General features: G+C 61.6%; 46 protein-coding genes, 1 rRNA gene and 4 pseudogenes (1 of these 51 cut by a window edge). 18 read left to right on the plus strand and 33 right to left on the minus strand.

Annotation, left to right across the window (positions count from 1 at the left end; all coding sequences use genetic code 11):
* The 6 genes from M0D64_RS21935 to M0D64_RS21960 all read right to left on the minus strand — a co-directional run.
* Positions 1–2,349, minus strand: the 5' portion of a protein-coding gene (locus M0D64_RS21935) for a type VI secretion system Vgr family protein (protein ID WP_266259212.1). Its footprint begins 198 nt before the window's first position; the window shows 2,349 of its 2,547 coding nt (coding positions 1–2,349); its start codon is at positions 2,347–2,349; its stop codon lies off the left edge, out of view.
* Positions 2,350–2,850: 501 nt separating this feature from the next.
* Entirely contained in the window at positions 2,851–3,786 is a 936-nt protein-coding gene (locus tag M0D64_RS21940; protein WP_266259214.1) for a choline ABC transporter substrate-binding protein, read from the minus strand.
* 108 nt (positions 3,787–3,894) lie between these two features.
* Positions 3,895–4,896, minus strand: a complete 1,002-nt coding sequence (locus tag M0D64_RS21945) for a GlxA family transcriptional regulator (protein WP_266259215.1) — start codon at positions 4,894–4,896, stop codon at positions 3,895–3,897.
* Positions 4,897–4,903: 7 nt separating this feature from the next.
* Entirely contained in the window at positions 4,904–5,806 is a 903-nt protein-coding gene (gene choW / locus M0D64_RS21950; protein ID WP_054038682.1) for a choline ABC transporter permease subunit, read from the minus strand.
* Positions 5,799–6,977, minus strand: a complete 1,179-nt coding sequence (locus M0D64_RS21955) for a glycine betaine/L-proline ABC transporter ATP-binding protein (RefSeq protein ID WP_266259216.1) — start codon at positions 6,975–6,977, stop codon at positions 5,799–5,801. Before M0D64_RS21955 ends, choW begins: the two co-directional genes overlap by 8 nt.
* Positions 6,978–7,325: 348 nt before the next feature.
* Complete coding sequence (locus tag M0D64_RS21960) at positions 7,326–7,454, minus strand: hypothetical protein (RefSeq protein ID WP_266259218.1); 129 nt, start codon at positions 7,452–7,454, stop codon at positions 7,326–7,328.
* Between the two features lie 293 nt (positions 7,455–7,747).
* Here M0D64_RS21960 and M0D64_RS21965 point away from each other — a divergent pair, with 293 nt between their 5' ends.
* A complete protein-coding gene (locus tag M0D64_RS21965) occupies positions 7,748–8,071 on the plus strand; it encodes a hypothetical protein (RefSeq protein WP_154560718.1) in 324 nt (107 codons plus the stop codon).
* Positions 8,072–8,115: 44 nt separating this feature from the next.
* Here M0D64_RS21965 and M0D64_RS21970 read toward each other — a convergent pair whose 3' ends face one another.
* A complete protein-coding gene (locus tag M0D64_RS21970) occupies positions 8,116–9,246 on the minus strand; it encodes a VIT1/CCC1 transporter family protein (protein ID WP_266259219.1) in 1,131 nt (376 codons plus the stop codon).
* Between the two features lie 329 nt (positions 9,247–9,575).
* Here M0D64_RS21970 and M0D64_RS21975 point away from each other — a divergent pair, with 329 nt between their 5' ends.
* Positions 9,576–9,857, plus strand: a complete 282-nt coding sequence (locus M0D64_RS21975) for a hypothetical protein (RefSeq protein WP_154560721.1) — start codon at positions 9,576–9,578, stop codon at positions 9,855–9,857.
* A gap of 132 nt (positions 9,858–9,989) precedes the next feature.
* Here M0D64_RS21975 and M0D64_RS21980 read toward each other — a convergent pair whose 3' ends face one another.
* On the minus strand, positions 9,990–11,285 hold the full coding sequence (locus M0D64_RS21980; protein WP_266259220.1) for an MFS transporter: 1,296 nt from the start codon (positions 11,283–11,285) through the stop codon (positions 9,990–9,992).
* Between the two features lie 90 nt (positions 11,286–11,375).
* Positions 11,376–12,467 (minus strand): tartrate dehydrogenase, encoded by a 1,092-nt coding sequence (locus M0D64_RS21985; protein WP_266259222.1) that lies wholly within the window; start codon positions 12,465–12,467, stop codon positions 11,376–11,378.
* A gap of 137 nt (positions 12,468–12,604) precedes the next feature.
* On the opposite strand from M0D64_RS21985, the gene M0D64_RS21990 reads away from it, so the two are divergent.
* The 7 genes from M0D64_RS21990 (at position 12,605) to M0D64_RS22020 (ending at position 20,048) form a co-directional block, all read left to right on the plus strand.
* Entirely contained in the window at positions 12,605–13,516 is a 912-nt protein-coding gene (locus tag M0D64_RS21990; RefSeq protein ID WP_266259224.1) for a LysR family transcriptional regulator, read from the plus strand.
* Positions 13,517–14,001: 485 nt separating this feature from the next.
* A complete protein-coding gene (locus M0D64_RS21995; protein WP_266259225.1) occupies positions 14,002–15,093 on the plus strand; it encodes a porin in 1,092 nt (363 codons plus the stop codon).
* 360 nt (positions 15,094–15,453) lie between these two features.
* A complete protein-coding gene (locus M0D64_RS22000; protein ID WP_266259226.1) occupies positions 15,454–16,323 on the plus strand; it encodes a branched-chain amino acid ABC transporter permease in 870 nt (289 codons plus the stop codon).
* 8 nt (positions 16,324–16,331) lie between these two features.
* On the plus strand, positions 16,332–17,339 hold the full coding sequence (locus M0D64_RS22005) for a branched-chain amino acid ABC transporter permease (protein WP_266259227.1): 1,008 nt from the start codon (positions 16,332–16,334) through the stop codon (positions 17,337–17,339).
* A complete protein-coding gene (locus M0D64_RS22010) occupies positions 17,332–18,096 on the plus strand; it encodes an ABC transporter ATP-binding protein (RefSeq protein ID WP_266259229.1) in 765 nt (254 codons plus the stop codon). Before M0D64_RS22005 ends, M0D64_RS22010 begins: the two co-directional genes overlap by 8 nt.
* Positions 18,083–18,790 (plus strand): ABC transporter ATP-binding protein, encoded by a 708-nt coding sequence (locus M0D64_RS22015; RefSeq protein ID WP_266259230.1) that lies wholly within the window; start codon positions 18,083–18,085, stop codon positions 18,788–18,790. Before M0D64_RS22010 ends, M0D64_RS22015 begins: the two co-directional genes overlap by 14 nt.
* A gap of 73 nt (positions 18,791–18,863) precedes the next feature.
* On the plus strand, positions 18,864–20,048 hold the full coding sequence (locus M0D64_RS22020; protein WP_266259231.1) for an ABC transporter substrate-binding protein: 1,185 nt from the start codon (positions 18,864–18,866) through the stop codon (positions 20,046–20,048).
* 196 nt (positions 20,049–20,244) lie between these two features.
* Here M0D64_RS22020 and M0D64_RS22025 read toward each other — a convergent pair whose 3' ends face one another.
* The 6 genes and pseudogenes from M0D64_RS22025 to M0D64_RS22050 form a co-directional block, all read right to left on the minus strand.
* A complete protein-coding gene (locus M0D64_RS22025; protein WP_266259252.1) occupies positions 20,245–23,010 on the minus strand; it encodes an autotransporter outer membrane beta-barrel domain-containing protein in 2,766 nt (921 codons plus the stop codon).
* A 132-nt stretch (positions 23,011–23,142) separates the two neighbouring features.
* Positions 23,143–23,271, minus strand: a pseudogene (locus tag M0D64_RS22030) (IS6 family transposase); the annotation flags it as partial.
* Positions 23,272–23,412: 141 nt separating this feature from the next.
* On the minus strand, positions 23,413–23,604 hold the full coding sequence (locus tag M0D64_RS22035; protein ID WP_266259232.1) for a hypothetical protein: 192 nt from the start codon (positions 23,602–23,604) through the stop codon (positions 23,413–23,415).
* A gap of 153 nt (positions 23,605–23,757) precedes the next feature.
* Entirely contained in the window at positions 23,758–25,314 is a 1,557-nt protein-coding gene (locus M0D64_RS22040; protein WP_266259233.1) for a class I adenylate-forming enzyme family protein, read from the minus strand.
* On the minus strand, positions 25,311–27,047 hold the full coding sequence (locus M0D64_RS22045; protein WP_266259234.1) for a long-chain fatty acid--CoA ligase: 1,737 nt from the start codon (positions 27,045–27,047) through the stop codon (positions 25,311–25,313). The genes M0D64_RS22040 and M0D64_RS22045 overlap by 4 nt, the downstream gene beginning before the upstream one ends.
* Positions 27,048–27,271: 224 nt before the next feature.
* Positions 27,272–28,045, minus strand: a complete 774-nt coding sequence (locus M0D64_RS22050) for an SDR family oxidoreductase (RefSeq protein ID WP_266259235.1) — start codon at positions 28,043–28,045, stop codon at positions 27,272–27,274.
* 265 nt (positions 28,046–28,310) lie between these two features.
* Here M0D64_RS22050 and M0D64_RS22055 point away from each other — a divergent pair, with 265 nt between their 5' ends.
* Positions 28,311–30,116, plus strand: coding sequence for an acyl-CoA dehydrogenase (locus M0D64_RS22055; protein ID WP_266259236.1), 1,806 nt, complete (start codon positions 28,311–28,313; stop codon positions 30,114–30,116).
* Between the two features lie 52 nt (positions 30,117–30,168).
* Here M0D64_RS22055 and M0D64_RS22060 read toward each other — a convergent pair whose 3' ends face one another.
* Positions 30,169–31,062, minus strand: coding sequence for an IclR family transcriptional regulator (locus tag M0D64_RS22060; protein WP_266259237.1), 894 nt, complete (start codon positions 31,060–31,062; stop codon positions 30,169–30,171).
* Positions 31,063–31,165: 103 nt separating this feature from the next.
* A complete protein-coding gene (locus tag M0D64_RS22065; RefSeq protein ID WP_266259238.1) occupies positions 31,166–32,458 on the minus strand; it encodes an MFS transporter in 1,293 nt (430 codons plus the stop codon).
* A gap of 203 nt (positions 32,459–32,661) precedes the next feature.
* Here M0D64_RS22065 and M0D64_RS22070 point away from each other — a divergent pair, with 203 nt between their 5' ends.
* Positions 32,662–33,033 carry a BON domain-containing protein gene (locus tag M0D64_RS22070; RefSeq protein WP_168435711.1) on the plus strand — a complete coding sequence of 124 codons (372 nt, stop codon included), beginning with the start codon at positions 32,662–32,664 and terminating at the stop codon, positions 33,031–33,033.
* Positions 33,034–33,128: 95 nt separating this feature from the next.
* On the opposite strand, the gene M0D64_RS22075 is transcribed toward M0D64_RS22070, so the two are convergent.
* The 6 genes from M0D64_RS22075 to M0D64_RS22100 all read right to left on the minus strand — a co-directional run bounded on the left by M0D64_RS22075 (position 33,129) and on the right by M0D64_RS22100 (position 37,764).
* A complete protein-coding gene (locus M0D64_RS22075; RefSeq protein ID WP_266259239.1) occupies positions 33,129–34,277 on the minus strand; it encodes a DUF1501 domain-containing protein in 1,149 nt (382 codons plus the stop codon).
* Positions 34,278–34,282: 5 nt separating this feature from the next.
* The gene (locus M0D64_RS22080) at positions 34,283–35,815 is read right to left on the minus strand and encodes a DUF1800 family protein (RefSeq protein ID WP_266259240.1); all 1,533 of its coding nucleotides are present in this window, start codon (positions 35,813–35,815) and stop codon (positions 34,283–34,285) included.
* Positions 35,816–35,889: 74 nt separating this feature from the next.
* Entirely contained in the window at positions 35,890–36,423 is a 534-nt protein-coding gene (locus tag M0D64_RS22085; protein ID WP_266259241.1) for a periplasmic heavy metal sensor, read from the minus strand.
* Positions 36,420–36,839 carry a hypothetical protein gene (locus M0D64_RS22090; protein WP_266259242.1) on the minus strand — a complete coding sequence of 140 codons (420 nt, stop codon included), beginning with the start codon at positions 36,837–36,839 and terminating at the stop codon, positions 36,420–36,422. Before M0D64_RS22090 ends, M0D64_RS22085 begins: the two co-directional genes overlap by 4 nt.
* Complete coding sequence (locus tag M0D64_RS22095) at positions 36,836–37,411, minus strand: RNA polymerase sigma factor (protein ID WP_266259254.1); 576 nt, start codon at positions 37,409–37,411, stop codon at positions 36,836–36,838. The genes M0D64_RS22090 and M0D64_RS22095 overlap by 4 nt, the downstream gene beginning before the upstream one ends.
* A gap of 32 nt (positions 37,412–37,443) precedes the next feature.
* On the minus strand, positions 37,444–37,764 hold the full coding sequence (locus M0D64_RS22100; protein WP_171927196.1) for a YXWGXW repeat-containing protein: 321 nt from the start codon (positions 37,762–37,764) through the stop codon (positions 37,444–37,446).
* A 369-nt stretch (positions 37,765–38,133) separates the two neighbouring features.
* Here M0D64_RS22100 and M0D64_RS22105 point away from each other — a divergent pair, with 369 nt between their 5' ends.
* From M0D64_RS22105 to M0D64_RS22115, 3 genes are all read left to right on the plus strand, one after another.
* Entirely contained in the window at positions 38,134–39,924 is a 1,791-nt protein-coding gene (locus M0D64_RS22105) for a phospholipase C (RefSeq protein ID WP_154567140.1), read from the plus strand.
* Positions 39,925–40,124: 200 nt separating this feature from the next.
* On the plus strand, positions 40,125–41,576 hold the full coding sequence (locus tag M0D64_RS22110) for a cytochrome-c peroxidase (RefSeq protein ID WP_266259243.1): 1,452 nt from the start codon (positions 40,125–40,127) through the stop codon (positions 41,574–41,576).
* Between the two features lie 84 nt (positions 41,577–41,660).
* Entirely contained in the window at positions 41,661–42,353 is a 693-nt protein-coding gene (locus tag M0D64_RS22115) for an HAD family phosphatase (protein WP_266259244.1), read from the plus strand.
* A 34-nt stretch (positions 42,354–42,387) separates the two neighbouring features.
* Here the strand turns inward: M0D64_RS22115 and M0D64_RS44895 are convergent.
* Positions 42,388–42,465: pseudogene (locus tag M0D64_RS44895) on the minus strand (carboxymuconolactone decarboxylase family protein); the annotation flags it as partial.
* Positions 42,466–42,649: 184 nt separating this feature from the next.
* Here M0D64_RS44895 and M0D64_RS22120 point away from each other — a divergent pair.
* Complete coding sequence (locus tag M0D64_RS22120; protein ID WP_266259245.1) at positions 42,650–42,898, plus strand: hypothetical protein; 249 nt, start codon at positions 42,650–42,652, stop codon at positions 42,896–42,898.
* A 174-nt stretch (positions 42,899–43,072) separates the two neighbouring features.
* Here the strand turns inward: M0D64_RS22120 and M0D64_RS22125 are convergent.
* From M0D64_RS22125 to M0D64_RS22160, 8 genes and pseudogenes are all read right to left on the minus strand, one after another.
* Positions 43,073–43,996 (minus strand): annotated as a pseudogene (locus M0D64_RS22125) (cysteine--tRNA ligase); the annotation flags it as partial.
* Between the two features lie 269 nt (positions 43,997–44,265).
* Positions 44,266–45,396, minus strand: coding sequence for an IS110 family transposase (locus tag M0D64_RS22130; protein ID WP_095420069.1), 1,131 nt, complete (start codon positions 45,394–45,396; stop codon positions 44,266–44,268).
* Between the two features lie 130 nt (positions 45,397–45,526).
* A pseudogene (locus M0D64_RS22135) lies at positions 45,527–46,000 on the minus strand (class I tRNA ligase family protein); the annotation flags it as partial.
* Between the two features lie 304 nt (positions 46,001–46,304).
* Positions 46,305–46,661 (minus strand): cytochrome o ubiquinol oxidase subunit IV, encoded by a 357-nt coding sequence (gene cyoD / locus M0D64_RS22140; RefSeq protein WP_093644557.1) that lies wholly within the window; start codon positions 46,659–46,661, stop codon positions 46,305–46,307.
* Entirely contained in the window at positions 46,662–47,267 is a 606-nt protein-coding gene (gene cyoC / locus M0D64_RS22145; protein WP_154567135.1) for a cytochrome o ubiquinol oxidase subunit III, read from the minus strand.
* On the minus strand, positions 47,267–49,255 hold the full coding sequence (gene cyoB, locus M0D64_RS22150; RefSeq protein ID WP_266259247.1) for a cytochrome o ubiquinol oxidase subunit I: 1,989 nt from the start codon (positions 49,253–49,255) through the stop codon (positions 47,267–47,269). The genes cyoC and cyoB overlap by 1 nt, the downstream gene beginning before the upstream one ends.
* 3 nt (positions 49,256–49,258) lie before the next feature.
* Positions 49,259–50,158: a ubiquinol oxidase subunit II gene (cyoA, locus tag M0D64_RS22155; RefSeq protein WP_266259255.1), complete on the minus strand. Its 900-nt coding sequence runs from the start codon at positions 50,156–50,158 to the stop codon at positions 49,259–49,261.
* A 375-nt stretch (positions 50,159–50,533) separates the two neighbouring features.
* Entirely contained in the window at positions 50,534–52,087 is a 1,554-nt protein-coding gene (locus tag M0D64_RS22160) for an NADH-quinone oxidoreductase subunit M (RefSeq protein ID WP_093644582.1), read from the minus strand.
* 685 nt (positions 52,088–52,772) lie between these two features.
* Between M0D64_RS22160 and M0D64_RS22165 the strand changes: the two genes are divergently transcribed.
* The 3 genes from M0D64_RS22165 to M0D64_RS22175 all read left to right on the plus strand — a co-directional run bounded on the left by M0D64_RS22165 (position 52,773) and on the right by M0D64_RS22175 (position 57,383).
* A complete protein-coding gene (locus M0D64_RS22165; protein WP_266259248.1) occupies positions 52,773–53,522 on the plus strand; it encodes an ABC transporter ATP-binding protein in 750 nt (249 codons plus the stop codon).
* Entirely contained in the window at positions 53,512–56,082 is a 2,571-nt protein-coding gene (locus M0D64_RS22170) for an FtsX-like permease family protein (RefSeq protein ID WP_266259256.1), read from the plus strand. The genes M0D64_RS22165 and M0D64_RS22170 overlap by 11 nt, the downstream gene beginning before the upstream one ends.
* Before the next feature lie 233 nt (positions 56,083–56,315).
* Complete coding sequence (locus M0D64_RS22175) at positions 56,316–57,383, plus strand: carotenoid 1,2-hydratase (protein WP_266259249.1); 1,068 nt, start codon at positions 56,316–56,318, stop codon at positions 57,381–57,383.
* A gap of 126 nt (positions 57,384–57,509) precedes the next feature.
* Here the strand turns inward: M0D64_RS22175 and rrf are convergent.
* Positions 57,510–57,622, minus strand: a 5S ribosomal RNA gene (rrf, locus tag M0D64_RS22180).
* Positions 57,623–57,671 lie beyond the last annotated feature (49 nt).

The raw sequence follows: 57,671 nt of genomic DNA on the forward strand, positions 1-57,671 counted from the left end.
GTTGATGCGGATGCCCCGTTTCGCCTTCAACTCGATCCAGCCGTCCGTACTCATGATTTCGACCGCCCGTTGGGCAATGATTTCGACGCGGTCGTTCTGCGCCTCGACACGCACCTTCCCTGACGCGGCGACGAGCCTGATACCGAGCTTGTGCACAAACAGCGAGAAAGCATTCGCAACGCTCGCAAAAAACGATGTACCAGCTACCACGGCGACATGGCCTCCGGTCGTCAGCGCGAGGTTCTCATCGCTCGCGAGGTGCGTGCTGCCTGCCGTTGTGGTCTGGATGCCCGCGGGGCTCGAGAGCGTCAGATGCGGCTCCGCAAACTCAGGGAATGGGCTGTCACTCGTCGGTGCAGCGCCGCGGAGCCCATCGTTCTGTGTCTTGATCGCCTTGGTGAGCGCGCTCCGGTCAGCGCCCTGCTGCTGCGCGCCATGCTCCTGCGCAAGTCCAGTCAAGCCTTCGTGGAGTTCATGGGCCTGCACGAGCCGCGCCACCGTTTCGCTCATGTCCTTGACGTAGGATCGTGCGTTGGGTCGTGCCTCCGTCGTTATGAGCATCCCTTTCGCGGCGCGCAGCACGCCCCAAAAATCCGTACGCAGTTCATAGCCTTCGCCACGCGCGTCCTGCCGCCCCTTGTTGCCGAGAACGCGCCGCAGGAAGCCGAGGCTCAGTTGCGAGGCGCCGTGATCGCTGGACAGTTGTGTCTGGATTTCGCCCGAGGTGTCGTCCTGCACGAAGTGATTCGATCGGCCACCACCAAGCTCGCGGCTGCGAAACCCGGACAGCGCCTGGTTGTCCGGCAGTTTCCATGCCGGTAGCTGGAACGCGTTGGCGACGCGGCCTGTCACGATCGGCAGGTCAGGATCACCGTTAAGGTGATCGACGAGCACCTCCTCACCGATACGAGGCAGATGCGTCGCGCCGAACTGGTTGCCCTGCCACGGTGACGACACGCGCACCCAGCAACTCGAACGCTGGTCGTGCAAGCCCCGCCGATCCCAATTAAATTGCACCTTCACCCGGCCATAGGCATCAGTCCAGATTTCCTGGTTCTCAGGACCGACCACCATGGCGCTTTGTGGACCAGACGTGCGCGGTTTCTCAATAGTCCTGGCGAGCCGGAATGTCTCGCTAGCCGGCTGAATCTCGAAGTCCGTCGTGCAACGGTAGCGCTGCCCCGTACCGCTTGCCTCGCCGGTCTCCTCGATATCGAGCGTCGCGGAAACCACAAGGTATTCACGGTTTGCGGCCGTCTGCGGATAATGCGTCAGCGCGAAGGTCCGGCCGACCACGAGGCTGCGCAAGTTGCCTTGGCCCTTCGCCCGCAATCCGCCGCAGCGAAACGCCTGCAATCGCACTCTCGATAGATGTTCAGCTTCGCGCTGTGGCTGGTTATGCTCGCCCGTAAGCCCCGTTGCACCCGCCTGCGGCTGCGCAAAATCGCCCCACGCGTAAATTGCCTGCCGTGCCTGCGCGGTGCCGCGCGGGTCTTCGTATCTAGCCGTCAAGTCCGCGTGGGGCCGCGTGTAATCGTAGTCGACGCTCGAGACGGATCCAGCCGTCAGACTGTTTTGCACCGCAAGTGCGTGGACGTGCTCCTTATCGAGCCGCTGACCCGTAGGCCCTTGATAACGGATCGCGCGATACCCCTCGTCTTGCGGATGGTTCGCGGCCATCGCGTCGGCAAGCACCAGGCGGTGTTTGCCGTCGCCATATTCGAACCAGTAATAGATGCCCCACTCCTCCCAGAGCCGCTGAAGAAACGTCCAGTCGCTTTCCCAGTACTGGCACTGGACATCACGCTTGGGATACGGCGTGCGTGGACCGGGTCCGAACAGACGTTTCTCGACGGGGAACGTATAGGCTGACAGCACCGCATCCGTGATTTCCACGACGTCGAGGTCCTGGAACAACCGGCAATTCTGGTTCTTCGTGGCAAGCCAGAGCCACGGGCGCAGCACCAATTCGCAAACGATCGAGCGGCCTTCCTCGCGCACAATGCGCGCGGACGTAACGACGCCGGTGATTTCTCGAGTCTGCGCACCGGCATTCCCCGAGTCAGTTTGCCCCGATATGTCTTGAACGAACCTGCCGTTGCCTTCGAGCTCGATCGCCACAGTAACCTCGGTACCGATCAGCCTGTCGAGTTCGATGTTCGCTGCAACACTCGGAGCAAAGGCTAGCGCGTCTGCCGTCTTCAATACGAGTGTGTACTCGAACAGTTCGCCGAGCGTTTCGGTGCCGCGTAGGCGCACCGGACAGAGGACCGGCAAACCATCGAGGCCACGGGTGGGCAACGCGGAACCCGAAACCGCCAAAGTGCGGGACTGGATAGGAATGGACATGATCTTGAGTCATACGTCGTCGCACCAAGGCCGGCTCGGGCGGACGGTTCATGCGTTACAAGCAGGAAAAGGATCGTCTGCTCGCCTCATGGCTAACCCGAGCTGGGTCAGGGGCGTGACGAAAAAAGGGAAATGGCGTGGCAGCCGGGCCTCAGCCCTATCACGATAAGTCGTTCGGTCTCTGACATCACGAGTAGTCCTTTTTGTTGTCTCGTGATGAAATTAACGGAAGACGAAGAAAACTGCTATGAGAGCAGTCTGCTTTTGTCCTATTTTTACAAAACTTCACAGCCTTTATGGTTTTCACCGAAATCGGGACGTAACCTTGCGTCACGGTCCGTTCGGCGTCATCCGGCGTGTTGACACGTCGTGTCGGCGCGTGCGTCCGGTCGAGCCAAACCCTGTGGTTTGGCGGCCGGAGCACACGCCAGTGTCAAACGCAATTGTTGCCGGTGCTGAGCTTGAGTTTCGGGCAGTGGGTCCGGCGTTCAGTCAACCCCTTCACTTCCCCGCAACGTAGGCCTTCACCGCCGGCAATCCATCCTTTCCATCAAAGGTCTTCACGCCGGCAAGCCACTTGTCGAGCACAGCCGGATTCGCCTTCAGCCAGTCCTTCGCCGCTTTGTTCGGATCCGTCTTGTTCATGATCGGCAGCATCACGTGGTTCTCGATATCCGTCGTGAACTGCAGGTTCGACACGAGCTTTGCGACGTTCGGGCAGCGCGCCGAGTAATCGTTCGGTGTGACCGTCAGCACTCTGGCCTCGCCGTAGTTCGGGCCGAACACGTCGTCACCGCCGGACAGGTAATCGATCTTCATCTGCACGTTCATCGGATGCGGTTCCCAGCCGAGGAACACGATCGGCTTCTTGTCGCGAACCGCGCGATTCACTTCGACCAGCATGCCCGCCTCGCTCGACTCCACCAGCTTGAACTTGCCAAGACCGTACTGGTTGCTGTCGATCATCTTCTTGATCAGCGCATTGCCGTCGTTACCCGGTTCTATGCCATAAATCTTGCCGTCGAGCTTGTCGTAGTTCTTCGCGATGTCGGCGAAGGTTTTGATGCCCGCCTGATACGCATAGTCCGGCACGGCCAGCGTGTATTTCGCTCCGGTCAGGTTCGGCGTAGGCAGCACGGTGAGCTGGCCGGCCTTCTTGAACGGATCGATCATCGGGTCCATGGTCGGCGACCAGTAGCCGAGGAACACATCGATCTGCTTGCTCTTCACCCCCGCAAAGGTGATCGGCACCGAAGCGATGGTTTTGGTCGGCTTGTAGCCGAGCCCTTCCAGCACGGTCGAAGCGAGACCGGTCGTCGCCGCGATATCGGTCCAGCCGACGTCGGCGAACCGGACGTCCCGGCAGGTGGCAGGTTCCGCGGCAAGGACAGATGACACCGACAGCGCGCACAACGACGCAGCCCACAAACGTTTCATGGCGTTCCCTTTGGGTGATTGATGCTTTACTGGTTTTAATAATCGGATTTTCAAAGTGCGACTTCTTGCGTCGACTTCATTCACGTCAACTCACTCATGCAGACTCATCTAAGCAGACAACCGTCGCTCCACACTCGGCGCGTGACCGAACTGCGCGCGATAGGCCTTACTGAAATGACACGGCGAATGAAAGCCGCACACGGCCGTCACTCGCGCAATCGACGCATCCGTATTGCGCAGCAGTTCACGCGCCCGACGCAAACGCAGCGTCAGGTAATAGTGCGTCGGCGACACGCTCAGAAACATCTTGAACATGCGCTGCAAATGACGTTGCGACAGATGCACGAGCCGCGCGAGTTCGTCGAGCGACAACGGCTCTTCGATATTGGCTTCCATCAAGCGCACGACTTCGATCAATTCCGCTCGCGAGAAGCCGACCCGCGCGTCGACGGGAATATGCTGATAATCCGTCGACCCACGAATCCGCTCGACGATGAACTGCTCGGACACTTGCGCCGCGACGGCATGGCCGAGGCGCATGCCGACCAGGTTCAGCATCAGATCGAGTGGCGCGGTGCCGCCGGTGCAGGTCATCCGGTCACGGTCGATCACGAACAGTTCATCGGCAAAACGCACGTGCGGGTAACTCTTGTGCAACGGGGACATGTCTTCCCAATGCACGGTACAGCGATAACCGTCGAGCAGATTCGCAGCCAGCAGCGCGTACGGTCCCGTGCAAATGCCGCCAAGCGGAATGCCCTTCGACGCTACGTCTTGCAGCAAGGCGATGATCGTATCGTCCACGTAGTCGCGTACATGCCAGCCGGCGCAGACGATCAGTACATCGGGCATGCCCGCTTCAGTCAGCGTCGTGGTCGGCTTTACGGTGATGCCGTTACTCGCTCGTGCCGGCTCGCCGTCCGGCGTAATCACCGACCATGTGTAGTGCTGCGCGCGGCCCACGTAGTTGGCCATGCGCAGAACCTCGACCGCGCTCGTGAACGCGATCATCGAAAAGTTCGGCAACGTCAGAAAGCCGAAGTGCGCGAGCCCGGACAGCGGCGAATCGGATGGAGCCTCGACAACAGGAGAGATCGCGTCGCGCTTCATAGGCGGCTCAGCCGTGCTGCGCCGCTGGCGCCCGGCGCACCTTCATGACGCTGCGCAAGCCCGACAACAGAGGCGCCCGCGCCGCGCCCGGCGAGCGGCCGAAGCTTTCCGTGATGCGGTCGAGAATGATCGCCAGCATCACCACCGAGAGACCGCTTTCGAAACCAAGGCCGATATCGAGCCGCTGAATACTCGCCAGCACGTCGTTGCCGAGACCGCCCGCGCCGACCATCGAGGCGATGATCACCATCGAGAGCGCCATCATGATGGTCTGGTTCACGCCGGTCATGATCGAAGGCAGCGCGTTCGGAAACTGCACCTTGTAGAGCAATTGCAGGGGCGTACAGCCGAACGCCTGCCCTGCTTCGACGATTTCGCGATTCACATGCTTGATGCCGAGCGACGTGAGACGCACCGCAGGCGGCATCGCAAAGATCACCGTGGAAAGAATCCCCGGCACGCGGCCGAGACCGAACAGCATCGCCGCAGGAATCAGGTAAACGAACGCGGGCATGGTCTGCATCAGGTCGAGCACGGGGCGCACCATCATTTCGACGGTGCGGCTCTTCGCGGTCCAGATGCCGAGCGGCACGCCGAGCAGCAGGCTGATCAAGGTCGACGAGAGCGTGAGGCCAAGTGTAATCACCATCTGGTCCCAGAAGCCGGTGCCGTAGATCAGCAGCATCGCCAGCAACGTGAACAGCGCGAAACGCCAGCCCACCCGCCACAAGCCGACACCGACGAAAAACGCCATCAGCGCCCACATCGGCACCGCTTGCAGGCCGTGCTCGATCAGCGCGGCAAAACTCTCGATGACCTTGCCGATGGAATCGAAGGTTTTTGCGTCGTGGTCGAGCAGGTAGTGAACGCCGTGATCGACCCAGGCGCCAAGTGGAATGACTTCAGACATGGGAACCTCGATGGCGCGTGAGAACGTTCAGCACGTTCGTCTTGTTGACCGAACCGCAATAGGAGCCGTCCGCTTCGACGACCGGCAGCGGCGCACGGCTCGCCACCACGCGCTCGACGACGTCGTCTAACGGCGTGGTGCGGCGGATGCACTCGATGTGATTGAGCTGCGGCGACGCGCTACCCATCGCATCGCGGCACACGAAGCCGCGGAACTTGCGCTCGCTGTCGAGCACGAAGGCGTATTCGGCGCTGCCGTTGAGCGTCGCGGCCACGCTCGAGGCGTCGATCTGCGGCGAATGCTGCATGAGCGGCACCGCGTCGGTCTGCATCAGGTCGCCGGCCGTCAGATAGCGGCTGGTGTCGATGCCTTCGAAGAACGCCCGCACATAGTCGTCGGCGGGATTGGTGATGATTTGCTGGGGCGTGCCGACCTGTACGACCTTGCCGCCTTCCATGATCGCGATCCGGGTGCCGATGCGCATCGCCTCTTCCAGATCGTGCGAGACGAACAGGATGGTGCGCTGCTGCTCGCGTTGCAGATCGAGCAGCACGTTCTGCATTTCCTTGCGTTTGAGCGGATCGAGCGCGGAGAACGCCTCGTCCATGATCATCAGCGACGGGTTGACTGCCAACGCCCGCGCCAGACCCACGCGTTGCTGCATGCCGCCGGACAACTGAGCCGGCAACTTTTCCGCGAACGGCGCGAGGCCGACCTGTTCGAGCACGGTCATGGCGCGTTTTTCGCGCTCCTTCTTGCCGACGCCTGCCACTTCCAGCCCGAACGCCGCGTTGGACAGCACCGTGCGTTGCGGCATCAACGCGAAGGACTGGAACACCATGCTCATGTCCTTGCGGCGCAGCGCCGTCAATTCCGCGCGCGGCACGCTGGCCACGTCGCGGCCGTCGATCAGCACCTTGCCGGCCGTCGGCTCGACGAGACGGTTGATCAGCCGGATCAGCGTCGACTTGCCGGAGCCGGACAGGCCCATCAGCACGAAGATCTCGCCTTCCTTGACTTCGAACGATACGTTATGGACGCCGACTATCTGACCGGTGCGCGCGAAGACTTCTTCTTTGGTTGCGCCGCCTGCCAGCATGCCGATCGCCTGTTTCGGGTTGGTGCCGAACACCTTGCACAGCCCTTCGACCACGACCTTGGGGGAATTCATTGAATGCTCTCCTCGCTTGGCGGACGTCCGTCCGCGCTGTGCATACATAGTTGCCAGAAAAAAGTACGCCTAGCCGACTATTTGCGACAACCACATGTGGAAATGCGACACCGCCGTCGCGCGGGCGCCGGCTGGCGGCGGGCAAAGCCCCGTTGGGTAAGGGTTTGCGAGGTGTTGGAGGGGTTAGCCGGCCGTGTCGCGCCAGAGCAAGTGAGGGTGGTCTGGAGGAAAAAACGGCTGTGCGGACGACGTGGCAGGCGCATTTTGCCGCGACGCAGCAAGCCCGCCGTTGCTCAGCGGGCGTCGTTGCGCGCCCGCGAGGTGGGCGCCATGATCAATGATCGAGGCTCAATGACGGGCGCGAACCACCTGTAGCAGACGGTCCGCCCGCGAAAAATACCAGATCGCAAGGCCGCCCAGCACCGGGTACATGCAATACAGGCGCGCGAGCGCCCAAACCTCTGCAGAAAAGCCCATTGCGATTCCCCGCCCATCGTGGATGCCATTCGGCAAAATTTGAAACGGCGCGACCTGGCTATTGATTGCCGGTTCGAGCCGAAAACAGCGCCGCTGGTTGCACGCGATGGAGGAAAACCGGAGGCCTGGCCGGTTCATCGTGCACGGAAATCATTAGGGCAACCTTAAGGCTGCGCGCCGTTACTCCGTGTTACGAATCTCGCATCCCTCTTGCACCTGCAAACCGCGGCCCTGCCTACACTGCGCACCATCTCCACTGTCATCGCCAGCAACCATCAGGCGAAAAGAAAAACATGCGCAAGAACCTATTATCAGTGTTTCTCGGCGGCGCGATATTAGTGGCTTCCACAGTCGCTTCCGCGCACGTCGACGTGGGCATCGGCATCGGCATTCCTGGGCCGGTTTTTGTGCCTGCGGAACCGGCCTACATTGCGCCTCCGCCGGTCGTTTATGCGCCCCCGCCGGTGGTGGAATATGGCTACGGCTACGGCGACGACTGGCGCGCCCGCGAGTGGCATGAGCGTCAGGAGTGGCGCGAACGACGGTGGCGCCACCACGAGCATGAGGAGCACGAGCGCGAATGGCGCGAGCGCCATGGCTGGGGGGATGGAGATTGATGCCAACGAAGTGGCGGCGGCATCAGCCGACGCCACGCCCCCTGTCATGAGATCGACACGCCCAACAGCTTCCCAACTCCGAACGTGAACCCCGCGGCAACGAGGCCAATGACGACCTGCCGCGTTGCGGAGAATCCCACGCTGCGTCCGTTGAACAGCGAGGTGAACACCCCAATGGATGCGAGTGCAATCATGCTAAGTGCGATGCATTGAACGATCGCGTTAAGCCCGTGCGTCCACAGGAATGGCATCACCGGAAAAATCGCCCCGGCCGAGAATAGGCAAAACGAAACCCCCGCAGCAGACCACGGGTTGCCGCCCAACTCGGCGGGATCGAGTCCGAGCTCCTCGCGCGTCAAGGTATCGAGCGCCTTGTCCTTGTCACGCATCATCTGCGAAGCCACCCGTTTGGCCTCGACTGCGTCAAGCCCCTTCGCACGATAGATCAGCGCGAGTTCGTGCTCCTCGGCTTCCGGCGACACCTCCAGTTCTTCCGCTTCTTTAGCAATCTGGGTACTAGCCAATTCGCGCGCATTGGTCACCGACAGCCATTCTCCCAACGCCATCGAACACGCGCCGGCAATGAGACCGGCGAGCCCCGTGAGCAGGATCGCCTTGTTGCCCGTTCCCGCACCGGCCACGCCCATGATCAGGCAGAAGTTCGACACGAGACCGTCGTTCGCACCGAGCACGGCCGCGCGCAGATCGTTACCCGACGAAACGCCCTTATGCCACGACTCCGCAGCGGCAATACGCGCGCCTTGCGACAGGTCCGGGTCGCCGCCGCCGTGAGCCAGGGTCTGGACTACCGCCGCGTGGTGATGCTCGTCGGCGGACATACGGCCCGCGTCCGGTTGCCCCTGGTATTTGTTGCGGTCGGCGTACTCGGCTGCAGCGAGCGTAGGTAGCACAAAACCCGCACCGAACAAGCGCACCAGTGCTTTCATCAGGCGCGTCTTCGCAGCCTGACCGGCGCCCGTCGGCTGAATGCCGTTAGCTCTCAGCTTATCGGCCCACACCTCTGCATGATCGCGTTCCGACTTCGCGAGGTCACTGTAGACCTGCTTGCGCGTATCGTCCTTTTCAACTTTCGCGAGCGTTTCATAGAGCGCGGCGCTATGGAGTTCATCGGAGAGATTGGCTCTGTACCGCTTGACTTCATGTTTGGATGCCATGGTGACGTGCCTGCATATCGTGTCGATAACAACGAAGCGTAATCGATTCAGGCACGGAAATCATAAAGCCCCTAAAGCGCATGTTTAGCGAGAACACCAACAGTTCTCATCCCCATTTGGTTCTGCACGATTTTTTCTTAAGACATGCTTATGCGTGTCCTCATCAAGCACAGGTTCTCGCCACTATCGTCCAGTATTTCCGCGCTTCGAAATACGGAAGAAAGTAATTTGGCCTCGCCTAAGGAGAAATTAAGGAACGCTGCTTATTCTGTGAATACGCATCGACCGGAATGGTCGGCGCGGCACCATCACACTATTGGAGAACTATCATGAAAGCACTCAAACACATCATGCTCGTTGCGTCGATCGTCGCCATCCCGACTCTGTCGTTTGCCCAGCAGATGAACACACCGATGAACGACACAACGACGGCACCCACCGTCTCGATGCACGACACGCAGAACAATCAGCCGGGTACGCAATATCAGCAGCCCTCACACAAGATGTCGGGCTCTGGTGACAGCTCAGGTTACGGTGCACCCGCGACAAGCTTTTCGCAATCTTCGACGATGCATTTCGAGGGTAAGAATTCGGGATTGTTCAAGCATTGAATACGCGTGATGATGCCTTGCACTTCCTCGCTGTCTCCGCGCTAGCCACTATTTGCGGCAAGTCAGCGGGCAACAATCAGCGCGGGAGTGAGGCACATCTTCAATCAGAAAGCCGATCAAAAACCAGCGAGATCATTGCGGCGCAGGAGCCGCCCGATATCCTCGCCGGCCGATAGCCAACGTGAGCACGGCGGAAACCGCAAGACTCGCCGCAACCACATAGAGCCCGGCAGCATATCCACCCGTCACACTCTTCAGCCAGCCTATTGCAAACGGGCCGACGAAACCGCCGAGATTGCCGATCGAGTTGATCATGGCGATACCGGCCGCGGCGCCGGCGCCAGAGAGGAACGTGCTCGGCATGGCCCACAGCGGCGCCTTGGCCGCGCTAATGCCCACGTTCACGAGGATCAGCGCGAGCACCACCGCAAGGACGGTATCCGCAAAGCCTGCCCATGCGAGCCCGATGCCGGCTGCGACGCACGGAATCACCACATGCCACGTGCGCTCGCCAGTGCGATCCGAATGGCGCGCCCACAGCACCATGCCGATTACGGCCAGCACGCTGGGAATCGCGTTCAACGCGCCGGTACCCAGCGCGCTAAAACCGAATTGACGAATGATCAGCGGCGCCCACAGCCCGAGCGTATAGAGTCCCGCCGAGGTGCCGAAGTAAATCATCGACATGATCCACACGCGCGGGTCGCGCAGCGCGGCGAGCGCACCTGCCGCGTGTCCCGCCTGCGATTCACGTCCCGCGCGTTCTTCGCGTAAGGTCGCGACGAGCCACGCTTTCTCATCCGCGGCAAGCCACGCCGCCTTTTCTGGCGAATCGGTGAGCGCTTTCAAAACCACGAACCCGAGAACGACCGCAGGAATCGCTTCGATGAGGAAAAGCCATTGCCAATCTTTCAAGCCGAACAGGGCCGGCATCTGCATGATGGCGCCTGAAATGGGCGATCCGATTGCCGTCGACAAAGGTGCGGCCGCCATGAACGCGGCCGCCGCGACTGCTCGTTGCCGCGCGGGAAACCACTGGCTGAGATAAAGAATGATGCCGGGGAAGAAACCGGCTTCGGCCACGCCGAGCAAGAAGCGCAGCGTATAGAACGAATTCGGCCCGACGACAAACGCGGAAGCCGCGGACACCAGCCCCCACGTCACCATCACACGCGCGATCCAGATGCGCGCACCGACCTTGTTCAGAATGAGGTTCGAGGGCACTTCGAACAGAAAGTACCCAAGAAAGAAGATGCCGCCGCCGAGCCCGAACATGGTCGGCGAGAGGCCGAGGTCCTTGTTCATCGTGAGCGCCGCGAAGCCGACGTTCACACGATCGAGAAAGCTCACAAAATAAAGCAGCATGACGAAGGGCAAAATACGCCACGTCAGCTTGCGAACCACACGGGCTTGCAATTCATTGGCCATGCCAGTCTCCAGTCTTTAAATCGCCCGTGACGTATTCATCCGGGCGTTTTGTTTTTGTCTAATGCGCGTTGCGTATTGCATGCAGCCAGTTCAGGCTACCTTGAACGCCGCCGATTCCGCTGCGAGGATCGCGCAGACCGCGTCGGTCACCTGCGCTGTTGTGGCCGTACCGCCGAGGTCACCCGTGTGCAACGTCGGGTCAGCCGTGATGCGTTCGATCGCGCCCATCAACTGCTGGGCAGCGGCCCTTTCGCCCAGATGCTCGAGCATCATCACAACCGACCAGAACGTGCCGACCGGATTGGCGAGACCCTTGCCCATGATGTCGAATGCGGAACCGTGAATCGGCTCGAACATCGAGGGATAGCGGCGCTCGGGGTCGAGATTCGCAGTCGGCGCGATGCCGAGGCTGCCGGCCAGTGCCGCGGCCAGATCGCTGAGAATGTCCGCGTGAAGGTTCGTCGCGACGATCGTGTCGAGCGTGGCGGGACGGTTGACCATGCGTGCGGTGGCGGCGTCGACGAGTTCCTTGTCCCACTTGACGCCAGGAAATTCTTTCGAGACTTCGAGCGCAATCTCGTCCCACATGACCATTGCGTGGCGTTGCGCATTGCTCTTGGTGATCACAGTCAGCAACTTGCGCGGCCGCGACTGTGCGAGACGGAACGCGAATCGAAGAATGCGTTCGACGCCCGCGCGGGTCATCATCGAAACGTCCGTTGCCACTTCGATCGGATGGCCCTGGTGTGCGCGTCCACCTACGCCGGAATACTCGCCCTCCGAGTTCTCGCGAACGATGACCCAGTCGAGATCCTTCGGCCCACAGCGCTTCAACGGAGCGTCGATGCCAGGAAGGATGCGAGTGGGACGCACGTTCGCGTACTGATCGAAGCCCTGACAGATCTTCAGGCGCAATCCCCAAAGCGTCACGTGATCGGGAATATGCGGATCACCCGCCGAGCCGAACAGAATCGCATCCTTGTTGCGGATGGCATCCAGCCCATCGGCCGGCATCATCACCCCGTGCTGGCGGTAGAAATCGCCGCCCCAATCGAAATTCTCGAACTCGAACTGGAAGGCGTCGCTACGCGCAGCGATGGCTTCGAGAACCCGTTGGCCCGCGGGCACGACTTCCTTGCCGATGCCGTCGCCGGGAATGGTTGCGATGCGATAGGTCTTCACTGGCGTCTCCTTGGTGTTGAACGTATGGCTGCATCCTAGTATGGCGACCGCACGCGAAAACGCTGCTAGACTCAAAGCATCCTTAACCTGCAGTTAATAATAGGCTGTTCATCGGCCTGCTCATCGACCCACTCAACATGACTTCGTCGATACAACCGGAAGACCTCGCCTTCTTCTCCAAGCTCGCCGCAAGCGGCAGTCTGACCGCGACTGCGCGCGAACTCGGCTTGAGCACGGCAGCCGTGAGCAAGCATCTGGCGCAAATGGAATCGCGCGCGGGCGTGTCGCTCGTGAATCGCACGACCCGGCGTATGAGCCTTACGCCGGAGGGCGAACTCTACCTGACTCGCGCCAGACGCATCCTGAGCGAAATGGACGACCTGGCCCAGTTGCTCGGCGGCTCGCAAGCGGCCCCGAAAGGCCTGTTGCGCGTGAACGCGACGCTCGGTTTCGGCCGCAGTCACGTGGCGCCGCTCATTTCCCGATTTGTGCGGCGCTTTCCCAAGGTGGACGTGCAATTGCAACTCTCCGTCGACCCGCCACCGATTAGCGACGACGCCTTCGACGTGTGCGTGCGTTTCGGCGAACCGCCGGATGCGCGCGTAATTGCGCGCCGGGTCGCGCCGAACCGGCGATTGCTTTGCGCATCGCCAACGTATTTCACCAGACGGCGCGCGCCGCGCAGTCCGGCGGAGTTATCGCAACACAATTGCATCGGCATTCGTCAGGGTGACGATGGCTATGGGCTCTGGCGCTTGACCAGCGGACGCGGTTCGACCGAAAAGACCGAGACCGTACGCGTGCGCGGCAACCTCACCACCAATGACGGCGAGATCGCGGTGAAGTGGGCGCTCGACGGTCACGGCATTCTGATGCGGGCGGAATGGGATATCGCGGAGTATCTCGCCGATGGCCGCCTGATCCACGTATTGCCGGAATACCGCACGCCGGGTGCCGATATTTATGCGGTGTACCCGCAACAGTTGCAGATGACAGCGCGGGTCAAGGCTTTCGTCGACATGCTGATAGAGACGTTCGGCACACGCTGAGTCCGCTCTTTGATAGTTCTGCAATGCAGAACCACCGAATCAGCCGTCTTTCTCACAATTCAAACCGGATAATTCCGGCAATCTCCTTGTATTACATAGCCTTACGGCGCACTTCAAGCACGCCTTCAGTGCCAGGTGTTTTCCCTATTTTGGCCTGCATTGCAGGCCAAACGAGCGGTTTCCCCCGTTGACACAGAACGAACGGTCGTGCCAAATTGCGCCTGCATCCTGTGCGCAAGCACGCGATCGATGAACTCATAGCAGCGCCGGGCCGCCCCCGCACCCAGGAGACAAGCCAGCCGGCAACCGGACTCGAAACGCATACCAGCAGATCCAATATTTCGCATCCCTTATCAGATCGCGAGGGCCCGCTATTGTCGCTTTTGCCTGTTGAGATCGTATCGCGCAACAGATCGCCAGAATCTTGCAGCACAAGCATTACTTCGCCAGTTCAATTGATTCCAATAAACAAGGAGACACGAAGCATGCCGGCAAGTCATCGCAATCGAGTTGGAGCCATTCTTGGATTAGTTGGAGCATGCACCCTGGGCACGGCCCAGAGCGCCCATGCACAAAGCAATGTCACGCTGTACGGCATCGTCGACGGCTCGATCCTCTACACCAGCAAAACGCTTAACGCGGCCACAGGTCAGAGCGCCGGCCATCAATACTCGTTCACCGACAGCGGCCTCTCCGGCTCGCGCTTCGGCATGCGTGGCGCCGAAGATCTCGGCGGCAGCATGCGTGCGATCTTCGAACTCGAAAGCGGCATCAGCATTGCCAACGGCGCGTTCAGCAATTCGAACGGCAACGAGTTCGGGCGGCAGGCGTGGGTCGGCGTGGACACCCGCTACGGCACGGTCAAGGCCGGCTTGCAGTTCTCGCCCTTCTTCCTCGCGGTGTACGACTTCGATCCGCGCGAGATGTCGTACTTCGGCAGCGGTCTCATCACCTATCTCAACAATGTCTTTGTGACCGGCCTGTTCAATCCGAACGGCATTTCGTACACGTCGCCGGAAATCGCCGGCTTGCAAGCCAGCGCGATGATGGCGCTGGGCGGCACGGCCGGGAACTTTCAGGCGGGCCGCCAGTACTCGGCGAGCCTGCGCTACCACCTCGGCACGCTGACCGTCGATGCCGCGCTCTACAGCGGCAACGCCGGAGGCAGCGCCGCATCGATCGCGATTCCGAGCGTGGTCGAATTCGACGGCCGTGCGCTCGGCGCCAGCTACGTGTTCAACAACCTGACCGTGAAGGCTTCCTACGTGCAGTACAAAGTGGCAGGCTCGTTCAACGATCGTGTCTATTCAGGCGGCGCCAGCTATCGCATCACACCGGCGCTGAACGTCGACGCGGGTGTGTGGGTCACGCGCGACGGAAACAACTCGTCGAACAATTCGATACTGGCGTCCACCGGGCTCGACTATTCCCTGTCGAAGGCCACCGTGGTGTATGGGCAAGCTGGCTTCGTGACCAACCACGGTGCCATGCACACTGGACTGTCCGTCAACAACGCACTGAACGAAGCGACCGGCACGACGGCCGGCGTGAATATCGGCATGCGGCACATGTTCTAGCCGGCGCAGAACGCGAGATGCCGGCGTGCCGCGCAGGCGGTGCGCCGGATCATGCGAACGGGCGACTTGATGCGCGTCATCTAAGTGACTTCCCTAATAATCTGCAATGCAGAACAATCAAATGGAAAAACCTGTTGACGGAAAGTGAACGCCCGTGCCAAATTTCTCTAGCGCCGCCACACATCGCCATTTCCAGTTCGCGCCGATGCGTGCGTGTTTCAAGCGTCGACAACCGTCGATAACGGTCGCCGGATTCGAGAGAGCGGCTGTTGTCCCGTCCGTAGTCAGGTGTGCGGCGATGCGTCCCCTGCAGCAAGGGTAACGATTGCACAGCGTGCTTCCGTTGGAGGGTGTCAAAGCGTGGACATGTTTTTGCAGCAGCTTCTCAACGGCTTGACGCTGGGCGGCATCTACAGCCTCGTCGCACTCGGACTCACGCTGGTCTACGGCATTCTCGCAGTGCCGAATTTCGCGCACGGCGCGTTCTACATGGTCGGCGCGTTCGTCTCGTTCTACCTGATGAGCCGGCTCGGCTGGAACTACTGGCTCGCGATGATCGGCTCCGGCCTCGCGGTCGCAGTACTCGCGATGCTCGCCGAGCGGCTGGTGTTCCATCCGCTGCGCAAATCTTCCGAATTGCATCCCATGATCGCCGCGATCGGCCTCCTGCTGTTTCTCGAAGCCGGTGCGCAGGCGATCTGGGGCGCGGACTTTCATCGTATGGCCACGCCCTACGCCGGGATCGTCGATCTGGGCGGCGTGACCGCGCCCGTGCAGCGCCTGCTGATCATCGGCGCAGCGTTCGCGTTGGTGGTGCTGCTGCAACTCTTCCTCAAATACACGGTGATCGGCTCGAGCATCATCGCGATGGCGCAGGACCGCGAAGGCGCCTCGCTGATGGGCATCGACGCCAACAAGGTGACGATGCTGACCTTCGGCATCTCGGGCCTTCTCGCCGCCGTGGCCGCCACGCTGTACGCGCCGATCAACCTCGTCTATCCGGCGATGGGCCAACTGGTGATCCTGAAGGCCTTCGTGATCATCATTCTCGGCGGCATGGGCAGCGTGCCGGGCGCGATCGTCGGCGGGTTGATCATCGGCATGGCGGAGAGTTTTGGCGCCTTCTACATTTCGACCGACTACAAGGACATCATCGCCTTCGTGCTGCTGGTGGTGATTCTGTCGGTTCGTCCTCAAGGACTGTTCACCAGGGAACTGCGCGCATCGTGAAACCGGTCATGAAATTATTCGAGGGCAAGCTGGGGTGGACACTGCTGTTCGTGCTCGGTCTCGTGTTTCCGTTTCTGGCCACCAACGACTACATGCTCACCGTGATGTCCACCGCGTACGTCTTCGCGCTGGCCACCGTCGGGCTGAATCTGATCACCGGCTATACGGGGCAGTTCAATCTCGCGCACGGCAGCTTTATGGCGGTGGGCGCGTACACGGTGGGCATTCTCACGGTCGATCATCAGGTGCCGTTCTGGATCGCGTTCATTGCGTCAGGCGTTGTCGTCGCGATACTGGGGGCGCTGGTCGGCCTTGTTTCGCTGCGTCTGCGCGGCCACTACTTTTCTATTTTTACGCTGTGCGTCGGCTACATCATGTTTCTCGTCATCGAGAAATGGGACAGCCTCACGCATGGGGTCTCGGACATCGTCGGCATCCCTGCGCCTTCGGGCTTCGGCATCGTCTCTTTTGAAAATCCGCGGCCGCTCTATTACCTGGTGTTCGCCTTTCTGGTGCTCGGCGTGTGGCTGATGCATCGCATCGTCGACTCGCTGCTTGGCCGGACCTTCATGGCGATCCGCAATAGCGACGGTCTCGCACAGTCGCTCGGTATCAACCTGATGCGCAACAAGGTGCTGGCCTTCGTGCTGTCGGTCGTCTATGCCGGGCTCGCGGGCGGCCTCTATGCGGGCTCCGTGCGTTTTCTCGGACCAGATCTGGCCGGCGTCGAGCATACTTTCGACATGACCATGTATATGCTGGTGGGTGGCATCGGCACCCTCGCCGGCCCGCTGCTCGGCGCGCTCGCCATACCGTGGCTCACGCAGTATCTGCAGTTCTTGCAGGCGTACCGTTTCGTCGTGTTCGGCCCGATCCTGATTCTGCTGGTGATCTTTCTGCCGAACGGTATCGTCGGTTTGTATCGGGCAAGAACCCGGCGCGCGAAACTGGCAACGGCGAAAAGCGGCGGCGTCGCGCTCCAATCGCAGCCCACGCGCGGAGACCGCCATGCTTGAAATCGACTCGCTCAGCAAACGCTTCGGCGGTCTCGTCGCGGTCGACGACGTCAGCACGCATATCGAAGCCGGCAAGATCAATGCAATCATCGGACCGAACGGTGCGGGCAAGACCACCTTCTTCAATCTGATCAGCGGCACCCATCTGCCGAGCTCGGGACGCATCCGCTTCAAAGGCCAGGACGTGACAAAGCTGGCTGCCGATCAGATGGCGCGTCTCGGCATCGCCCGCACGTTTCAATCCACCGCGCTGTTCGACCGGGCGAGCGTGCTCGACAACCTGATCGTCGGCCACCGGCTGCGCACGCGCTCGGGGCTGTGGGACGTGTTGACGCATTCTGCGCGGCTCAAACAGGAAGAACGCATCTGCCGCGAGAAGGCGCGCGAGGCCCTGGATTTCGTCGGGCTGTCGGCAATTGCGGAACGGATGGCCGGCGACATCTCGCAGGAAGAGCGCAAGCGTGCAGCCGTGGCGCTCGCACTCGCCACCGAACCGAGCCTGATGCTGCTCGACGAACCCGCCGGCGGCGTCAATCCCGAAGAGACCGAAGGCCTCGCCGAACTGATCCGCAAGCTGGTGAAACACGGCGTGACGGTGTGCCTGGTGGAACACAAGATGAACATGATCATGAAGCTCGCCGATCGCATCATGGTGCTGAACTACGGCAAGAAAATCGCCGAGGGCACGCCTGCCGAGATTCGCGCCAACCCGGCCGTGATCGATGCCTATCTTGGGAGCGAACATGCTGAAGTTTGAGAACGTCGCGCTCGATTACGGCAGTTTCCGAGCGCTGGACGGCATTACGCTGCACGCGGACGACGGCGAACTGGTCGTGCTGCTCGGCGCCAACGGCGCGGGCAAGAGTTCGATCTTTCTCGCAACGAGCGGCCTGCGCCGCGCTGCGAGCGGCAGCCTGCGCCTCGGAACGCGCGAGCTGCTCGGCATGACGTCCGCGCAGATCGTGCGCAACGGCGTGATTCACTGCCCCGAGGGCCGCAAGCTGTTCCCGGGCATGTCGGTGTTGAAGAACCTCACGCTCGGTGCCTATGTGCATCGTGGAGACAGGGCCGGCAATCAGCGCAATCTCGATCAGGTGTTCGCACTCTTTCCGCTTCTCGCCGAACGCAAGGATCATGCGGCCGGTTCGTTGTCCGGCGGGCAGCAGCAGATGGTGGCGATCGGCCGCGCAATGATGGCCCGCCCCAAGGTGTTACTGCTTGACGAACCGTCGCTCGGTCTCGCGCCGCTGGTGGTCAAGCAGGTGTTCGAGGTGATCCAGCAGATCAATCGCGCGGGCACCACGGTGCTGCTCGCCGAACAGAACGCGTTTGCGGCGTTGAAGATCGCGCACCGTGCCTACGTGATCGAGAACGGCCGCATCGTGCTCGAAGGCGATCACGCGAGTCTGATGAACAACGAGGCGATCCGGCGCGCTTACGTCGGCGGCTGAACGGATTTGATGCACAGCCTGACGCCTGACGCTTAAGCGCCGGGCCATTCGAACAATCCCAAAGGAGACACGTATGACGATCAAACGCTTGTGCGGACGCGCTGGAGTAGTTGCGGCGGTCGCCACGACGGCGCTGCTGGGCACGGGCGCCGCGATGGCGCAACAGGTGGTGCATATCGGCTACTCCGGTCCGTTGAGCGGAGGCGCGGCGAAGTACGGCCAGGAAGTGCTCGAAGGCATGCAGATGGCGGCCGCCGACGTCAATCAGGCCGGCATCGAAGTGGCCGGCAAGAAGATCAAGCTCGAAATCGTGCCGCTCGACGATAAGTACAACCCCGCCGAAACCGCGATCAACGCGCGTCGTCTTGCGCAGGAACAGCAGGCGGCTGTGGTGCTCGTGCCGCATTCGGGCGGTGGCTTCGCCGTGCAGACCAGCAACGAACAACAGAAACTGCTGCTGCTCTCGTACACCAGCGTGCCGCAGATCAGCGAGCGCGGCAACAAGCTCACGGTGCGCATTCCTCCCGCGTTCACCTCGTATCTGAACTCGTTCATCAAGTACGAAATGGCGACGTACGGCAAGAAGGTTGCACTCGCCGCCACCGATACCGACTACGGCAAGGTCTGGGTCGCCGCATTCAAGCCCGCGTGGGAAGCAGCCGGCGGCACGATCGTCGCGGACAATTCGATGTCGTATAACCGCGCCACCGATTTCTACAGCGGCGTGAGCCGTGTGCTGGCTGCCAAACCGGATGTGATGTTTATCGGCGGCCCATCCGAGCCGACCGGCCTGATTGCGCAGCAGGCGCGCGAACTGGGCTTCAAGGGCGGCTTTATCGTGATGGACCAGGCCAAGCTCGACGAAGTGGCCAAGGTGACCGGCGGCTATGCACCGCTGAACGGCGCGATCGGAGTATTGCCGCTGGCCAACGACGACACGCCGAACGCCAAAATGTTTGTGGAGCGCTTCCGCAAGAGTCACGGTGGCCGTGATCCGAGCCAGGAAGTATCGCTGAACTACACCGCGGTCTACGCAACGGCACTCGCGATGAAGCTGGCCGGCAGCGTCAGCGACGCGACCGCGATCCGCAATCAGTTCGATAAAGCCGTGAAGGCGCTGCCGCCACAGGCTAATCCGCAAAGTGTGACGGGCGTCGACGATCACGGTGGCTTCGTGATCGGCAAACCGCTTGCGGCGGTGGTTCAGGGCGGACAGTTGAAGTCAGCGGACTTGAGTTCGCTGGCAGCGGCGAAGTGATGACGTGATGCGGGAGGCTTCCGGCGCTAGTTCGAGGACAAACTTCAGCACGCGCATGAGGCGCTCGAACACTACCGCGCCGCCCGCAGGGAGCCGCGCGAACAGCAAGCGCGCCGGTCATCCCGGTGCGCTGCTTCCCATCCATAACGCCCGTCGCCCAAAGCCCACTTACACGGGACCGAATGTCATCGACCTGCTAATACTCATACCGCAGCCCCAACCCACCGTTCACGCCTTTTCCGATCCCGCCCAGTTGCGCCCCGACCTTCAACCACGTGCGCCAGCGCGCATTGAACTGGCCGTTCAGACCGATGTTGACCTCGGCGAGGTTCCTCGCCCCGTCCGCCGACACCATGCGCCCGTTCATCGCCAGCTCCGATTGCCCGTATTCGTAGCGCCAGATCGTTTCGATGAAAGGCTGAAGTCTCGTTGTTGCAGACGTCTCGATCGTGCCATTGACACGCACACCGAGCCGCGTCGTCATCCCGTTCGGGCGGACGAAATCAATTGTCGTTCCGGTCGCGGATTCGAATACCGTATGGTCGAAGTAGCCGTTCCAGATGACCTGCGCGAGCGGCGTCACCACGATGCCGTAACGACCGACGGGTCCGAACGCATAGCCGCCTTCAAGCGATGCGCTGGCGATCTGCGAGTGATAGGACTGTGCAGGCAGTCCTTCGCCGCTCACGCTGCTGTTCTGCCAGCCATACATCAACCAGCTATCGACGTACGTCCTCAGGCGCTGAACGTCGTCCTGAAACCAGGTGCCGTAGATCCCCGCCGCGTAACTGTCCACACTGCCGGACGCGCGGTTCGGATTGTCGGCGGCCGTCGCGCTGGTATCGACGTGCCCATACACGGCCATCACGCCTACATGTAATCGGTCGCCACTCCCTGTCAGCGGCCATGCCCCGACGTCGGTGCCCATGTGCAGCAGCCATCGCGTGTTGTGCATGTCGCCCCGGCCGTCCGCGAAGCTCGCGTGCCCGCCCGCACCCTCGACTCTCGCCCACGCGCTCGAACCGAAGGCGGACTGGGGTTGGGTCGACTGATAGTCGCCGCTCGTAGCGCCGAGACGATCGCGCAGCTCGTGATTGAACAAGGTCGCCGAAGCATAGACATTCGCTAGATAGGCGCCGATCTCCGGCCGGTAGCGAGGCACGGGCGTCGGAGTCGGTGTCGGTGTCGGTGTCGGTGTCGGCGTCGGTTGCACCGAGGAGCCTAAATACCACTGCCCGCTGGCGGGATCCTGGCTGATTTCATACTCATAGAGACCGGCAACCACACGACCTGCGAGCGTAAAAGCGGTCGAGGTCGACGTTGCGCCGTTCGCCAGCGCCACCACACGGATGCCGGTCTGCGTGAGCGCACCCAGGCCCCCGGCATTCGTAATGCCGATGGCCGTGCTGCCAGTGACGGCAGCTCCGCCGTTCGCGCCGTCGATAACGAGCTGGTCCGTCGGTGACCCGTCTCCCCCGAGCTGCGTGTTCAGACGCAACGCGCCCTGCCCACCGTAGTTACCGAGGACGTGAAGCTGATTCCCCGGCACGGCGCCGCGAAGATCGATGGTGCCATTGTTCTGGATCTGGCCGATGAGCGTGAGCGTACCAAGGCCTTGCCCCTGCAACTGCGGTGCGGCATCCGCTGCCGTGAGCATGCCGCGATTGAGCACGTTTGCATTCACGATCCCATATCCTCCCAGCGTTCCGTCGACCGTCACGCCTCCAACGCTCGAGAGTGTCGCGGCACGGTGCGCGGCGTCGCCGACGAGAAGCGTGGCGCCCTGGTCCACCTCGGTGCCGCCCGGGTCTGTGAGGATGCCTGTCAATCGAAGTACGCCCTGCCGGACCGACAGCGCGCCCGCCGCTCCGGTGAGGTTGACTTGCCCCGACAGCGTCCAGTCGACGCCCTGCATCGTGAGCGAGTCGAATCCTTTGATGGCGACGCCCGTGCTGCCGCTATCCGTCAACACAACGGCGTTGTTCGCACCGTTGCTGACGAGGTCGCCTCCGAGCACCGACCCTGGGCCGTCCACCACGAGCGAGATCGCTGGGAACTCAGCATGCGTGCCGAGAATCATTGTGTTGTTGTCGCCGTCGAACTGCACGGCTGTGGCCGCCCCCGTTATCGTGCCGAGGTTGTACACGCGGTTGCCGTCGCCGGTCAGGTCGATGGCGGGACCGCGGCTCGCTCCCGCCTGGAAGGTGCCGGCGTTGATCAACGCGTTGTCGTCGGCCTTTGACCGCATGACCGCACCGCTCATGTTGCGGATCGTGCCGTAGTTGAGCAACTGGCTTTGCGCTGCGCCTTCGAAGTCCACGGCCGGTGCGTTGCTGCCGCCGCCCTGGATCACACCCGACGCCGCATTGATGACCGAATAGAGTCCGCTGCCGAAGAACCACAGTGCATAGTTGCTGGCCGAAATGAGTCCGGCATTTGTCACGGTCACGTTATACGCGCCGTTCGAGACGACGCCATACTTGCCGCTGATCGTGCCCGTCGACGAGTTGTCGACCAGCGCGCCTCGCCCCGTATAGACTCCTGAACTCACGGTGCCGACGATCTGTCCGTCGTTGTAGACCGCCATGGACGCACGGTCGGTATGCACGCCGCCGGGACCTGAAATGGTGCCCCCGGCGTAGTTATAGACGGTTCCGCCATTGGTGAACTGTACGCCTGAAGGTCCGTTCTGCTGGGTCGCGAGCGACTTGATCAGGCCATAGTTGTCCACCCGGTCGGCCCTGGCGCTGGCGCTGCCGAGCTTGAGCGCCGCTGCCGCAGTCGTGGCCGATCCGCCCTGCAAGGTGCCGAGGTTGGTGAACTGCCAGTTCTGCGCGCTGCCGCCGGTTACTGCGGCGCCCGTGTTGACGATCGACCCGCCTTGGGGCAGCACGAAGACGGACTCACCGGGATAGTTGGTATCGAGCGCGATGGTCTGACCGTTCGAACTGGGTAGCGTCACATCCGCATGCGCCGGCACGCAAACAGGCAACGTCAGGAGGCAAATGCGATACCACGCAGGCACTGCGACGCCGGGGGGGCGAACGGCGTCCGGTCGACCTGAACTGACGATCTCGAAAGCACGCATGGGGCACCGTATTATCGTTTTGTGATCGACCTCGAACCCGCGTTCGGCCATTTTCTCTTCGAGGTTGCGCAGGCTCAGCGAATACGCCACGTACGATCGCACACACGGCAGCATCATGTCCACTGGACAGTGCATCCGTTTCAGCCCCTTCGCGATCCAACCCGGACTACCCCTTCAACGCTTCGATAATCTGAACACGCACATCAGGCCGCTCGGCAAACGGATCGGTCGGACTACGCGGCGTCACGATATCCTCAGCGCGCGTTTTCACGGCGCCTAAAGCGTGTGCGGATGCGAGAAAACCGAGCACACCACCGAAGGCGTCGAGCGTGGCGCGGGCCAGTGCGTCGATTTCCTCGCCCTTCGCGACATCGACTCGGCGCGCCTGGCCTGCGCGCCGGCCGCGCTCACCTCGGCGAAGGTTTCGTCGAGTGCGTCCTGTTGTACGTCGGCGAGTACCAGCCGCATGCCCAGCTTGGTGCCAAGCCGTGCGAACTCACGGCCGAATCCCTAGCCCGCGCCGGTGATCACTGCAACCTTGCCTTCAAAATTGTCCATGCCTTGTCCCATTGCCAGTTGGTGTATTCAGCCAGGTGTATTCAGGCGTCTCGATCCGCGGTGCTAACGCGCGGCGGGATAGTACTGCTCGCGCAATTCCCGTTTCAGCACCTTGCCGATCGGACTGCGCGGCAACGCGTCGACAAAAGTCAGCGCGGAGAGCCGCTGCATCTTGCCGAGCCGCGCGTTGACCCAGCTCAGCAGCGTGTCGGCGTCGATCGGTGCAGCCGGGCGACGCACCACGAACGCAACCGGCGTCTCGCCCCACTGCTCCGACTGCGCGCCCACTACGGCCACATCCGCGACGTCCGGGTGCGAGCACAGTTCAGCCTCGAGATCACTCGGATAAACGTTGAAGCCGCCCGAAATGATCATGTCCTTCTTGCGATCGAGGAGAGTCAAAAACCCGTCTGCATCGAAACGGCCCATGTCGCCCGTGCGGATGAAACGCTTGCCGCTCAGGTCGTACCACTCCGCCTCGGCAGTCTTGTCCGGTTGACGGTAGTAGCCGGTCATCATCGCGGGCGAATGGCCGACGATTTCGCCGACCTCGCCCGCTGCGACCTCGTTGCCGAGTTCGTCGATCAGACGGATGTCGTGACCTTCAACCGGTTTGCCGACCGTATGCAGCTTGGTGGGATATTCGTCGGCCTCCAACTGACACGAGCCGCCGCCTTCGGTCATGCCGTAGTACTCGGTGAGCTTGCCCGGCCAGCGGCGCACCACATCCGCCTTCACGCTCGCCGCGAACGGCGCGCTGGTGCAGAACTTGGCCCGGAAGCTGGAGAGGTCGTAAAGATCGAAGTCCGGATGCGCCATCAAGCGTTGATACTGGACCGGCACCAGCATGGTGTGCGTGACGCGGTACTGTTGCGCCAGCTCGAGATAGCGTGTGGCGTCGAATTTCGGCATCAACACGACTGTGCCGCCGAATGTCAGCGTCGGCATGAAACTCACGAGCGTCGTGTTCGAATACAACGGTGTGGAGATCAGCGTCGTGGCGTCTGGGCCATAGCCGCGTTGGATGCTGCGCACCGCATAAGCCCAGCGCATGCCGTGCGATTGCACGATGCCTTTCGGCGTACCCGTGGTGCCTGACGAATAGATGATGTTGAACGGCCACGCCGGATCGATCGTCACGGCTTCAGGCGTTGCGCCCTTGGGCGCGAGCCACGCTTCAAGCGCCATGCTGCCTGCGTGCGCATCCAGCGCGACGGGGATTGCGCTGATCTCTGCGGCCACCGGTTCGAGGAGACGCTTGACGTCGGCATCGAGGAACAGCAATCGCGCACCCGAGTTGCCGATCATGCTGACAAGACTCGCCGCGCTCGACGAGGGCGCGAGCGGCGCAACCGCCGCCCCTGCCCGCAGCCCGCCGAGAAACACCACGGTGTATTCCACCGAGGCAGCCGCACATAACGCAATCGCGTCGCAAGGCTTGATGCCGTCGCGCTGCAACCCGGCAGCAAAGCGATCGACTCGTGCGTCAAGCGCGGCATAAGTCACGACCTCGCCGTCGCAGATCAATGCCGCGTGTTCACCGCGTTCTTTAGCGAAGCGGCGGAGCATGTCGGTGATGCAGACGAACGGTTCGTCCTGTAACGCTTCGAGCCATGTCATGACGAGGCGCCTCCTGTGCTGCCAGTGCTGCCGTTGCTGCCGTTGTTCTCACTGGCCGCGGCCGTGCGTGCCGCATCCGCTTCCTGCAACTTGCGCCACAGAATCTTGCCGCTGCCCGACTTGGGCAGCGACGTCACGAACTCGACAATGCGCGGTGCCTTGTAAGACGCCATCTGTTCATGCGCCCAGTCGATGATCTCCTGCTCGGTGATCGTGCCGGCATGCGCCGCTGCGGGCACCACCAGCGCCTTGACCGTTTCGCCGCGCTTCGCGTCCTTCACGCCGATCACGCACACCTCGTGGATCGCGGGGTGCCGGTACATGAGCGCCTCGACTTCCGCGGGCCACACCTTATAGCCCGATGCATTGATCATGCGCTTGAGGCGATCGGTCATGAAGAAATACCCGTCCTCGTCGATATGACCGAGGTCGCCGGTACGCAGAAAACGCTTGCCGTCGAGTTCGATAAACGCTTCTTCAGTCGCTTTGGGATTGCGCCAGTAGCCTTGCATCACCTGCGGCGCGTTCACGATGATCTCGCCGGTTTCGCCTTGCGGTAGTTCCTGCAACGTGACCGGATCGATCACGCGCGAGTCCACATCGAATACGGGAATGCCCAGGCACTGCGGCTTCGGCCGATGCGGGGGATTGATGTGCGTGCCGGCGATCGTCTCCGACATGCCGTAGCCTTCGACGTAATCGAGCCCCGTCAACGACTTCAGCTTTCTGGCAATCGCGTCCGGCATCGCTGCGCCGCCGCCGCGTGCGCCCGTCAGGCTCGACAGATCGTATTCGCCGAGCTTCGGGTTCGACAGAAAATCGACCATCATCGCCGTGATCGACTGCCACGCGGTTACGCGATATTTCTGCATGCATAGCGCCGCCGCTTCCCGATCCCAGCGCGGCAACACGATAATCGTGGCGCCGGAGAAGACCGCGCTGTTCATGCCGCCTTGCATGCCGGTCACGTGAAAGAACGGCAATATCGATAGATACACACCGTCCGGCGGTGCCGAGAACCAGACGCAGCCGCCGAGCAGCGTGCTCATCACGCTGCGGTGGGTATGCATGCAGCCCTTCGGCTTGCCGGTGGTGCCGGACGTGTACGGCATCACGCACAGATCGTCTGGACCGGTGGTGAGCGGACCCGGCGCGACATGCCGTTCGAGCACCTCGCGCCAGGGTATGACGCCGGGGATATTGAAGGTCTTGCGCGGCGCCGCCACGAATTCCGGCACGGGAATCGGCGATGGCCGCTTCAGATAATCGCCATACGTCGCGACGATTACGTGCTCGATGCCCTTCCCCGGCCCCTTGCCGATCAGCGGCTCGACGTTCGCGAACAGGCATTGCGGCGCGATGATCGTGGTCGCCTCGCTGTCCTCGACGTAATGCGCCAGTTCGCCGCTCATGTTCATCGGATTGACCGGCACCACGACGGCGTTCGCACGCAGGATCCCGTAGTAAGCGATGATCCATTGCGGGCTGTTCTGCATGTAAAGCAGCACGCGGTCGCCCGCTTTGACATGACATTCCTGCTGGAGAAATCCCGCGATACGCTCGGTTTCGTCCTTGAACTCGCCGAACGTAACCGGCGTGTCGTAGAAGACGATGAACGGCTTGTTGGGAAAACGCGCCGCCGACACCTCGGCGTTATAGAAAATGTTGGTCTCGGGCAGCGTCAGATGCTTTGGCACTTGCGGCGGCCAATTCGGGTGATGGCGTTCGTTCATCGGCGTCTCCTGCCTTACTGTCTGTGCGCGTTTCACACGGATGGTGCGCGCTTCGTTCACATCCGCCGCGTGACGGACGCGGCTGGCTAATGAATCAGGGAAATCAGTTGAATCAGCGGCTTCAAGAACGACCGAGGTGGCGCCCAAGCTCCATCTTCGCAATAGCGTTACGGTGCACTTCGTCAGGGTCGTCCGCAAAACGCAGCGTATGCGAGACCTCTCAATCAGACGATGATCGAGCCGCCATCCACGGCAAAATACTGACCCGTGATATGACGCGACGCCTCACTCGCGAGGAACACGATCGGACCTTTGAGATCCTCGTCCCCGCCGAGACGCTGCAACGGCGTGCGCGAGACGATGGTGTCTTCGAGTTTGTCGAGCAAGCCCGCTGACATCTTCGACGGGAAAAATCCCGGGCAAATCGCGTTGACGTTGATGTTGTACTTGCCCCATTCCGCGGCGAGCGCACGCGTGAAGTTAATCGCCGCGGCCTTGGAGGTGTTGTACGCAATCGTGTTCATGCCGGGTGGCGAACCCTTCAGCCCCGCCACCGACGCGATGTTGATGATCTTGCCCGCGCGACGCGGAATCATGCTGCGCTTGCCGACTTCACGAGCGACAAAAAACGGCGCATGGACATTCAGATTCATCACCTTGTGCCACGCTTCGTCGGGATAGTCCTCGGCAGGTGCGCCCCATGTCGCGCCCGCGTTGTTCACGAGAATGTCGATGCTGCCATGCAGGCCGAGCACTTCGTCCACGAGACCGGGGATACCCTCGAAGCGCTGCAGATCGTTGACGATGGTCTGCACTTCGATACCCCGGCTTTGCAGATGCGTTTTTGCTTCGGCGAGTTCATCGGCCTTACGCGCGGTGATCGCCACGCGACAGCCCATTTCTCCAAGTGCTTCAGCCATTTGCAGGCCCAGCCCGCGCGAGCCTCCGGTGATCAGTGCAACCTTGCCGTCCAGTTGAAACAGGTCTTTCACAGACATTACGACGCTCCTCCAAGTTGTTCTGCAATGCAGACTTTCATTCCAGATTTTCCAACCATCATACGTGCCGAAATTCAGCCTGTAAATAAAAGCACGCTCATTCACTTTTGATTTAAACTGACATGCATCGACGATGGGCGGGTCATCGGGACTTACCCGAATACCGCACTTTTCAATCGAGCCGCGTCTATGCGATTTCGTGGGTTTCCGCGCTTGTCGCGTAGTTGTTCTGCATAGCGGCTTACCTTTGGACGGGTCTTCTCCCATGCAAGATGCGCTGATCATCAACTCGCGTGATCTGGAATTCCAGTTGTTCGAGGTGCTCGAGGCCGAGACGCTCACGCAGCGCGCGCGCCACGCCGACCACACTCGTGAGACTTTTAACGCGGCGCTCGAAACCGCTCATGCGGTCGCCGCCGAAAAGTTCGCGCCGCACAACCGTCTTTCGGACGAGCACGAACCGCAATTCGACGGTCAACGCGTCACGATGCCCGCCGCGGTCAAAGACGCACTCGACGCGTTCCGCTCCGCCGGTTTCCTTGCGGCAAGCAAAGACTACGAATGGGGCGGCATGCAGTTGCCCTCGGTGATTGCCTTTGCGTGCCTGTCGCTCTTCAAGAGCGCCAACATCGCCACCTCGTCTTACGCGATGCTGACCACGGCGAATGCGAACGTGATCGAGCGCTTCGGCAGCGCCGCGCAGAAACGCAAGTATCTGCAGGCCTTATTCGAAGGCCGCGCGTTCGGGACAATGGCGCTGACCGAGCCGCAAGCGGGCTCGAGCCTCTCGGACCTCGTCACCAGTGCAACGCCTAACGAAGACGGCACCTATTCGATCCGCGGCAACAAGATTTTCATTTCGGGCGGCGATCACGAGTTGAGCGAGAACATCGTTCACCTGGTGCTGGCGCGCATTCCCGGCGGGCCGCCGGGCGTCAAAGGCATCTCGCTCTTCACGGTGCCGAAATTCCATGTGAATGACGACGGCAGCCGCGGTGCTCGCAACGACGTCGCGCTCGCGGGTTTGATTCACAAGATGGGCTGGCGTGGCACCACGTCGACGATGCTGTCGTTCGGCGAGCGCGGCGAATGCATCGGCGAGCTGGTGGGCGAACCGCATCACGGCCTCGCGTACATGTTCCACATGATGAATGAGGCACGCATCGGTGTCGGCCTCGGCGCGGTCATGCTCGGCTATCGCGGCTATCTGGCATCGCTCGATTACGCGCGCGAACGGCCGCAAGGGCGTCGCCCGGATAACAAGAATCCGCTCGATCCGCAATTGCCGTTGATCGAACACGCCGACGTGCGCCGCATGCTGCTCGCACAAAAAGCTTATGTGGAAGGCGCGTACGCGCTGTGCCTGTACGCCGCGCGCCTCGTCGACGAACAGAACACCGGCGAGAGCGACACCGCACGCGCCGAAGCGGGCCTGCTGCTCGATCTGCTGACGCCGGTGGTGAAGTCGTGGCCCTCGCAGTGGTGCCTCGAAGCGAATAGCCTGGCGATCCAGATTCACGGCGGCTATGGCTATACGCGTGAATATCCGGTCGAGCAGTTCTACCGCGACAATCGCCTGAACTTGATTCACGAAGGCACGCACGGTATCCAGGCGATCGATCTACTCGGCCGCAAAGTCGTGATGAAACAGGGTGCGGCGCTTAAGCTGTTGGGGCGTGAAATACAACGCAGCGTCGACTCCGCTCGCGTTCATCCGGCACTGCAAGCGTATGCCGATTCACTCAGCCAGGCATGGAGCGAATTGGCCAGCACGGTCGAAGCGTTATTGCCCACGCTCGCCAGCGAAAGCGAACGCGCGCTCGCCAACGCGAATGCTTTTCTCGAAGCGTTCGGTCACATCGTGATTGCGTGGACGTGGTTGCGGCAGGCTATCGTTGCGAGCGCCGCGCTACCTGAAGCGAAGAGCCAGGCCGACGGTGACTTCTATCGCGGCAAGCTGCACGCTTGCCAGTGGTTCTTCCATTGGGAATTGCCGCGCGTCTCGCTGATGCTCGCCACGTTGCGCAGTCTCGACGATACGACGCTCAGCATGGCGCCTCAGTGGTTCTAAGCGCTGCCGCTCAATGCGGCTTTCGATGCCGCTTGATACCGCCAGACACTGCTCAATGCGACAGCGCGACTTCCAACTGCGTCACGACGTCGATCAGACGTGGCCGCACTTCTTCGAGCAGGAATTCCTTCGAGAGCTTGAACGAAGGTCCGCCAACATTGATCGCCATGATCGGCAGCTCACCACCCGGCTGGAACGCACGCGCGATGCCGTTCACCTCTTTCTGCCAGTCCCCGAACGAAGTCGTCACGCCGAGCGTGCGGTAATCTTCGAGCGCATTCTCGATGCCGCGGCGGGTTTTCGGCCACTGGACGTGATCGAGCTCACGCACCTGCTCCATGAAGCTGAGACGATCGTGTTCAGGGATCGCCGCGAGCCACGCCCGGCCAATCGCGGACGTGGCGACCGGAATACGCGAACCGACTTCCAGCGTCAGCGTGAGCGCAACCGAGGCCCGGCAATTTTCCACATAGATCATCGAGAGCCGGTCGCGCGTACCCAACGACACGGTTGCGCCGATGACATCAGCCAATTCCTGCATCACCGGCCGGGCGATCTTGCGGACATCGAGCCGGGCCAGCATCGCGCTGCCCAGCGCGAGCGAAGCCGTGCCAAGCCGGTATTTGCCGCTCTCTTTCAAATGAATCAGATAGCCGAGCAGCGTCAGCGTGTGGGTCAGACGCGATACCGTCGATTTCGGCAGCTTGCAGCGCAATGCGAGTTCCTGATTGCTCAGCGATTTGTCGCCTGAGCGAAAACACGCCAGCACCTCGAGCCCGCGCGCGAGTGCCGTGACGAAATGCCGGTCGTCCTTGTGCGCCTCGTGCGCCGTCCGGCTCGCGAGAACCGAATTTGCGCTGACGGATGCAGCGGGTGTCTGCTCACCGTCTCCCGCGCTCGGGTCCTCGACCGGGTTATCGATCGGGCTTTGATTGGTTTTTCTCAAAATGAAACGCGCTCCCGCGAAACGGCACCATCCGAAGGACAAACCATAGCCCGGATAGAGAGTGTTCCGGGCTGCGGAATTATAGACAAACGCAAAAAACCGCTCAGACTTCTTCGGTCGGCGCGGATACCACTGGACTGAAAAAGTAAACGACCGCGCCGATCGCAAGCGGCACGACCGTCACGGCAAACAACGCCGAATAGATCCCCGCGTTCGATAGATGCACCCGTTTGGCGACACCCGCGATCCAGCCGAAACAACTGCTGGTCAGCGCCACGCCAAGAAAAACGAGGCTGTTGAGCAGGCCCAGACCGAGGCCGAGCCGGCGCGGTGCAATGATGGCACGCGCTTGCGACATCACGAGCGGATGGATCGAGCCGACCGAGAACAACACGCAGATCAACGCAACACTGATACCCCAGCTGCCGTCCGGACTGACCGCGAGCACCAGTGCCGCCAGCACGCCGGCAATCAGCCACAGCAACGAAATAAGCTTGGGTGCACAGAACCGCACGACCACCGGAATACAGAAGGATGCGGCGATCCCGATCACGCTGGTGACCGTCATTGCATTGCCGCGCGCGATAACGTCGAAGCCGTAGACGTCGGCGAGATACGGCCCACCCCATGACGTACGGAACGTGCTGCCGACCGAAAGCGCGAGGCAGGGCGGCATCAAGGTCCAGAAGCCGGTGCGCCGTTTCACCGCGCTTGCCGCATGTTGCGATGCAGCGAGGCTCTGTTCATGCACGGCTGCATCGCGCCGGCGCACGAAGCATACGACGCCAAGCGTCGCGCATAGCATGGCTAACGAAGCGGTAACCATGACCGGACGCCAGCCGAAGCTGGCCGTCGCACGGCTCAGAGGAAATGCGGCCAGCAATGCGCCCGCCATGCCGATCGCGCTCGCCGTCGTGACAGCGCGTACATTGCGCGTGCCGTGGCCGGTATGGAGCACGTAGTTGAGCAGCCCCATAAAGATCGGCGCGCAACCCAGTCCGATGCCGGCTTGCGCCATAAGCGCCACTGTTGCGCTCGTCGTCATCGAAAGGATGCCGGCGCACGCGGCGCCGATGCCCATCAAAAGCGCGGTCGGTCCGCGCACGCCGTAGCGGTCGAACATGACGCCGACCGGCAGTTGCGCGATGGCGAACACGAGGAAGAACGAGCCCGCGAACCAGCCGAACATTTGCGGAGAGAAATGAAAATCACCGATCAACTGGGTGGAAATCACAGCGATATAACTACGGAAAAACTGACTCAGTACGTAGCTGAAGGTCAGTGCCCACAAGCCATAATCGATCGACGATGCAGCGGCATCCGTGCGCGGTTCGAGTAGTTGTTGCTGTACGCCATCAGACATCTGCGGTTCGCCCCGGATGATCGAAGCCGTCATGATAGGCGAATCGGGCGACGGGCGGCCAGGTCAGTTTTTTCAACGCTCGCGCGTTTGCTGGAGTATTGTTTAAGCGCGCCGGGAGCTTCACGACGTCACTCTTCTACAAGACCGGAGGCTCCATGCGGGCTGCAAAGTGCTTGCAGGCGCGTGTTTTTTGCATGCAACGATGCGAAATCAACTTTTCGAGGAATGGAGAAAACGTGAAAACAGTCAATCTTTTGAAGGCGCTCGGCATCGCATTGTGTGTGGCGACTGCGTCCAGCGCCTATGCCCAGTCGAGCGACGCGATGGCGTCGGGCAGCATGATGGCACCGGCTCCGAATTCGAAAGCGATGAAGAGCACGGACCGCAAGTTGGGTCTGGCCGTGCGCAAAGCTTTGGGCAAAGCGCAGGGTTTTGATGTGTCGAACGTGTTTGTCAAGGCGCGCAGCGGTGCGGTGACGTTGACTGGAACGGTGCCCGATGGCGCGCAAATCCCACAAGCTGAGGAAGTGGCCAAGGGCGTCGCAGGCGTGACGTCGGTGAACAACAAGCTGACGCTCGGCACGCAGGGCGGCGGCGGTGGGGGTTGATCGCGTCTGACGATTGACGAACGACGACCAGTTTCGACAGGTAGCGCCGCAAGAGCCAATTTGCGGCGCTGCCTGTCGTTCTGGCGGTTTTCAGCTTATGCGCGCACGAGCCCTGTGATCGGGCGCATGGCCCCGGTCTGGCCGAACAATGTGGCGGCCGTACGCTGCGGATCGAGTCCGAGGCTTTCGCTTGCGGCGCCGGCGAGCAACGCATCCAGCGACATCGTCGGCTTGAGGTCGCGCGCTTCGTATAGGTCGCCCGGTTTCAGGCCAGGCCAGTCGGCCAGCACACGTCCGCCCGCCACCGCGCCGCCCAGCATCATCGCCACCGAGCCGGTGCCATGATCGGTGCCCCCGGTGCCGTTGGCGGCGGCGGTTCTGCCGAACTCGGTTGCCACCACCACGGTGGTCTTGCTCCACAACGGCCCCATGCCGTCGCGCAACGCCGCGAGCATCGTGTCGAGCGCTTTCAACTGATTGGCGAGGCGTGCGTTCTGCGCGGTGTGCGTGTCCCAGCCACCTGTTTCGATCATCGCAATGCGCGGGCCATCGTCGCGTGACAGAAAACCAGCGGCGAGCTTGCCGAGGCTCGCCGGGTCCTGACGCGCTCCGGCGTCGCCCGCGAGTCCGCGTGAGGTCATGGCCGACTCCCATAGCGGGCGCAATTGCGCATCCTGGTCGTACAACTGCGAGACCCGCATGAGCAGATCGTCAGGCGCCTGCGGCAACCCCGAGGGCGCGTACGAGGTCACCGGCGCGTTGCCGCGCAGCGCCATCGGCACGGTCGGCGCGAAGGCGATCGCATTCTCGCGCGTAGCGGGCATCGATGCGACGAGCCGGTTCAGCCAGCCGTCCTTCATCTGATACGGCGAGGTGCCGCCGGTCTCCAGCACGTTCTGCCCGTCGAAGTGCGAGCGGTCGCGATACGGCGACGCTACCGCGTGCACGAACAGCGCTTGACGATCCGCATACATCGCGGCGGTCTGCACCAGCGAGGGATGCAGCGCGAAGGTGCCGTCGAGCCGGGTCGCCTTGGATGCATCGATCGCAAGCGCACCGCGCAGTGTCGCGTAGGCGGGTTCGGCGTACGGCACGACGATGTTCAGGCCATCGGCCGCACCGCGCTGGATTACGAACACGAAGCGGCGATCCGTGGCGACGCTGGCAAACGCGATCTGTGGCGATACGAGAATCGCGCCCGCGCCTGCAGCGGCAATGCTGAGAAATTTGCGGCGTGAAAACATGGCGTTCATCTCCGTTGAAAATCCGGCGAGACCAGCAACAGGGCGATCGCCGTCGATGCGCTTTCGGCACGCGACACGGCCGTGGTAGTCGGCGCACTGAGCGAGCCGGCCAGCAAGGTCTGGCCGAGCGAGCGCGCATCGAGCCGATCGCCGACACGCGACGCGAAGCGCTGTGCCACTTCGACCCGGCGCACGAGCGCATCGGGCGCCGCCCAGCTCGCGGCAATGTCGTCGTAGCCCGCGGGCGAACCCGGGCGCCATACCGGTTGACCGAGTTGCGTCAGGACGGGCGCGGCCTGCATGTTGCCGATGTCCTGCCAGCCGAGCCCGCGCATCGAAGAAATGGTCCATTCCCACGGCGTCTTGAACTTCACCGCAGCCGGCGACCACGCCTGCGGCATGTCGAGCAGCGTCCGATACACGGTCGGCAGATCGCCGCCGCTGCGCGCGAACGCATTCGCCAATCGCTCGCTTACGTCCGGCGGCGGATTGTCCGCGACGAAGTGACGGGCAAGCTTGCCGCCGATGTGCTGCGCCGTCGCGGGCGCGCTCGCGAGGTCGTGCAGGATCGCCAGCGCCTGCTTTTCTCCCGGCTGGTCGTAGCGGCGGCCCATGATGGTTCGCGAACCCGGTTCGTGCAGCGCGACGCGAAACACGAAGGTGCCTGGCGCGGCGTTCGTCTGCAGACCCTGCCCGCGCGGGTTGCCAGGATTACCCGGATTGCCGGCAAGGCTCCAGCCAGTCAGTGCGCGGGCGAATTCGGTGACGTCGTCCTGGCTATAGCCGCTGCGCACGCCGAGCGTGTGCAACTCCATAATTTCGCGCGCCAGGTTCTCATTCAGACCGCGTTTGACGTTCGGATTGCGCTCTGCGGCGCGCATGGCCGCCATGCTGTCCGGCCCAACCGAACGCGTCTGATCGAGAAACAACTGCATGGCCGGATGACGTTCGACGGCGACCAGCATGTCTTCGAAACGGCCAAGCACGTGCGGGCGGATCGCTTCCGCTTCGAATGAACCGGCCAGTGCCGCGACGGCGGGCTTTTCCGTCGACACCGCGAAGTGATTCGCCCAAAAATGAACCAGCCGCTCGATGAAAGGCGTCTCTGTGGTCAGCGCGCTAGCAACCCGCGCGTTCACCGAGGAACGGTACATGTCGAGAATTTCCCCGCGCAGCGCTTTTCGTTCGGCTTGCTTAGCAGTTTGTGCGGCGGTTTCTGATGCGCTTTGCCCGGTGGTTTGCGGGTTGGTTTGCGGGTTGGTTTGCGCATTCGTCTGACTGGCGGCTGCGCCTTCGTTGGCGTTCTGTTGGGTCTGCCGGTTCAGTTGATTCAACTGCATGCGCTGCTGTGCCAGTTCGCCGGACAGTGCCACCGAATCAGGCTGGCTCGCCCACGCGGCAGGTCGCGACTGATATTGCTCGAACTGCGCGAGCAGCCATCCCTTCGGGTCGGCGGGCGGCGTATCGTCGGCACGCGCGCCGAGGCCGAAGCGGTTCAGCGCAATCGCCGCGGCATTCATGTTCGGTGATGTGGCCATACCATCCTCTTGGGCGTTGGATATTTTTTTAAACGACCGCCACGCTCAAATCCGTCGCGGCCGTTCAGAATTTTTTATTCGCCCGACGATTCACTCGAAGATTCACTTGCGGCCGGCTTCGGTGGTTTGTTCGCGTTGGCGGCCTGCTGCGGTTCACGCCACTGTCCGCGCAGCTTCAGGCTGTCGGCGAATTGGATGCGCTCCTCAGGCGACAGCGTCGCCGCAAAATCCGCCACACTGCCCTCAACTTGCGCGCGCAAGCTGCTGTCGGCCTCACGCGTGCGGGCCAACGCTGCGTCCAGTGCCGCGCGATCGAACTGCGGCGCGGTGAGCAAACGCAACACTTCGTGACGTCCCTCACGGCCCTCGCGGGCAAACTGCTTGCCCTCGCGGCGCGCATTCTTCAGGCCGTCGATAAAAGCCTTCTGACGCTCGGCCGGCAGCGTTTCGGCAGCAAAGCGCAACGCCGTGCGCTGCTGCGCCAGCACCGTGGTAGTCGCGCCATGCGCCGCAAACCATTGATAAGCACCCCCGACAATCGCGCCCAGCAGAAACACGTTGAGCACCAGCGAAGCCACCAGCACGATTTTCCATGACCGGCCGTTCATTCGCCGCTCCAATCGGCGGACGAACCACCGAAACTCGAAGTTAAATAAGAGGACTCGTGCATTTGCGGAACCGTCCCCGTCAACACAAAGAACGAGACCGCGAAGGCGCCGGCCACTCCGCCCAGCACGCCGACGCCTGCCACCGCCGCACCCGACCACCACAATTTCCGGCGTGGTGCGTTCGGCCGCCGTACCGGTGCGCTGCCGATGATGCGCTGCTGCAATGCCGCGCCAGGCGGATCGACCTTGTCGGCGGCCAGCCATGCATCGATGCCGGCCGCGTCCGCCAGCAACGCGTCGGCCTCGGCACGATGCGCCGCGGCCCAGGCCTCTGCCGCCGCGCGTTCCTGTTGCGGCCAGCGGCGCGGATCGGCGCCGTAGGCTTCGACGATCTGATGGAATCTTTCGGGCGTCATGACTTGTCCTTGCTAAGGCCGCTGCCGGCCAGTTGGGCGCGCAGATTGCGGCGCGCACGTGCCAGCAGACTTTCCAGCGCATCGACCGTGATGCCCATCAGGGCGGCAGCGTCGATGTTCGACATCTCCTGGTAGTAATTCAGCACCAGCGCCTCGCGCTGTCGTGCCGGCAATGCGGCGAGCGCCGCGCGAACGCGCTCGTCCTGGGCGCGCGCTTCAAGCGCGGCGTCGGGCAACGCGGCGGGGTCGATCTCGTCGGGCATGTCGTCTTGCGGGACTTCGCGGCGGCCGCGCAGACGGTCATAGCAAAGATTGAGCGCGACACGATGGACCCACGTATCGACCTTCGCCTCGCCTTCCCGCCAGCGCGAAGCCTGTTTCCAGATCCGCACGAAGACCTCCTGCGCCACGTCTTCCGCTTCCATGCGGTCTCCCAGCATGCGCGTGGCGAGTGCGAGCAGACGCGGCAGCTTGCGCGCGACGAGCGAGCGGACGGCGGCCGGGTCTTGCCGGGCCACCCCCTCGAGCAATTCCGCATCGGGATCCCGTTCGCTCAAGGCATGCGGCTCCACAGCGCGCGTAAGAGCACCACGGTGCTCAACGTTCAGGCCCAATGGCCTTCGACCCAGCGCCAGTTAGGTCCGCGCTGCACCCAATGCCCCGGCACCCAGCGATAGCCGACGCGCACCGGCTGCCAGTGGCCCGGCACCCACACATAACGGCCGTGGTCCCAACGCCAGCGGCCCTGATCCCAGACGTAGCCGGCACGCGGCGCCGGCATCACTTCGACGCGCGGCGGCGGCGGCGCCATCGGCGCGACGATCACCGCCTGCGCGAAAGCCGGCGCAGCCGTCAGTGCGGCAGCGCACGTAATCGCTGCAGCGAGCACGGAAGTCAGAAGGCGGACCGGTTTGGTCGATGTCATGTTGGTTTCTCCCATAAGAACTGAAGCCAGAAGCGGCTGCGTTTCTTCTTGAACGCAGTAGCCCGAAAAATCCGTCGCTTTGATTGTCATTGAAAGAATCGCGCGCAAGCATGCGAATCGTGGAGGCCAGAACAGCCTTTACACCTCGGCCCCGCGCAAGCGGAACGACAGCAAGCGTTATTGAAATGAATGGCAGCCGATAGGTGACGTAATGTTCGCGCCCTCAAATCTTAATCAGCGGGTGTTTCAATGCGCCCAGTTTCTAGCGGTAAGACACCTTAGCTGTATTTCTAACAATATCCCCAGCGAACATCCACACGTGCATTACTGGAAACGCTGAACGGCGAAGTCGAATCTGGAGCCAGTCACATGTTCCGTAGAACCCTCTTACCCATCCCGTTTGCCGCGATGCTTGCGCTCGCAGCTTGCGGCAACAATAGCGTGAACTCGACGGCGTCCGCGCCGGCGGCTGCATCGACGCCGGTAGTCTCGGTGTCGGCGCAGGATGCCGTCACAACGGCCACGCCGATCAAACACGTGGTGGTGATCTTCGGCGAGAACGTCTCGTTCGACCACTACTTCGCAACCTACCCGCAAGCCAACAACCCGGTCGGCGAGCCGCAATTCAGTGCGGCCGCAGGCACGCCGTCGGTCAACAACCTCAGCACCAACAACCTGATCGCAGCGAACCCGAACGCGCTGTCGACCTCACCGAACACGGCAGGCCGCACGGTCGGCGCGGTGACGATCGCGGGTCTCGGCCTGCCGGCCGCCGACCTGCTGCCGTTCCGTCTCGATCGTTCGCAAGCCAATACGTCGAGCCAGAACCACGCGTATGCCGCGGAACAGCTCGCGTATAACAACGGCGCGATGGACTCGTTCCCGCTGTTCACGGCGTCGGGTTCGACCATTGCCGGCAGCACCGGCGCGTTCGCCACGAAGGGCCAAGTGCTCGGTTACTTCGACGGCAACACGGTCACGGCAATGTGGAACTACGCGCAGAACTTCGCGATGAACCAGAACGCGTACACGGACACGTACGGTCCGTCGACGCCTGGCGCACTCGAAGTCATCTCGGGCCAGAATAACGGTGTCGTGGTGACGGGCGGAACCTCGGCCAACGCGATTCCTGACTCGGCCGGCGGCTTCACGATGGTCGGCGACCTGGACCCGACCGGTGACGTCTGCACGATCGCGGCAGGCAGCGCGGTGACGGGTGCGATGACATCGAAGAACATCGGCGACCTGCTCAACGCGAAGGGCCTGACGTGGGGCGGCTTCATGGGCGGCTTCAATCTGACGACCACCAATGCCAACGGCACGACCGGTTGCGCACGCTCGACGTTCTCGCAAGTGCTGAACGCGACCAAGGTCGACTACGTGCAACATCACGCGTGGTTCCAGTACTACGCCAGCACGGCCAACCTCAAGCACACACGTCCGACTTCGACGGCACTGATCGGCGCGACCGATCCGCTCGACAACACGGCAACGCCGGTTCACCACCAGTACGACACCGACGACTTCTTCGCCGCGGTGAAGGCTGGCAACTATCCGTCGGTGAGCTTCCTGAAGGCGCCGGCAGTCGGCGACGGTCACCCGGGCAACTCGGACCCGATCGACGAACAGGCCTTCGTCACGAAGGTGATCAACTTCCTGCAGCAACAGCCTGACTGGAAGAACACCGCCGTGATCATCGCCTACGACGATTCGGATGGTTGGTACGATCACCGCTACATGGCACCGACGAGCTCGTCGTTCGATTCGACCACGGCGCAATCCGCGGGCGGCGCAACGATCGCCGGCACCGACAACCTGAGCGGCACGGGCCAGTGCACGGCAACAGGCGCGGTTCAACCGCAGGGTGTGAATGGCGGTGCGGTGAACGGCCGTTGCGGCCCGGGTACGCGCACGCCGTTTATCGTGGTGTCGCCGTGGGCGAAGGTCAACTTCGTCGACGATACGCCGATCACCCAGGCGTCCGTGGTCAAGTTCATCGAGGACAACTGGCTCGGCGGTCAACGCCTTGGCAACGGTTCGTTCGATGCCACGGCGGGCAGCATCATGAACATGTTCAACTTCTCGGGCTCGGGCAACAATCCGACGGTGTATCTGGACGAGAACCTGGGTACGAAACTGTCGGCGCCGCCGGCTAGCTGACCCGCAAACGTGCGGACTGCCCTTCCGGTGCACCTGCCGTCAAGTCATGTACGAGCGCTGCTCGTGCATGACGACACCAAGCGCCGCGCGAGGAAGAGCACGAAACACATCAAGCTGTAGTTGGGCGTCGAGCCAGTGCAAACGTGCTGGCTCGATTTGCTTTTTGATCGCACCTGATCGAATTACTTGTCACTACCGCCATGAATCGTCCTTCAGACGCCTTGCTGCCCCCGCATCTGCCTGCCGGCGGTGAGCCGGGTCCCGTCATTACCCGTCGCGCCTGGCTCAGGCTGCTTGCGTGGAGCGCCGCCGGCATCGTGCTCGCGCTCGTCGTGGTTTGCGCGTACGCGCTCGTCTACCCGGAACGGATGCCGCCCGCAGTTGGATCGATCGTCGAGGAAATCACCGGCGCGAATCCTCATCCGATTCATTTGATGCGTCCGCAAGACGCGCCGCTGAGCGCGGTTGCGCTGCTCGGCAAACAGATTTTCTTCGACCAGACGTTGTCGGCATCGGGTATGCAATCGTGTGCGTCATGCCACTCGCCACAGCATTCATATGCGCCGGATAACGCGTTCCCGGTCCAACTCGGCGGCGCGCACATGAATCAGGCCGGCTACCGGCCGCCACCGTCGCTGACGTATCTGTACCGCCAGGCGCCGTTCAGCATCGGGCCGGATCAGGGCGATACCGACGTGCCCGTCGATATGGCCCAACTGGCGACACAGGCCGCCGGCGTGCAGCGCGCACAGAAGACGGCGCTTGCCGCGCCCGCCGCCCCGGCGATGGTGCCGCAAGGCGGACTGTTCTGGGACGGCCGCGCCGATACGCTGCAAATCCAGGCGATCGGCCCGCTGATGAATCCGGTGGAGATGGCCAACGCGACGCAAGAGGATGTCGCGCGCAAGCTGCTGCAAACCAGATATCTGGACCAGTTCAAACAGATCTTCGGGCCGGGCGTCGTCAATAATCCGAGCCTGCTGATCTCGGAAGCCATGTTCGCGGTGGGACGGTATCAGACAGAGGATCAGTCGTTCCATGCCTTTACCAGCAAGTACGATTACTGGCTCGAAGGCAAAGCGCGGCTGACCCATGCTGAATTGCACGGCTTGCACTTGTTCAACGATAAGGACAAGGCTAATTGTGCGGGCTGCCATTTGAGTCAGCCTAGCAAGGATGGCTTGCCGCCCGTGTTTACCGACACTCAGTACGAGGCGCTTGGCGTGCCGCGGAATCCGGCCATTCCAGCGAACAAGGATCCGAAGTTCTTCGATATGGGCGTGTGCGGGCCATTCCGCGACGACATGACGAAGGAGACGCAGTACTGCGGGATGTTCCTGACGCCGACCCTGCGCAATGCTGCCGAGCGCAAGGTGTTCTTCCACAACGGCGTGTATCACGACCTCAAGCAAGTCATGGACTTCTACAACTTGCGCAACACGGCGCCTGAGAAGATCTATCCGCGCGATGCTTCGGGCAAGGTACAGAAGTACAACGATCTGCCGGCCCAGTATCACGCCAATGTCGACGTTGCCGATGCGCCGTTCGATCGCAAGTTCGGGGATCAGCCGGCCATGACGGATCAGGATATTCAGGACATCATCGCGTTTATGAAAACGCTGAGTGACGGGTACAAGGCTGCAGGGTCCTGACTCCCACAGGGGCCGTTACGCAGCGTCGCGCGAGCCGGTGAGGTATCCTTGCCGGTTCCGCGACCTCTATCCATACCCTGCCCGATGGCCGATTTCCCTTTCGACGCCGTACTCTTCGACTGCGACGGCGTGCTCGTCGACTCCGAACCCATCACCAACCGCGTGCTCACGGAAATGCTCGACGAGCTGGGCTGGCAATTGAGCGTTGAAGAGGCGATGCAAATTTTTGTCGGCAAGGCCGTCAGGGATGAAGCCGCACTCATCGAAGCGCGCACCGGCTTTGCGATTACGACGGAATGGCTCATGCAATTTCGCGCGCGCCGCAATGAGGCGCTCGATCAGGAGCTGGTGGCGATCGATGGCGCGGCGTCGGCAGTACGCGCGCTTTACGCGTCGCTCAACGGACGCATTGCTGTCGCGTCCGGCGCCGATCGCATCAAAGTGGAATTGCAACTGGTGAAGGCCGGCATTCTCGACTGCTTTGAAGGGCGCATCTCCAGCGGTCACGAAACACCGCGCAACAAGCCGTATCCCGATGTCTATCTCGCCGCGGCCGCGGGCCTGGGCGTAGCACCGCAACGTTGTGCAGTAGTTGACGATACCGTCACGGGCGTGACTGCAGGCGTGGCCGCCGGTGCCACCGTGTTCGGCTATTGTCCGAAAGAACTGAGCCACAGCAGCGCCACGGCCTTGCATGGCGCGGGCGCGGTTCACGTCTTTCGGGACATGGCCGACTTGCCCGCGCTGCTCGCCGGATGGCGCGGTGTGCAGGGTTGAGGGCGCGCGCCGTTACTCGACCCGGTACTCGACGTTACTCGAAGGCGGGATCGATCGGCACGCGATATCCGACCGCGAGACGGTTGGTCTCGTTCGCCATACCGACCGTAGCTGTTGGTAGTGCGCCAACATCGTAGCGTCACGAGTCGGTGTATCTCAATCATCTTGCGCTCGCGAGACCGGCGGATGTGGGCGGCATGCGGCGTTGCGGTGGATGGCATGGTGTGTGCAATGGGAACCAATGAGCGCGGCGCTACCCGGGCTCACTGCCAATCCAACCTTGCCGGAGATCCACCATGAAAGCGCTAGTCCTCAAAGACCTGCCCTGCGTCGACGAACTCGATCGCTCGGCTTCGCAATCCGTCCGCGGCGGCATCGCCTGCCTCACGCGAGAAGCGCCGCCGGCTTGCCCCGGCGGAATGATGCCACCTGTCGTCGTTCGGCGTGGCTGGGAGTGTCCGCCGATCCATTGGGGTTGTGGGCCTGTCCATTTTCCATACGGCAAGCCGCCTTGCCAATCTGAGCCGGTGGTGGTGCCGCTTTAGGCCATGCAAGAAACCGCATGAAGATAGACGGGCCAGCATGGCGGCCCGTCTACTTTCATGGCCCCGCTTTGCACGCACAGATCGACGTTCAATTATCGCGATGCACCGTCAGCCATGCGGGCACGGCAGCCGCCCGGCCTGAAAAAGCCTGAGTGCCGCCACGCCGGGATATCGTTACTTCGCTGTCTCGCGCGGACGCAGCACCTGCCCACCCGGACCGTCTTCCACTATCCAGCCCTCGGCTCCTAATCGCTCACGCAGTCGATCAGCCTCGTTCCAGTCCTTAGCCGCGCGGGCCTTTTCACGCTCCTCGAAGAGAAGCGCGATATCGGCGGGAATATCAGGCACGTCTTCCTTCCAGTCGGCAAGCCGAAGTCCGAGCACGGCGTCGAACCGATCGACCGTCGCACGGCGCGTCGCCGCCGGGAGATCGCTTCTCACCACATCCCACAGAACAGCAAGCGCGCGCGGCAGATTCAGATCCTGATCGACCTCAGCCTTGAAACGTTCGACGCTATTTGCATCGGGCGTGCCTCCTTCCGGCCATTGCACATAAGCTCGACGCAAACGGTCCAACGCGGATTGCGCGGCATCGAGCGCGTCGAGATTGAAGCGCAGCGTGCTGCGGTAATGCGCGCCGAGGCATAAGTAGCGATAGGCGAGCGGATCGATGCCTCGATCGATCAAGGTCTGCAAACGCACGAAGTCGCCGCCCGACTTCGACATCTTGCCGGCGTCCAGCGTGAGGAAATGGCCGTGCATCCAGAAGTTCGAGAGGCGGGTTCCATGGCGTGCCTGAGTCTGCGCGATTTCATTGCTGTGATGCACGGCGATGTGATCCTCTCCGCCGCAATGAATATCGAACCATGGGCCCAGGTATTTTGCCGACATCGCCGAGCATTCGATATGCCAACCGGGAAAGCCCCTGCCCCACGGGCTATCCCACTCCATTTGCCGTATGGTGTCCGGCGGACTGAATTTCCACAGCGCGAAATCCGTCGCGTGCTGTTTCTCTCCCAGCGCAACACGCTTGCCGGCCTGCAGGCCAGCGACATCGAGACGTGCGAGAAAGCCGTAATCGTCCTGTTGATATGACTCCCCGTGTCAATAGGGTGGGTTTTAAATCTTATTCATAGGCGTTTTTGAATTTCCTGAGGGCGACGTAGCAGTAAATCTCGACGGCGGATCACGCTGATATTCGCGGATTGGGTACCGCATTACAGAGGTCCGTGTCATGAGCCTGCCGCTTTCTTGCCACACAAGTCGGCCTGATGCCGTTGCCAAACAGGAACGCGGATTGCTCAGATACCGGGCTACGCCGCCTTCAGGAAACTCGCAGTGTGTGAGGTGTTGGGTGGAAAAACTCGTTACGCAGGCTGTTCGCTTTGCGGTACCGCCAGGGTCATCCCCATTCGGCCGATGTCCCAGATGAACGCGGCAAGTTCACGGGCCACAGCAATGATTGCAACTTGCCGGCTCTTTCCTCTGGCCACGAGCCTGCGATATCGGCCACACAGGCGTAGCTGGGCATCCCAGGCCCGATCGATAATGGGCTTGGGTATGCCTTCCTGCCGGCTCTGTATGTCTTTGCTCACGCGCGCCGGATGCTGGTAGCTCCAGGCTGATTCAACCAGCAGCTTTCTTGCATAGCTGTTTCCGGCCTTGGTGATACTGCCCTGGCGCCGTTTGCTACCTGATGAATGTTCCGACGGCGTAACGCCCAGCCACGCCATCAACTGCCGCGGGTGTTCAAAGCGCGACAGATCTCCGAGTTCGGACACCAGTCCCACCGCCGAAGTGAACTGGATGCCGCGCATCGCCTGCAACGCCAGTACGACCGGATAGAACCGCCAGCTAACGACAGCTTCGTGCAGCGCTGCCTCCAGTCGGTCACACTGGGCAAGGCGATCTTCGATGGTGCGGCGGTGTTCGTTGAACGCCAGTTGCTGCCACGCACTATCGAACGAAAGGGTACTCAGCCACCGCCGGTGCGCGGGCCCCCAGTTCGCCAGACCGCAGTAACGTACGCCGTGGGAAAGGAGGAAAGACTTCAATCGCTGCCTGGCCTGTTTCAGATCGTCCCGGCCGGACGACCACGCCCTGGCCAGATCGCGAAACGCCTCGTCTTCCACGGTCGGCACATGCACTGCGGATAGATCGCCGGCTCGCAGCGAACGCACCAGTTTGAACGCGTCGCGCCGGTCGGTCTTGACGCGATCACCGGGCTTTCTCGGAATCAGCGATGGCGCACACACCATGCAATCGAAGCCTTTCTCGACGAGCCGGCGATTCAGTCCGTAACCACAAGGACCTGCCTCATAGACAACGTGAACATGCCTGGCCTTGGATTGCAGTCGCTTGCATAGACGATCGACTTCCATGTGTGTCGTGCCGATCTTGCCGAACAGTTCAACTTCGTCCAGGCCCATCGCGTAGGCAACCGTGATCGAGTCTTTGTGAACGTCCAGCCCAACGTATAACGTGCTATCCTGGCTCATGCTGGCCTCCGTGTCGGAAACAAACCGTCGAGTGGTGGCTCCGGCCACACTCTTGCGGCTCTGGCAGCATGCTAACCCGCGATTCACTTCCCCACGGTGGCCAGCCTCGCTGCCCGGGGAGTCATACTGACTTGCTCGTGTCGAAGTAGACGCCGTCGGCCGTGCGGTATGTATAGCCTTTGCGTTCGAGTTCGGCAATGAAGTCGATCTGCTCGGCGATGTGATCGGTCGCGCGGCACCACAGGGCAGGCTCGAGCAGGTTCAACGCGCGCCAGTCGTTCATGAAGGCTTCCGTATATCGCTCGGCGATCGCCCACGCCGATTCGCCGGTCCGCCGGCTGCCCTTCTCCATTTTGTCTTCGCCTTCGTCGGCATCGGAAACCAGATGACCGACGTCGGTGATATTGACGACGTGCCGCACGGTGTAGCCGTTCAATGTCAGCACACGTCGCAGCACGTCTTCGAACACGTAGGTTCGAAGGTTGCCGATATGCGCGTGGTCGTACACGGTCGGGCCGCAGCAATACAGCCCCACATGGTCCGCTTGAATCGGCGTGAAAGCGCGTAAGGTGCGCGACCAGGTGTCGTACAGGACGAGCGGCATGTGAATTCCTGTGGTGTTGAGCGTGTAAGAAACAAAAAAGCCACCGGTCTTGTGACGGGTGGCCTCAGGGACGCGGACGTGGTCAGATCGACTCGCTAGACGCACGCTCCCCTTGGCAGGCTGCAACAGCATGCGAACGGGAATGGATAGAAGCGATCATGGAAACGATGCTAACGTGTGTTTCGAGGCCGGTCAATCCTGAATCGCGGCGCGGTGTCCGAATCGTGCGCCTTCGGAATGCATGAAGAAGCCCCGCAAGGTTGTCACCTTGCGGGGCTTCTTCTCGACCTACGGCGTTTTCCGCCTAGCGGGACATCATGTGCATGCTGACGTTATGCATGATCCACAATGACCCGACGATCAGAATCACGGCCGTGAGCACCGTAAAGCCGAACGCCATGACGTTCCAGCGCTGTGCCGACGACGCGTTCATGTGCAGGAAGAAAATCAGATGCACGACGATCTGCACGAACGCGAGGCCTGCGATCGCAAGCAGAGCGTTCTCGCCGGTCAACGTCCCGTTGAGGACGAGACCGAAAGCCGCGGCAGTCAGGATGACGGAGAGAATGAAACCCACCGTATAGCTGCCGAAGCTGCCGTGACTTTCCCCCCCGTGTCCTTCGTCCGGGTGTGCCAGGTGTGAGTGATGGCTATGGTCCATTTAGATCACGCTCGCAAGATAGACAAAGGTGAAGACGCCAATCCACACGACGTCCAGAAAGTGCCAGAACAGGCTCAGGCACGTCAGGCGAATCATGTCGCGTTCGGTCAGATCGCGATGACGCATCACCTGCACGGCGAGCACCACCATCCAGATCAGGCCACACGTCACGTGCAAACCGTGCGTGCCGACCAGCGTAAAGAACGACGACAGGAACGCGCTGCGGCTCGGACCCGCACCCTCTGCGATCAGGTGCGAGAACTCGCGCATTTCCAGCACGAGGAACGCGAGACCCAGCAGGAACGTCACGCCGAGCCAGAAGAGCAGCACGCTCTTCCTGTTCTTGTGCGCGCCCAGCATCGCGAAGCCGTACGTGATACTGCTCAGCAGCAGCATCGAGGTTTCAAGCGCGACGCCTGGGATCTCGAACAGATCCTTGCCGGTCGGGCCACCCGCGAACTGGTGGCCCATCACCGCGAATACGGCAAAGAGCGCGGCAAAGATGATGCAGTCGGTCATCAGGTACAGCCAGAAACCGAATACCGATTGCGACGGCACATGGTCCGGCGCGAGGTGCGGCTGAACCGCAATTGTCTTCTGTAGCATCAGTCCACCTCTACCGCAATGTGGGCACCAGCGCCGGCGCGTTTTTCTTCAATCAACGCGACCGTGTCGGCCGGGATGTAATAGCCGTCGTTGTCCTGGAAGCTATAGACGATCACCGTGCCGATCGCGCCGACCAGGCCGACGATCGCAAGCCACCAGATGTGCCACACACCGGCAAAGCCGAGCGCCAGCGAAAACAGTCCAACCAGCAGACCCGCTGACGTATTCGACGGCATATGAATGTCGCGATACACCGGCTCTTTTTGCTGCGTTTTACGCGACTTCATATCGGTGAACGCGTCCAGCTTGCGCACCGTCGGGATGAGCGCGAAGTTGTACACCGGCGGCGGCGAGCTCATCGTCCATTCCAGCGTATGACCATTCCACGGATCGCCCGAGACGTCGCGATTTTCCGGCAGATTTCGGTCGCGGATACTGACGTACAACTGCGCCAGTTGGCAGGCAATGCCGATAGCGATCAGCCCTGCGCCGAACGCGGCGAGGATCAGCCACGGATGCCATGCCGGATTGTCGTAATGGTTCAGACGACGCGTCATGCCCATGAAGCCGAGCACGTACAGCGGCATGAACGCGACATAGAAGCCGACCAGCCAGAACCAGAACGCAGCCTTGCCGAGTTTCTCGTTCAGCTTGAAACCAAACGCTTTCGGGAACCAGTAGTTGAAACCGGCCAGATAACCGAACAGCACGCCACCGATGATCACGTTGTGGAAGTGAGCGATCAGGAACAGGCTGTTGTGCAGCACGAAGTCCGCGCCCGGGATCGCCATCATCACGCCGGTCATCCCGCCGATCGTGAACGTGATCATGAAACCGATCGTCCACAGTACGGGCGTAGTGAATTCCAGGCGGCCCTTGTAGATCGTGAACAGCCAGTTGAACACCTTCACGCCGGTTGGAATCGCAATCACCATCGTCGCAATGCCGAAGAACGCGTTGACGTCAGCGCCCGAACCCATCGTGAAGAAGTGGTGCAGCCACACGAGGAACGACAGCACCATGATCGCGCAGGTCGCCCACACCATCGTCTTGTAGCCGAACAGCGGCTTCTTGGCGAAGGTGGCCACGACTTCCGAGAAAATACCGAACGCCGGCAGAATCAGGATGTACACCTCCGGGTGACCCCATGCCCAGATCAGGTTCAGGTACAGCATGGCGTTGCCGCCGCCGTCGTTCGTGAAGAAGTGCATGCCGAGGTAGCGGTCCAGACCGAGCAACGCGAGCGTCACGGTCAGGATCGGGAACGAGGCCATGATCAGCACGTTGGTGCAGAGCGCGGTCCACGTGAACACCGGCATCTTCATCCAGGTCATGCCCGGGGCGCGCATCTTCACGATCGTCGCAAAGAAGTTCACGCCGGTGAGCAAGGTGCCGATACCGGACAACTGCAAACTCCATAGGTAGTAGTCGACCCCGACACCCGGACTGAACTGCAATTCCGATAGCGGCGGATAAGCCAGCCAGCCCGTTTGCGCGAACTCACCGATCACCAGCGACACGTTGATCAGAATCGCGCTGACCGCGGTCATCCAGAAGCTCAACGAGTTGATGAACGGGAACGCGACGTCGCGCGCGCCGATCTGCAGCGGCACGATCAGGTTCATCAGGCCGATCATGAACGCCATCGCCATGAAGAAAATCATGATGACGCCGTGCGCCGTGAACACCTGGTCGTAGTGATGCGGCGGCAGATAGCCGGGGCTCATATAGCCGAGCGCCTGTTGCAGACGCATCATGATCGCGTCCGAGAAGCCGCGCAGCAGCATGATCATCGCCACGATGATGTACATGATGCCGAGCTTCTTATGGTCGACGGAGGTCAGCCATTCCGTCCATAGGTAGCGCCATTTGCCGAGATACGTGACCGTGCCGAGCACGGCCAACCCGACGAGCGCCATGAAGATGCCCGCGCCCACGATGATTGGCTCGTGATACGGAATCGCATCGAGCGTAAGTTTTCCGAACATGCGTTACCCCTTACCCTTAGGCGCACAGTTAGCGTCGTTCATGTTGTCGAGGACGTTACCGTTGTTGTATCGGGCAATGATGTTGTGAAAGAGCTTCGGATCGACCGACGAGAAGTAGCGCACCGGCTCCTTCTCCGTAGGCGCCGACATCGCGTGATAGCGGTCCATGTCGAGACGGTCGGACGAGGCGCGTACCTTGGTGACCCACGCGTTGAACTCGTCGGGCGACGTGGCGAGCGCGCGGAACTTCATGTCCGAGAAACCCTTGCCGCTGAAGTTCGCCGCGGTGCCTGCGTAGTTGCCGGCCTCGTCGGCGATCAGATGCAGACGCGTTTGCATACCTGCCATCGCGTAGATCTGGCCGCCAAGTTGCGGAATGAAGAAGGAGTTCATCACCGTGTCGGACGTGATGACGAAGTTCACCGGCGTGCCGACCGGGAACGCCAGTTGGTTCACCGATGCAATGCCGAGGTCGGGATAGATAAAGAGCCACTTCCAGTCGAGTGCGACGACTTCGACGTTGATCGGCTTGACCTGCGACTCGAGCGGCTTATACGGATCGAGCTCGTGCGTGCTCTTCCACGTCAGCACGGCGAGGAACAGAATGATCAGCGTTGGAATCGTCCAGATGGCGATTTCGATGCCGGTGGAATGCACCCAGCCCGGCTTGTATTCGGCATTCCTGTTCGACGCGCGATAGCGCCATGCGAACAGCAGCGTGAGCGCGATAACCGGAACGACCACGATCAGCATGGCCCAGACCGACGTGGCAATCAGCTCACGTTCCGCCAGCCCCACACTCCCCTTCGGATTCAAAATATCGAGGTTGCTGCAACCCGAGAGCAACAACACGAGGCCGGCGGAAAGGAAACCTGTCGACCCTCGCAGCGTCTTTCCTTTCATATCCATTGCCTTTCTTCCACGACTTCAACGAACGTCATTCGACCGCTCTCCCTTAGTAAGCGATCGCATAATAGGGGGTCGTCAAGGGGATATAAACACTCGTTTTCGCAACGATCTATTGCAGCGCAACACCGTGTGACATGTTGCCGCATACCTATGCGCGCGTGAGGGTTTGCAATGCGCTATTGCAAAGTACCGGCGGAATCACCGGATCACAAAAGTCCCTTTAAACAAGCACTGAAACGCAGTGTTACCTGAACGGTTACGCTGCGCCGGATGCTCGAAAAGGACGCGTGTATGGATGCGAAAAAGCGCGGCCGCGCTGGCAGCATCCTGGCGACGGATATTGCACCTGCGACACGCGCCTTGTTTCGATCAGCCCGGCGTGCGTGCCGCGACAGTAGCGGGCGCCGCAGCCTGCAGATGCTCGCCACCGTCAGCCGGAACGGAGTCCGACGGATGCAGGCTGCGTTCCGATTGCGCCAGCAGCGTGCCGACCGACGGGTCGATCGCATCGGTGAACGGCTTCGGATTGATACCGATGGCCAGCACCAGCAAAGCCATCGCGCCGAGCAACACGAACTCGCGCTTGCCGAGGTCCTGCAGCTTCGCGACGCGTGCATTGGCAATCGCGCCGAAAATCACGCGCTTGTACATCCACAGCGTGTAGGCCGCGCTCAGGACCAGCGTGGAGGCCGCAATGGCGCCGATCCAGAAATTGAAGCGGATCGCGCCCATCAGCACCATGAACTCGCCGACAAAACCCGAGGTGCCCGGCAGGCCGATATTGGCCATCGAGAACAGCATCACGAACGCAGCGAAGCGCGGCATGGTATTGGCAACGCCGCCATATTCAGCGATCGAAGCCGTCTTCGTGCGGTCGAAGAGCATGCCCGTGCACAGCAGCATCGCGCCGGACACCACGCCGTACGACAGCATCTGCACGATTGCGCCCGCCTGGCCGATGCGGTTGAAGACAAACAGGCCGAGTGTCACGAGGCCCATGTGCGCGATCGTCGAATACGCGAGCAGGCGGCGCATGTCAGTCTGCACGAGTGCCAGCAGGCTCGAATAGATCACCGCAACCAGCGACAGCGTGATCATCATCGGCGCGAAGAAATGGCTGGCCTGCGGGGCGATCGGCAGCGCGAAACGCAGCAGACCGTAGCCGCCCAGCTTGAGCATGCCGATCATCACGGCGGCGCCGGTCGGGCCGTCGAGGTGGACGTCGGGCAGCCACGTATGCAGCGGCCACATCGGCACCTTCACACCGAACGCAGCAAGGAAGCCGAGGAAGATCAGAACTTGCGGCCACGTGCCGAGGCGCGTTTCACGCCACAGCGCGAGATCGAAGCTGTGCGTCTGCGCATACAGGTACAGCATCGACATCAGCATCATCAGCGAGCCGAGGAACGAGACGAAGAAGAACTTCACCGCGGCATACGAGCGGTTCGAATTGCCCCACGTACCGATCAGCAGGTACAGCGGAATCAGCGTCGCTTCGAACGAGATGAAGAACAGCATGCCGTCCATCGACGTGAACACGCCCTGCATGAAACCCGACAGCATCAGGAACGCGCCGAAGTACTGCGCGGTGCGCTCGGTGATCGACTCCCACGAGGCGACCACGATGATGATCGTGGTCAGCGCGGTCAACGCGACGAGCCACAGCGAAATCCCATCCACCCCCACATGCCATGCAATATCGAACGTGGGTGACCAGCGGACGTTCTCGACGAACTGCATCGACGTCACGTCGTTGCGGAAATTCGACACGAGCGGAATCACCGGCAGGAAGCCCGCTATCGCGCCGATCAACGCGAGCCATCGCGTGCGGCTACGTGCCGCGTCCGATCCGGCACGCAAAACCACGAGGCCGGCGACAATAGGGATCCAGATGAGTAGGCTAAGAAGCGGAGGCAATGGCATGTGTTCTGTTGAAAACTTGAAATACAAAACGCCGCATCAATGCCTTCAAAAACGAAAGCATTGAAATGGAAATGTAGGTTGGATTTCGCTGAAATTGACGTCGAAGCCGTGCTGCCTGCTTCACGTTTACCCGCAGTCGAATGACCAAGGTGGGAGATTACCAAGATAAGAATACTTTTGCAGCGCAACAACGCTGCAACGCCCTTGGTAATGCATTGTTGCCACGCCTGCTCTTGCGAAACGCCAAAAAATGTGCAGACGCACAAAGCAATTTCGTCAGGGTATACACCATGCCTTTTACATGTAGAAGAAAGCAGTTGGCGGGCGATTAGCCACTCTTGTACAACCGCTTCGACGCGACGATCGCACCGAAATAAATCATTCTGGTGCACGACGCGCCATCAAAGCCGATTTCGAGCCGCAGGCGAAAATTTAGCGTATCCACGAGCAGAAAATTTTTTTGATCCGGCACTCTAAAGAAGTGTCGGCGCGAGCCCGAAAAGACCCTGTCGATCTGGGTGGCGGTTCATTATCGGACAGGTATCAGGCGATGGCGGCACTCGCCTGCGAGCCTTACAGAACCCGAATATACTTCGGCGGTTCAGGGAACGACGCTCGTGCGTAGCAAGGTAGTTCTTCGCACGATTGGACGCCGCCCTCACCGGCCAGACTTATTGGATACCGCATGCTGCTTCGTGATGAAGGTGTCGTTCCCGCGCTCGAATGCCGTGGGCTTGGCAAGACCTACGGCGCCGGCCGCATCGTGCTGGCGCACCTCGATTTCACGCTCGCGCCGGGTGAATTCGTCGCGATCATGGGTGACTCCGGCGTCGGCAAATCGACGCTGCTGAATCTCATTGCAGGGCTCGACAGCGCGGATAGCGGCGACGTGATCATCGACGGCAGCGCAGTCTCGCGTCTGGATGACAACGCGGCAACGCGGTTGCGCCGCCAGAAACTGGGCTTCGTGTTCCAGGCGTTTCACGTACTGCCTCATCTGACACTTGCGCAGAATGTCGCTCTGCCGCTGCTGCTAAACGAGCTGCCCACGGCCGGCGCGCTCGATATGCTCGCGGCCGTCGGCTTGAGCGGCCGTGGCGATGATTTTCCGCGGCAGTTGTCGGGCGGCGAGTTGCAACGCGTCGCCATAGCGCGGGCGCTCGTGCATCGTCCGAAACTGATTCTCGCCGACGAACCCACCGGCAACCTCGATCCCGATACCGCACACGAGGTACTCGGCTTGTTCCGCACGCAAAGCAAGGCAACCGGCGCGGCCACCATCATGGTCACGCATTCGGAGGCAGCCGCGGCAGTGGCAGACCGCATCCTGATTCTGAGCGACGGCGGTTTGCACGCATCGTCCGGACGCACCGCCTTTTCCGGCTCGCCACCCGACGCTCGATCCGCTGCGCGTTCAGCCGATGATGCACGCTGACCCACGGCCGCTGCAGCGTATGCGAGGTCATCGCCTGCTCGCGCGTTGGCTGTTGGGCGCAGAGTGGCGCAGCCACCGTGGACGCGCACTGGTTGCGATCGCAACGATCGCGCTCGGCGTCGCGCTTGGCTATGCCGTTCAATTGATCAACAGCGCGGCCTTCAATGAATTCTCGGCGGCGGCGCGCAGTCTGTCGGGCGAGGCCGATCTGCAAGTGCGCGGTGCGCAACCTTTATTCGACGAATCCATCTATCCGCGTTTGTCGACTGAGTTTGGCGTGGCGCTGGCGAGTCCCGTACTCGCGCTCGATGTCACCGTGCCGGATCAGAGCGCCGCACTGCCCGTGCTCGGCGTCGACGTCTTCAAGGCAAGCCGCATTGCGCCTGATCTGATTGGGGTGCCGTCAACGGATCGGCCGTTCGATACGCTCGCGGCCGATACGGTGTTTCTCTCGGCGGCGGCGCAGCAATGGTTGAACGTGAAGATCGGCGATGACGTGGCACTGCAAAGCGGCACGTCGATCGTGCACTTGCGTGTGGCCGGCGGTCTCGTGAGAACGCGGCCGGGTCAGCGGCTCGCGGTGATGGATATTGCCGCCGCTCAGTGGAAATTCGGCAAGGTGGGCAAGCTGTCGCGCATCGACGTGCAACTTGAACGCGGCGTCGATCGCGAACGCTTCAAGCGTGATCTGCAAGCGCGGCTTGGCGGGCGGTGGGTGATCTCCGAGACGCGCGACGCCGAAAGCCGCACCGATCGTCTGTCGCGCGCTTATCGGATCAATATGAACGTGCTCGCGCTGGTGGCGCTTTTCACCGGCGCGTTTCTCGTGTTTTCGACGCAGGCACTGGGCGTCGTGCGGCGCCGTGCACAGTTCGCGATGTTGCGCGTGCTTGGACTGACGCGCGGCCAGTTGTTGCGCCAGATCCTGATGGAAGGCGCGCTGCTCGGCCTGCTCGGTTCGCTATCCGGACTCGCGCTCGGCTATGCGATGGCGAGCGGTGCGTTGCGCTTTTTCGGCAGCGATCTGGGCGGCGGCTATTTTCCTGGCGTGCAACCGCACGTCGGTTTCGAACCGATCGCGACCGCACTATTTCTGACGCTTGGCATCGCCGTGTCGGTATTAGGCAGTCTTGCCCCTGCATTGGAGGCGGCACGTGCGCGACCGGCAGCAGCGCTCAAAGCCGGCGCCGAGGAAGGCGCACTGGCGCGACTCGCTACGCCGTGGCCCGCGTTGACATGTCTGCTGGTTGCCGCCTTGCTCACGCAGGTGCCGCCGTTGTTCGATGCGCCTGTCGGCGGCTATCTGGCTGTCGCGCTGTTGCTGGTCGGCGGGATTGCGCTGATGCCGCGCGTGACCGCTTTGATCTTTGGCGCCGCAAGCCGTGCTCTCGGCGCGCGGCGGCAGGCCGGCGCGGCGAGCACGTTGGCATTGGCGCGTCTCGCGAATGCGCCGGGCCACGCATCGATCGCGATGGGCGGCGTGCTGTCGAGCTTCGCGCTGATCGTCGCAATGGCGATCATGGTGGCCAGCTTCCGTGTTTCTGTCGAAGACTGGTTGGGCCACCTGCTCTCGGCCGATCTGTACGTTCGCGTGGCGCCGAACGGCGACACCGGTGGCTTGCGCCCCGACGAACAGACTCTGCTGAGCACCGTGCCCGGCATCAAGACTGCGGCGTTTGCCCGCACCTCGCATCTCACGCTCGACCCTGCACGGCCGGACATCGCCGTACTCGCCCGTGAAATCGACGCTGCCGATCCAGGTTCGAATCTGCAGATGACCGGGGCGGTACTGCCGCCTTCCGCATTCCATGAGGGCGAGACACCTGTTTGGGTATCCGAAGCAATGGTCGATCTGTATGGATACAAGCTTGGTCAGCGCGTGCAGTTACCGCTTGGCGAGCGCGGCCACGTGTTCGTTGTTGCCGGCGTATGGCGTGATTACGTGCGGCAGACAGGCGCGATTCAGATACGGCTTTCGGATTACCGGCGCCTAACCGCTGACACAGGTGCGACGGATGTGGCTATCACCGTTCAACGGGGAACGAGCGTCGAAAGCGTGATGGCCGGCCTGCGTGCGCTGCCCTTCGGTGCATCGTTGACTCTTTCGCAACCGGGCGAAATCCGCGCGCGTACGCTGGTTATTTTCGATCGAAGTTTTGCCGTCACTTATCTTCTCGAGGGGGTCGCGATCGTGATCGGCCTGTTCGGCGTCGCGGCGACGTTTTCCGCGCAGACACTCGCGCGGGCCCGTGAGTTCGGCATGCTGCGGCATGTGGGCGTGACCCGCTCGCAGGTTCTCGCGATCCTTGCGCTCGAAGGTGGGATGCTCACCGCTTGCGGCATTGCGATGGGCTTCGTTCTTGGATTCGCGATCAGTTTGATCCTGGTGTTCGTCGTCAATCCGCAGTCGTTTCATTGGAGCATGTCGTTGCACGTTCCATGGACCGTACTCGGCACGGTTGCGTTGGTGATGCTGGCTTCGTCGTGTTCGACGGCGGTGATTGCGGGACGAGGCGCGGTGTCGGTGGATGCGGTGCGGGCGGTGAAGGAGGATTGGTGATGGGCAGGTTGTCGCGTGAGATGGTGCGGGAATCGATGTATGACGCGGCGTATGGATCGGCGTATCGAGCGATGTATCAAGTGACGTGTCGAGTGACTGCGTGCTCTTATCGAACTGGTCGCGTCCGCCTGGCGCACAGCGTTCCAGGCCGGTCATCGGCTGCGCCGCCGCGCCTGGCAAGTGCACGAAGGCTGAGCGCAGCGATTCATGCGGCGTTGCTTTGCTTGGGTTTGATGGCTACTGCATCCGCGTTCGCTGCGACACCCGAGTTCGCAGCGGTCACGCCGGACCATCCGATCGTCTTTCCGCAGGACACCGGCGCACACGCGGCTTTTCGCACTGAATGGTGGTACGCAACAGGCTGGCTCACTACACCGGACAATCACCCCCTCGGTTTCCAGATCACATTCTTTCGCTCGGCAACCGGTCACGACGCAGCGGACCCGAGTGCGTTCGCACCGTCGCAATTGATCATTGCCCATGCCGCGTTAAGCGATCCTGCGACTGGTCATCTGACACACGATCAGCGCATTGCCCGCCAAGGCTTCGGGCTGGCGTACGCGAAGCCGGACAATACCGACGTCAAACTCGATGCATGGAAAATCGTCCGTGCCGGCGACGGCCACTACGTCGTTACAGTGGAAGCGAACGGATTCGCGCTGCACCTCGCGCTGACACCGACACAAGCTCCTTTGGTCCAGGGCGAACGCGGCTACTCGCTCAAGGGTCCACGGCCCGAACAGGCGAGCTATTACTACAGCGAGCCGCAATTGCGCGTGACTGGCAGCGTAGTTCGACCGGTCGCGGCAGGCAGCAAATCGACCGGAGAAACGGCCGTTACCGGCGCGGCGTGGCTCGATCACGAATGGTCGAGCACGTTGCTCGATACCGACGCGGTCGGATGGGATTGGCTCGGCGCCAACCTGACGGACGGTTCAGCCTTGATGGCATTCAAGGTCCGCAGTCGCGATGGACACGCAATATGGACACATGCCGCACTTAGAAATCGCGACGGCCAGGTGACGACGTTCGGCCGCGATCAGGTCGATTTCACGCCGGTTCGTAGATGGCGCTCGCCGCGCACGAACACGTCGTATCCCGTGTCGATGACGGTCAAAACCGGCGCGTTTACGTGGCGCCTCGATCCGCTGATGGACGACCAGGAACTCGATTCCCGCCAATCGACCGGCGCAGTGTATTGGGAAGGTGCAGTGCGGGTGAGCCGTGACGGCGCGGACGTTGGACGTGCGTATCTGGAGTTGACGGGGTACGCGAACGCGCTGCGGATCGGGAAGGAGTGATACCGGCAGGACAGGAGCCGCACCGGACAGGGTCTCACGGTGGCGATGTTTTCAGATGGCTGGTTTTTGCGCCGTAAACGCAGAAACCCCACCTTTGTGGGGTGGGGTTTCTGATGCTGCTGGGGAGCCTGACGATTACCTACTTTCACACGGGAATCCGCACTATCATCGGCGTGGAGTCGTTTCACGGTCCTGTTCGGGATGGGAAGGGGTGGGACCGACTCGCTATGGTCATCAGGCATGACTTGTTGTCGTGCTGGGTGGGTTTGAAACCCGGGGCCAACACAA

The organism is Paraburkholderia sp. WS6 (assembly GCF_030464835.1).
Classification (GTDB): Bacteria; Pseudomonadota; Gammaproteobacteria; order Burkholderiales; family Burkholderiaceae; genus Paraburkholderia; species Paraburkholderia madseniana.

What these genes read in the sequence shown, in the direction of transcription:
- M0D64_RS22020 (WP_266259231.1), top strand. Translation starts at nt 18,864, where the DNA reads ATGACGATCAAACGCTTGTGCGGACGCGCTGGAGTAGTTGCGGCGGTC.
- M0D64_RS22065 (WP_266259238.1), bottom strand. Translation starts at nt 32,458, where the DNA reads ATGACGGCTTCGATCATCCGGGGCGAACCGCAGATGTCTGATGGCGTA.
- M0D64_RS21940 (WP_266259214.1), bottom strand. Translation starts at nt 3,786, where the DNA reads ATGAAACGTTTGTGGGCTGCGTCGTTGTGCGCGCTGTCGGTGTCATCT.
- M0D64_RS21965 (WP_154560718.1), top strand. Translation starts at nt 7,748, where the DNA reads ATGCGCAAGAACCTATTATCAGTGTTTCTCGGCGGCGCGATATTAGTG.
- M0D64_RS22100 (WP_171927196.1), bottom strand. Translation starts at nt 37,764, where the DNA reads ATGACATCGACCAAACCGGTCCGCCTTCTGACTTCCGTGCTCGCTGCA.
- M0D64_RS22050 (WP_266259235.1), bottom strand. Translation starts at nt 28,045, where the DNA reads ATGTCTGTGAAAGACCTGTTTCAACTGGACGGCAAGGTTGCACTGATC.
- M0D64_RS22005 (WP_266259227.1), top strand. Translation starts at nt 16,332, where the DNA reads ATGAAATTATTCGAGGGCAAGCTGGGGTGGACACTGCTGTTCGTGCTC.
- M0D64_RS21960 (WP_266259218.1), bottom strand. Translation starts at nt 7,454, where the DNA reads ATGGGCTTTTCTGCAGAGGTTTGGGCGCTCGCGCGCCTGTATTGCATG.
- M0D64_RS22120 (WP_266259245.1), top strand. Translation starts at nt 42,650, where the DNA reads ATGAAAGCGCTAGTCCTCAAAGACCTGCCCTGCGTCGACGAACTCGAT.
- M0D64_RS22175 (WP_266259249.1), top strand. Translation starts at nt 56,316, where the DNA reads ATGGCTACTGCATCCGCGTTCGCTGCGACACCCGAGTTCGCAGCGGTC.
- M0D64_RS22085 (WP_266259241.1), bottom strand. Translation starts at nt 36,423, where the DNA reads ATGAACGGCCGGTCATGGAAAATCGTGCTGGTGGCTTCGCTGGTGCTC.
- cyoC (WP_154567135.1), bottom strand. Translation starts at nt 47,267, where the DNA reads ATGCTACAGAAGACAATTGCGGTTCAGCCGCACCTCGCGCCGGACCAT.
- M0D64_RS22090 (WP_266259242.1), bottom strand. Translation starts at nt 36,839, where the DNA reads ATGACGCCCGAAAGATTCCATCAGATCGTCGAAGCCTACGGCGCCGAT.
- M0D64_RS21980 (WP_266259220.1), bottom strand. Translation starts at nt 11,285, where the DNA reads ATGGCCAATGAATTGCAAGCCCGTGTGGTTCGCAAGCTGACGTGGCGT.
- M0D64_RS22080 (WP_266259240.1), bottom strand. Translation starts at nt 35,815, where the DNA reads ATGGCCACATCACCGAACATGAATGCCGCGGCGATTGCGCTGAACCGC.
- M0D64_RS22170 (WP_266259256.1), top strand. Translation starts at nt 53,512, where the DNA reads ATGCACGCTGACCCACGGCCGCTGCAGCGTATGCGAGGTCATCGCCTG.
- M0D64_RS22075 (WP_266259239.1), bottom strand. Translation starts at nt 34,277, where the DNA reads ATGTTTTCACGCCGCAAATTTCTCAGCATTGCCGCTGCAGGCGCGGGC.
- M0D64_RS22055 (WP_266259236.1), top strand. Translation starts at nt 28,311, where the DNA reads ATGCAAGATGCGCTGATCATCAACTCGCGTGATCTGGAATTCCAGTTG.
- M0D64_RS21945 (WP_266259215.1), bottom strand. Translation starts at nt 4,896, where the DNA reads ATGAAGCGCGACGCGATCTCTCCTGTTGTCGAGGCTCCATCCGATTCG.
- M0D64_RS22165 (WP_266259248.1), top strand. Translation starts at nt 52,773, where the DNA reads ATGCTGCTTCGTGATGAAGGTGTCGTTCCCGCGCTCGAATGCCGTGGG.
- M0D64_RS21975 (WP_154560721.1), top strand. Translation starts at nt 9,576, where the DNA reads ATGAAAGCACTCAAACACATCATGCTCGTTGCGTCGATCGTCGCCATC.
- M0D64_RS21955 (WP_266259216.1), bottom strand. Translation starts at nt 6,977, where the DNA reads ATGAATTCCCCCAAGGTCGTGGTCGAAGGGCTGTGCAAGGTGTTCGGC.
- M0D64_RS22040 (WP_266259233.1), bottom strand. Translation starts at nt 25,314, where the DNA reads ATGACATGGCTCGAAGCGTTACAGGACGAACCGTTCGTCTGCATCACC.
- M0D64_RS22035 (WP_266259232.1), bottom strand. Translation starts at nt 23,604, where the DNA reads ATGCGGCTGGTACTCGCCGACGTACAACAGGACGCACTCGACGAAACC.
- M0D64_RS22045 (WP_266259234.1), bottom strand. Translation starts at nt 27,047, where the DNA reads ATGAACGAACGCCATCACCCGAATTGGCCGCCGCAAGTGCCAAAGCAT.
- cyoB (WP_266259247.1), bottom strand. Translation starts at nt 49,255, where the DNA reads ATGTTCGGAAAACTTACGCTCGATGCGATTCCGTATCACGAGCCAATC.
- M0D64_RS22110 (WP_266259243.1), top strand. Translation starts at nt 40,125, where the DNA reads ATGAATCGTCCTTCAGACGCCTTGCTGCCCCCGCATCTGCCTGCCGGC.
- M0D64_RS22105 (WP_154567140.1), top strand. Translation starts at nt 38,134, where the DNA reads ATGTTCCGTAGAACCCTCTTACCCATCCCGTTTGCCGCGATGCTTGCG.
- M0D64_RS22115 (WP_266259244.1), top strand. Translation starts at nt 41,661, where the DNA reads ATGGCCGATTTCCCTTTCGACGCCGTACTCTTCGACTGCGACGGCGTG.
- M0D64_RS22130 (WP_095420069.1), bottom strand. Translation starts at nt 45,396, where the DNA reads ATGAGCCAGGATAGCACGTTATACGTTGGGCTGGACGTTCACAAAGAC.
- M0D64_RS22160 (WP_093644582.1), bottom strand. Translation starts at nt 52,087, where the DNA reads ATGCCATTGCCTCCGCTTCTTAGCCTACTCATCTGGATCCCTATTGTC.
- cyoD (WP_093644557.1), bottom strand. Translation starts at nt 46,661, where the DNA reads ATGGACCATAGCCATCACTCACACCTGGCACACCCGGACGAAGGACAC.
- cyoA (WP_266259255.1), bottom strand. Translation starts at nt 50,158, where the DNA reads ATGAAAGGAAAGACGCTGCGAGGGTCGACAGGTTTCCTTTCCGCCGGC.
- M0D64_RS21995 (WP_266259225.1), top strand. Translation starts at nt 14,002, where the DNA reads ATGCCGGCAAGTCATCGCAATCGAGTTGGAGCCATTCTTGGATTAGTT.
- M0D64_RS21990 (WP_266259224.1), top strand. Translation starts at nt 12,605, where the DNA reads ATGACTTCGTCGATACAACCGGAAGACCTCGCCTTCTTCTCCAAGCTC.
- M0D64_RS21970 (WP_266259219.1), bottom strand. Translation starts at nt 9,246, where the DNA reads ATGGCATCCAAACATGAAGTCAAGCGGTACAGAGCCAATCTCTCCGAT.
- M0D64_RS22010 (WP_266259229.1), top strand. Translation starts at nt 17,332, where the DNA reads ATGCTTGAAATCGACTCGCTCAGCAAACGCTTCGGCGGTCTCGTCGCG.
- choW (WP_054038682.1), bottom strand. Translation starts at nt 5,806, where the DNA reads ATGTCTGAAGTCATTCCACTTGGCGCCTGGGTCGATCACGGCGTTCAC.
- M0D64_RS22015 (WP_266259230.1), top strand. Translation starts at nt 18,083, where the DNA reads ATGCTGAAGTTTGAGAACGTCGCGCTCGATTACGGCAGTTTCCGAGCG.